Annotated in this window: 47 protein-coding genes, 5 tRNA genes and 3 pseudogenes (2 of these 55 running past the window's edge); 29 read left to right on the top strand and 26 right to left on the bottom strand. The window is 60.2% G+C overall.

The genetic code is table 11. From position 1 onward, the window contains the following. Positions 1-494 carry the 5' portion of a LysR family transcriptional regulator gene (locus MPZ60_RS09260; protein ID WP_034357023.1) on the bottom strand. 421 nt of this gene lie to the left of the window's left edge, so 494 of the gene's 915 nt are visible here — the first part of the coding sequence; it begins with the start codon at positions 492-494; the stop codon falls past the left edge of the window. Positions 495-658: 164 nt separating this feature from the next. Between MPZ60_RS09260 and MPZ60_RS09265 the strand changes: the two genes are divergently transcribed. The 8 genes from MPZ60_RS09265 (at position 659) to MPZ60_RS09300 (ending at position 9,204) form a co-directional block, all read left to right on the top strand. Continuing rightward, positions 659-1,891, top strand: a complete 1,233-nt coding sequence (locus MPZ60_RS09265; protein WP_045839639.1) for a CaiB/BaiF CoA-transferase family protein — start codon at positions 659-661, stop codon at positions 1,889-1,891. Beyond that, positions 1,888-2,880, top strand: a complete 993-nt coding sequence (locus MPZ60_RS09270) for a hydroxymethylglutaryl-CoA lyase (protein WP_122974714.1) — start codon at positions 1,888-1,890, stop codon at positions 2,878-2,880. The genes MPZ60_RS09265 and MPZ60_RS09270 overlap by 4 nt, the downstream gene beginning before the upstream one ends. A 78-nt stretch (positions 2,881-2,958) precedes the next feature. Then, positions 2,959-3,945, top strand: a complete 987-nt coding sequence (locus MPZ60_RS09275) for a tripartite tricarboxylate transporter substrate binding protein (protein WP_034357028.1) — start codon at positions 2,959-2,961, stop codon at positions 3,943-3,945. 205 nt (positions 3,946-4,150) lie between these two features. Next, positions 4,151-6,103, top strand: a complete 1,953-nt coding sequence (uvrC, locus tag MPZ60_RS09280; RefSeq protein WP_034357031.1) for an excinuclease ABC subunit UvrC — start codon at positions 4,151-4,153, stop codon at positions 6,101-6,103. 60 nt (positions 6,104-6,163) lie between these two features. After that, positions 6,164-6,727, top strand: coding sequence for a CDP-diacylglycerol--glycerol-3-phosphate 3-phosphatidyltransferase (gene pgsA, locus MPZ60_RS09285; protein WP_003066269.1), 564 nt, complete (start codon positions 6,164-6,166; stop codon positions 6,725-6,727). Between the two features lie 407 nt (positions 6,728-7,134). Continuing rightward, complete coding sequence (locus MPZ60_RS09290) at positions 7,135-7,407, top strand: HU family DNA-binding protein (protein WP_003056615.1); 273 nt, start codon at positions 7,135-7,137, stop codon at positions 7,405-7,407. Positions 7,408-7,421: 14 nt separating this feature from the next. Next, positions 7,422-7,497, top strand: a tRNA-Val gene (locus MPZ60_RS09295). Between the two features lie 1,404 nt (positions 7,498-8,901). Next, entirely contained in the window at positions 8,902-9,204 is a 303-nt protein-coding gene (locus MPZ60_RS09300) for a hypothetical protein (protein WP_034357033.1), read from the top strand. Positions 9,205-9,449: 245 nt separating this feature from the next. On the opposite strand, the gene MPZ60_RS09305 is transcribed toward MPZ60_RS09300, so the two are convergent. From MPZ60_RS09305 to MPZ60_RS09320, 4 genes and pseudogenes are all read right to left on the bottom strand, one after another. Further along, positions 9,450-10,643: a diguanylate cyclase gene (locus MPZ60_RS09305; protein WP_034357036.1), complete on the bottom strand. Its 1,194-nt coding sequence runs from the start codon at positions 10,641-10,643 to the stop codon at positions 9,450-9,452. A 584-nt stretch (positions 10,644-11,227) separates the two neighbouring features. Continuing rightward, positions 11,228-11,511, bottom strand: a pseudogene (gene rdgC / locus MPZ60_RS09310) (recombination-associated protein RdgC); the annotation flags it as partial. Between the two features lie 88 nt (positions 11,512-11,599). Next, the gene (locus tag MPZ60_RS09315; RefSeq protein ID WP_034357039.1) at positions 11,600-11,788 is read right to left on the bottom strand and encodes a hypothetical protein; all 189 of its coding nucleotides are present in this window, start codon (positions 11,786-11,788) and stop codon (positions 11,600-11,602) included. Continuing rightward, complete coding sequence (locus tag MPZ60_RS09320; RefSeq protein WP_034357042.1) at positions 11,785-11,970, bottom strand: hypothetical protein; 186 nt, start codon at positions 11,968-11,970, stop codon at positions 11,785-11,787. Before MPZ60_RS09320 ends, MPZ60_RS09315 begins: the two co-directional genes overlap by 4 nt. 325 nt (positions 11,971-12,295) lie before the next feature. Between MPZ60_RS09320 and MPZ60_RS09325 the strand changes: the two genes are divergently transcribed. The 3 genes from MPZ60_RS09325 (at position 12,296) to MPZ60_RS09335 (ending at position 14,552) form a co-directional block, all read left to right on the top strand. Continuing rightward, positions 12,296-14,194, top strand: a complete 1,899-nt coding sequence (locus tag MPZ60_RS09325) for a SurA N-terminal domain-containing protein (RefSeq protein ID WP_034357044.1) — start codon at positions 12,296-12,298, stop codon at positions 14,192-14,194. A gap of 65 nt (positions 14,195-14,259) precedes the next feature. Next, a tRNA-His gene (locus MPZ60_RS09330) sits at positions 14,260-14,335 on the top strand. A 141-nt stretch (positions 14,336-14,476) separates the two neighbouring features. Beyond that, positions 14,477-14,552: transfer RNA gene (locus tag MPZ60_RS09335), tRNA-His, on the top strand. Between the two features lie 603 nt (positions 14,553-15,155). Here MPZ60_RS09335 and MPZ60_RS09340 read toward each other — a convergent pair. The 4 genes and pseudogenes from MPZ60_RS09340 to MPZ60_RS09355 all read right to left on the bottom strand — a co-directional run bounded on the left by MPZ60_RS09340 (position 15,156) and on the right by MPZ60_RS09355 (position 18,367). Then, the gene (locus MPZ60_RS09340; protein WP_034360105.1) at positions 15,156-15,599 is read right to left on the bottom strand and encodes a DUF1641 domain-containing protein; all 444 of its coding nucleotides are present in this window, start codon (positions 15,597-15,599) and stop codon (positions 15,156-15,158) included. Positions 15,600-15,748: 149 nt separating this feature from the next. Beyond that, a protein-coding gene (locus MPZ60_RS09345; protein ID WP_122974783.1) for an IS3 family transposase occupies positions 15,749-16,836 on the bottom strand; the annotation gives its coding sequence in 2 pieces (ribosomal slippage) (positions 15,749-16,584 and positions 16,584-16,836; 1,089 coding nt in all). A 44-nt stretch (positions 16,837-16,880) separates the two neighbouring features. Beyond that, positions 16,881-17,672, bottom strand: a pseudogene (locus tag MPZ60_RS09350) (FAD/NAD(P)-binding oxidoreductase); the annotation flags it as partial. A 71-nt stretch (positions 17,673-17,743) separates the two neighbouring features. After that, positions 17,744-18,367 carry a TetR/AcrR family transcriptional regulator gene (locus tag MPZ60_RS09355; RefSeq protein WP_242607138.1) on the bottom strand — a complete coding sequence of 208 codons (624 nt, stop codon included), beginning with the start codon at positions 18,365-18,367 and terminating at the stop codon, positions 17,744-17,746. Positions 18,368-18,984: 617 nt separating this feature from the next. Here MPZ60_RS09355 and MPZ60_RS09360 point away from each other — a divergent pair. Continuing rightward, positions 18,985-19,176: a hypothetical protein gene (locus tag MPZ60_RS09360; RefSeq protein ID WP_131324615.1), complete on the top strand. Its 192-nt coding sequence runs from the start codon at positions 18,985-18,987 to the stop codon at positions 19,174-19,176. Here the strand turns inward: MPZ60_RS09360 and MPZ60_RS09365 are convergent. Beyond that, positions 19,173-19,322: a hypothetical protein gene (locus MPZ60_RS09365; RefSeq protein WP_003066434.1), complete on the bottom strand. Its 150-nt coding sequence runs from the start codon at positions 19,320-19,322 to the stop codon at positions 19,173-19,175. The genes MPZ60_RS09360 and MPZ60_RS09365 overlap by 4 nt on opposite strands. An 870-nt stretch (positions 19,323-20,192) precedes the next feature. Here MPZ60_RS09365 and MPZ60_RS09370 point away from each other — a divergent pair. The 3 genes and pseudogenes from MPZ60_RS09370 (at position 20,193) to MPZ60_RS09380 (ending at position 21,114) form a co-directional block, all read left to right on the top strand. Continuing rightward, the gene (locus MPZ60_RS09370) at positions 20,193-20,411 is read left to right on the top strand and encodes a hypothetical protein (protein ID WP_034351642.1); all 219 of its coding nucleotides are present in this window, start codon (positions 20,193-20,195) and stop codon (positions 20,409-20,411) included. Between the two features lie 260 nt (positions 20,412-20,671). Further along, positions 20,672-20,853, top strand: a pseudogene (locus MPZ60_RS09375) (CsbD family protein). A gap of 184 nt (positions 20,854-21,037) precedes the next feature. Further along, positions 21,038-21,114: transfer RNA gene (locus MPZ60_RS09380), tRNA-Met, on the top strand. Positions 21,115-21,640: 526 nt separating this feature from the next. Here MPZ60_RS09380 and MPZ60_RS09385 read toward each other — a convergent pair. Further along, positions 21,641-21,717 (bottom strand) — tRNA-Pro (locus MPZ60_RS09385). Between the two features lie 71 nt (positions 21,718-21,788). Then, positions 21,789-22,046: a translation initiation factor IF-1 gene (gene infA, locus MPZ60_RS09390; RefSeq protein WP_003056533.1), complete on the bottom strand. Its 258-nt coding sequence runs from the start codon at positions 22,044-22,046 to the stop codon at positions 21,789-21,791. A gap of 411 nt (positions 22,047-22,457) precedes the next feature. On the opposite strand from infA, the gene asd reads away from it, so the two are divergent. Continuing rightward, positions 22,458-23,321: an archaetidylserine decarboxylase gene (gene asd / locus MPZ60_RS09395; RefSeq protein WP_034351647.1), complete on the top strand. Its 864-nt coding sequence runs from the start codon at positions 22,458-22,460 to the stop codon at positions 23,319-23,321. A gap of 65 nt (positions 23,322-23,386) precedes the next feature. Here asd and MPZ60_RS09400 read toward each other — a convergent pair whose 3' ends face one another. The 3 genes from MPZ60_RS09400 to map form a co-directional block, all read right to left on the bottom strand. After that, the gene (locus MPZ60_RS09400; protein WP_003056528.1) at positions 23,387-23,647 is read right to left on the bottom strand and encodes a hypothetical protein; all 261 of its coding nucleotides are present in this window, start codon (positions 23,645-23,647) and stop codon (positions 23,387-23,389) included. 74 nt (positions 23,648-23,721) lie between these two features. Continuing rightward, positions 23,722-26,364, bottom strand: coding sequence for a [protein-PII] uridylyltransferase (locus MPZ60_RS09405; protein ID WP_052057555.1), 2,643 nt, complete (start codon positions 26,362-26,364; stop codon positions 23,722-23,724). A gap of 190 nt (positions 26,365-26,554) precedes the next feature. Continuing rightward, the gene (gene map, locus MPZ60_RS09410) at positions 26,555-27,367 is read right to left on the bottom strand and encodes a type I methionyl aminopeptidase (protein WP_034351652.1); all 813 of its coding nucleotides are present in this window, start codon (positions 27,365-27,367) and stop codon (positions 26,555-26,557) included. A 179-nt stretch (positions 27,368-27,546) separates the two neighbouring features. Here map and purL point away from each other — a divergent pair, with 179 nt between their 5' ends. Then, positions 27,547-31,557, top strand: a complete 4,011-nt coding sequence (gene purL / locus MPZ60_RS09415; protein ID WP_034351654.1) for a phosphoribosylformylglycinamidine synthase — start codon at positions 27,547-27,549, stop codon at positions 31,555-31,557. Positions 31,558-31,689: 132 nt separating this feature from the next. Here purL and MPZ60_RS09420 read toward each other — a convergent pair whose 3' ends face one another. Further along, positions 31,690-31,956, bottom strand: coding sequence for a hypothetical protein (locus MPZ60_RS09420; protein ID WP_034351656.1), 267 nt, complete (start codon positions 31,954-31,956; stop codon positions 31,690-31,692). A 502-nt stretch (positions 31,957-32,458) separates the two neighbouring features. Here MPZ60_RS09420 and MPZ60_RS09425 point away from each other — a divergent pair. From MPZ60_RS09425 to MPZ60_RS09450, 6 genes are all read left to right on the top strand, one after another. Then, a complete protein-coding gene (locus tag MPZ60_RS09425; RefSeq protein ID WP_034351660.1) occupies positions 32,459-32,833 on the top strand; it encodes a helix-turn-helix domain-containing protein in 375 nt (124 codons plus the stop codon). Positions 32,834-33,396: 563 nt separating this feature from the next. Continuing rightward, complete coding sequence (locus MPZ60_RS09430) at positions 33,397-34,776, top strand: SWIM zinc finger family protein (protein WP_080746245.1); 1,380 nt, start codon at positions 33,397-33,399, stop codon at positions 34,774-34,776. After that, entirely contained in the window at positions 34,773-36,527 is a 1,755-nt protein-coding gene (locus MPZ60_RS09435; RefSeq protein WP_034351662.1) for a DUF5691 domain-containing protein, read from the top strand. The genes MPZ60_RS09430 and MPZ60_RS09435 overlap by 4 nt, the downstream gene beginning before the upstream one ends. Before the next feature lie 37 nt (positions 36,528-36,564). Next, on the top strand, positions 36,565-37,647 hold the full coding sequence (locus tag MPZ60_RS09440) for an AAA family ATPase (protein WP_003069729.1): 1,083 nt from the start codon (positions 36,565-36,567) through the stop codon (positions 37,645-37,647). A 172-nt stretch (positions 37,648-37,819) separates the two neighbouring features. Next, positions 37,820-40,393, top strand: coding sequence for a DUF5682 family protein (locus MPZ60_RS09445; protein ID WP_034351842.1), 2,574 nt, complete (start codon positions 37,820-37,822; stop codon positions 40,391-40,393). 2 nt (positions 40,394-40,395) lie between these two features. Further along, a complete protein-coding gene (locus tag MPZ60_RS09450; RefSeq protein WP_034351664.1) occupies positions 40,396-41,601 on the top strand; it encodes a VWA domain-containing protein in 1,206 nt (401 codons plus the stop codon). Positions 41,602-41,634: 33 nt separating this feature from the next. Here MPZ60_RS09450 and MPZ60_RS09455 read toward each other — a convergent pair whose 3' ends face one another. Further along, on the bottom strand, positions 41,635-41,844 hold the full coding sequence (locus MPZ60_RS09455; RefSeq protein WP_034351667.1) for a hypothetical protein: 210 nt from the start codon (positions 41,842-41,844) through the stop codon (positions 41,635-41,637). A 143-nt stretch (positions 41,845-41,987) separates the two neighbouring features. Here MPZ60_RS09455 and MPZ60_RS09460 point away from each other — a divergent pair, with 143 nt between their 5' ends. The 4 genes from MPZ60_RS09460 to egtB all read left to right on the top strand — a co-directional run bounded on the left by MPZ60_RS09460 (position 41,988) and on the right by egtB (position 46,603). Further along, positions 41,988-43,007, top strand: coding sequence for a DUF808 domain-containing protein (locus MPZ60_RS09460; RefSeq protein WP_034351669.1), 1,020 nt, complete (start codon positions 41,988-41,990; stop codon positions 43,005-43,007). A gap of 203 nt (positions 43,008-43,210) precedes the next feature. After that, positions 43,211-43,825 carry an OmpW family protein gene (locus MPZ60_RS09465; protein WP_003080665.1) on the top strand — a complete coding sequence of 205 codons (615 nt, stop codon included), beginning with the start codon at positions 43,211-43,213 and terminating at the stop codon, positions 43,823-43,825. A 530-nt stretch (positions 43,826-44,355) separates the two neighbouring features. Beyond that, positions 44,356-45,288 (top strand): L-histidine N(alpha)-methyltransferase, encoded by a 933-nt coding sequence (gene egtD, locus MPZ60_RS09470; protein ID WP_034351672.1) that lies wholly within the window; start codon positions 44,356-44,358, stop codon positions 45,286-45,288. Beyond that, positions 45,275-46,603: an ergothioneine biosynthesis protein EgtB gene (gene egtB / locus MPZ60_RS09475; RefSeq protein ID WP_080746246.1), complete on the top strand. Its 1,329-nt coding sequence runs from the start codon at positions 45,275-45,277 to the stop codon at positions 46,601-46,603. The genes egtD and egtB overlap by 14 nt, the downstream gene beginning before the upstream one ends. A 27-nt stretch (positions 46,604-46,630) precedes the next feature. On the opposite strand, the gene MPZ60_RS09480 is transcribed toward egtB, so the two are convergent. After that, positions 46,631-47,908, bottom strand: coding sequence for an O-acetylhomoserine aminocarboxypropyltransferase/cysteine synthase family protein (locus tag MPZ60_RS09480; protein WP_034351674.1), 1,278 nt, complete (start codon positions 47,906-47,908; stop codon positions 46,631-46,633). A gap of 208 nt (positions 47,909-48,116) precedes the next feature. Between MPZ60_RS09480 and MPZ60_RS09485 the strand changes: the two genes are divergently transcribed. After that, a complete protein-coding gene (locus MPZ60_RS09485) occupies positions 48,117-49,313 on the top strand; it encodes a diguanylate cyclase (protein ID WP_034351676.1) in 1,197 nt (398 codons plus the stop codon). 72 nt (positions 49,314-49,385) lie between these two features. Here the strand turns inward: MPZ60_RS09485 and MPZ60_RS09490 are convergent, their stop codons facing one another. The 8 genes from MPZ60_RS09490 to MPZ60_RS09525 form a co-directional block, all read right to left on the bottom strand. Then, positions 49,386-50,030, bottom strand: coding sequence for a 3'-5' exonuclease (locus MPZ60_RS09490; protein WP_034351677.1), 645 nt, complete (start codon positions 50,028-50,030; stop codon positions 49,386-49,388). A gap of 134 nt (positions 50,031-50,164) precedes the next feature. Next, the gene (locus tag MPZ60_RS09495; RefSeq protein ID WP_034351679.1) at positions 50,165-50,947 is read right to left on the bottom strand and encodes an enoyl-CoA hydratase/isomerase family protein; all 783 of its coding nucleotides are present in this window, start codon (positions 50,945-50,947) and stop codon (positions 50,165-50,167) included. Further along, positions 50,947-52,503 (bottom strand): long-chain fatty acid--CoA ligase, encoded by a 1,557-nt coding sequence (locus MPZ60_RS09500; protein WP_034351681.1) that lies wholly within the window; start codon positions 52,501-52,503, stop codon positions 50,947-50,949. Before MPZ60_RS09500 ends, MPZ60_RS09495 begins: the two co-directional genes overlap by 1 nt. Positions 52,504-52,545: 42 nt before the next feature. Next, complete coding sequence (locus tag MPZ60_RS09505) at positions 52,546-53,703, bottom strand: acyl-CoA dehydrogenase family protein (RefSeq protein ID WP_080746247.1); 1,158 nt, start codon at positions 53,701-53,703, stop codon at positions 52,546-52,548. Positions 53,704-53,705: 2 nt separating this feature from the next. Continuing rightward, positions 53,706-54,536, bottom strand: a complete 831-nt coding sequence (locus MPZ60_RS09510; protein WP_034351683.1) for an SDR family NAD(P)-dependent oxidoreductase — start codon at positions 54,534-54,536, stop codon at positions 53,706-53,708. A 30-nt stretch (positions 54,537-54,566) separates the two neighbouring features. Then, positions 54,567-54,980: a MaoC family dehydratase gene (locus MPZ60_RS09515; RefSeq protein WP_034351685.1), complete on the bottom strand. Its 414-nt coding sequence runs from the start codon at positions 54,978-54,980 to the stop codon at positions 54,567-54,569. Between the two features lie 12 nt (positions 54,981-54,992). After that, positions 54,993-55,433 (bottom strand): MaoC family dehydratase N-terminal domain-containing protein, encoded by a 441-nt coding sequence (locus tag MPZ60_RS09520; protein WP_034351687.1) that lies wholly within the window; start codon positions 55,431-55,433, stop codon positions 54,993-54,995. Positions 55,434-55,444: 11 nt separating this feature from the next. After that, the gene (locus MPZ60_RS09525; protein WP_034351689.1) at positions 55,445-56,629 is read right to left on the bottom strand and encodes a lipid-transfer protein; all 1,185 of its coding nucleotides are present in this window, start codon (positions 56,627-56,629) and stop codon (positions 55,445-55,447) included. Positions 56,630-56,754: 125 nt separating this feature from the next. Here MPZ60_RS09525 and MPZ60_RS09530 point away from each other — a divergent pair, with 125 nt between their 5' ends. Further along, positions 56,755-57,206 carry the beginning of an AraC family transcriptional regulator gene (locus MPZ60_RS09530; protein ID WP_012837849.1) on the top strand. It continues 568 nt past the right edge of the window, so 452 of the gene's 1,020 nt are visible here — the first part of the coding sequence; the start codon lies at positions 56,755-56,757; its stop codon lies beyond the right edge, outside the window.

The following is a 57,206-nucleotide window of genomic DNA, read 5'->3' on the forward strand; positions in this document are numbered from 1 at the left end:
GGGCGCAGGCTGATCTTGCTGCCGTAGCTGCCGTTGTTGAGCAGGCCGATGTCGGCTTCGTTGTCTGCCACGGCGCGCGCGATATCGGTGCTCACGCGCTCCTGCAGCCGCACGTCCACCAGCGGGTGTCGGCTCAGAAAGCTTTGCAGCTGGGCCGGCAGAAACTGGGTGATGCTGGAAATATTCGCCATTACCCGCACATGGCCGCGCAGGCCTTGCTCGCCGCCCTGGGCATAGCCCTTCATCTGCGTGGCGATGCCGTCCAGCTCGTTGAGCACGCCGCGCGCCATGTTCAGCAGGGCGTAGGCGGCGGCCGTGGGCTGGCTGCCACGGTTGCTGCGTGTGAACAGCTCAAGCTGCAGCTGGCCCTCCAGCTCGGCCAGGCGGCGGCTGGCGGCCGAGGGGGCTATGTGCTCGCGTGCCGCGGCACGCGCGATGGCGTTCTCTTCCATCACGGCCACAAACAGGCGCAGGGTGATCGGGTCCAGTTTCATGAGGACTGCATTATCCCGCCTGGCTATGCCCAAATGCGATGGCAGCTTCGCATTTCAGCGTTTTGCAGGACTGATCTTCAAGGGCAAGATGATTGAAAAGCCGTTTTGCCTGGTGTTGGTCAACGCAAAGCGGCACAGCAAGACAACCATCGAGAGACAAACGGATGACGACGATGAATATCCAAGACCCTGCCACACAGACTGCCACGCCGCGCGCGCTGGAAGGGGTGAAAGTGGTGGAAATGGGCCAGCTGATTGCCGGCCCCTTCTGTGGCAAGACCCTGGGCGAGTTTGGGGCCGATGTCATCAAGATCGAAGCGCCCGGTGCTGGCGATCCTCTGCGTAACTGGCGCCTGATCAAGGAAGGCACCTCCGTCTGGTGGCAGGTGCAGTCGCGCAACAAGCGTTCGGTCGCTCTCGATCTGCGCCAGCAGGAGGCGCAGTCCGTGGCGCGCCAGCTGATTGCCGAAGCCGACGTGCTGGTCGAGAACTTCCGTCCCGGCACGCTGGAGGGCTGGGGCATGTCGCCCGAGGAGCTGCACGCCATCAACCCAGGCCTGGTGATCCTGCGCATCTCTGGCTACGGCCAGACCGGCCCCTATCGCGATCTGCCGGGCTTTGGCGTGATCGGCGAAGCCATGGGCGGGCTGCGCCATCTGACGGCCGAGCCGGGCCGGGTGCCGGTACGCGTGGGCGTGTCGATAGGCGATACGCTGGCGGCCCTGCACGGCGTGATCGGCGTGATGATGGCTCTGTATCACCGCAAGGTGAACGGCGGTCCGGGCCAGGTGATCGATGTGGCCTTGCATGAGGCAGTGTTCAACATCATGGAAAGTCTGATCCCCGAGTACAGTGCCTTTGGCGCCGTGCGCGAGGCCGCCGGCAGCGCGCTGCCGGGCATTGCACCCTCGAATGCCTACCCCTGCCAGGATGGCTGGGTGCTGGTGGCGGGCAATGGCGACTCCATCTTCAAGCGACTCATGACGGCCATCGGCCGTCAGGATCTGGCCGATGCGCCCGATCTGGCCGACAACGCGGGCCGAGTCCAGCGCGTGGCCGAGATCGATGCCGCGATTGGCGCCTGGACGCAGGCACGCAGCGTGCAGACGGTGATGGACGAGCTGGGCGCGGCACGCGTGCCGGCCGGCAAGGTCTACACGGCCAAGGATATTGCCGAGGATCCGCATTACCAGGCGCGCGAGATGATTCTGACCCAGCGCACCCGCGATGGTTTCGAGCTGCAGGTGCCCGGCGTGGTGCCCAAGCTTTCGCTGACGCCGGGCACAGTGCGCAGCAGCGCCCCCCATGTGGGCGACGACACCGATGCCGTGCTGGCCGAGATCGGCCTGAGCGCCGAGCAGATCGCGCAGCTGCGCGCCAAGGGGATTGTCCAATGATGGCCGCCGACCTGAATGCTACGGTGTGGATTGGTGCGGGTCGCCGCATCCATATGAACGAAGTCGGTACGCGCGACGGTCTGCAGATGGAGCAGGCCTTTGTGTCCACCGAGGACAAGATCGCGCTGGTCAATGCGCTGTCCGAGGCGGGCCTGTCCAAGATCGAAGTCACGGCCTTTGTCTCGCCCAAGGCCATCCCGGCCCTGCGCGACGGCGAGATCGTGATGCGCGAGATTGCGCGCCGACCGGGCACGGTCTACACGGCGCTGGTGCCCAATGTGCGTGGCGCGGAGCGCGCCATCGATGCGCAGACTGACGAGCTCAATCTGGTGATGTCGGTCAGCGAGACGCACAACCTCTGCAATCTGCGCATGCAGCGCAGCCAGTCCTTCGAGGCGCTCAGGCAGGTGATCGCCACGGCGCAGCAGGCGGCAACGCCCGTCAACGTGTCGCTTTCCTGCTGCTTTGGCTGCCCCATGGAGGGCGATGTGGCCGAGGCCGAAGTGCTGGCCTGGGTGCAGCGCTTTGCCGATCTGGGCGTGCAGGGCATCACGCTGTGCGACACCACGGGCATGGCCTATCCCAGCCAGGTGCATTCCATGGTCCAGGCTTTCAAGGCGCGCTGGCCCCAGTTGGGCCTGACCCTGCATTTCCACAATACGCGCGGCATGGCGCTGGCCAATGTGCTGGCCTCCATCGCTGCGGGTGCGGATCGCTTTGACGCCTCGATTGGCGGTCTGGGCGGCTGTCCCTATGCGCCGGGCGCCTCGGGCAATGCCTGCACCGAAGAGATCGTGCATGCGCTGCAGCTCATGGGCTACGACACCGGCACAGACCTGGCCCGAATCGTGGCGGCTGCTCGCAGCCTGCCGGCACTGATAGGGCACGAGACGCCCAGCCAGATCGTCAAGGCCGGTGCGCGCAGGGATCTGCACCAGCCGCCAGCGGATTTTGCCGAGATCAAGGAACGCGCCCAGGCCAGGGCCTGAGACGGTTTCGCCCTCACTGCATCGGCTCTTTCGGGGGAAGGGGCTGGCGCAGTTCAACATTCCAACAAGGAGACAAACATGACTGTTCAACGTCAACGCCTTTATTTCATGCTGGCTGCGGCTACCGCCGCCGCCGGTCTGGCCAGCGCCCCGGCCATGGCCCAGGGCAGCTATCCCAGCAAAACCGTGCTGATGATCGTGCCCGCAGCCGCAGGCGGCACCACAGATCTGGCCGGCCGCATGGCCGCACAGGCGCTGGCGCCGGTGATGGGGCAATCGGTGGTGGTGGACAACAAGGGCGGCGGCAACGGCGCCATTGCCGCCAATCTGGTCAAGCGTGCGGATGCCGACGGCTACACGCTGCTGATGCAGTACTCGGGCTACCACGTCATCTCGCCCCACCTGACCAAGGCCAAGAGCTGGGAGCAGGGCGACTTTGCCCCCGTGGCCAATGTGCTGTCGGCACCGCAGATCATCGTGGTGCGCTCCGAGCTGCCGGTGAAGACTCTGGCCGAACTGGTGAGCTACACCAAGGCCAATCCCGGCAAGCTCAACTATGCCTCGTCGGGCAACGGCTCGCTACAGCATGTGACGGGCGCCATGCTGGAGCAGCAGGCTGGCGTGAAGATGGTGCACGTGCCCTACAAAGGCACGGGTCCGGCGTTGCAGGACTTGCTGGGCGGCCAGGTGGACCTGACCTTCGGCACCGCGCCTCCCTTCATGCCCCATGTGCAAAGCGGCAAGCTGCGCGTGCTGGCCGTAACGGGCAAGCAGCGCCTGCCCAGTCTGCCCAATGTGCCCACCACGGCTGAAGCCGGCTATCCGGGCGTGAACGCTACCTCCTGGTTTGCCGTGTTTGCGCCCAAGGCCACGCCGCAGCCCGTGATCGACAAGCTGGCTGCCGATATCAAGAAGGTGGTGGAGGATCCTGCCTTCAGGAAAAAGGCCGAAGAGCAGGGCGCCACGGCGGACTATATGAGCCCGCAGCAACTGGCGGCCATGGTCAAGACCGAATACGGCAACTGGGCGCAGGTGGTGAAGTCGTCCAAGATCGAAGCCGAGTAAGCTGCAAGCCGCAGGGGTTTCCTTGCATCCTTGGCTCTAAAAAAAGGAGCTTCTATCGCTCGATTGATAAAGATTTCAGGTTGAAAACTATCTGAAATTCAATCTGATCAGGCGCTAGCAGCTCCTTTTATTGAGGTGCTACAGACTGCCCGGTGTTTGCACCGCTTGCTGCCGGATTCGTCCACATGCGCGGACAATAGCGCCCATGTCTTCCACGCATTCCGCCGAACTGCTGGCCCAGGTGGCCGCGCTGCCGCCATTGCCGGGCGTCTATCGCTATTTCGATGCTGCCGGTGTCCTGCTCTATGTGGGCAAGGCCATCAACCTCAAGCGCCGCGTTTCCAGCTATTTCCAGAAGGACCATGGCGGCACGCGCATAGGCCATATGGTCAGCAAGATCGCGAGGCTGGAGACCACGGTGGTGCGCTCGGAAGCCGAGGCGCTGCTGCTGGAAAACAACCTCATCAAGACGCTGTACCCCAAGTACAACATCCTGTTCAGAGACGACAAAAGCTATCCCTATCTCAAGATCACCGGTGTGGCGCATCGTGACGGCAAGGAGGGCGAACCGGCGTTTCAGGAGTTCCCGCGCATCGCCTACTACCGCGGCGCCGTGGACAAGAAGCACCGCTATTTCGGCCCCTACCCCAGTGCCTGGGCGGTCAAGGAAAGCATTCAGCTGCTGCAGAAAGTCTTTAGGCTGCGCACCTGTGAAGACACGGTGTTCGCCAACCGCAGCCGGCCCTGCCTGCTCTATCAGATCAAGCGCTGCACCGGCCCCTGCGTGGATCTGATATCGCCCGAGGCCTATGCGCTGGATGTGCGCAATGCCGAGGCCATGCTGCGCGGCGAAACCAGCGAGCTGCTGCAGCAGCTTGAAGCGCGCATGATGGCGCACTCCGACAAGCTGGAGTTCGAGCAGGCGGCCGAGGTGCGCAACCAGCTCACGGCCCTGTCGCGCGTGCTGCACCAGCAGGCGATCGAAACCACGGACGACAAGGATGTGGACATCCTGGCCGTGCGCGTGCAGGGCGGCCGCGCCTGCGTCAACCTGGCCATGGTGCGCGGCGGCCGCCACCTGGGCGATCGGCCTTACTTTCCGGTGAATCTGGGCGATGCCGCATCGGTCTACTCCAGCGAGGAGGAGGTGGACGCCGCGGCCGAGGCGCGGCCCGTGGAGGAGCTGGTGCTGGAGGCCTTCATCGCCCAGCACTATGTCGGCGTGGCCGTGCCGCCCACGCTCATCGTCAGCCATCCCGTGGAGAAGCGGCTGGTGGAACTGCTGACCGAGCAGACCGGCGTGCGCATCACCGTGGTCCAGCAGCCGCGCGAGCAGCGCCGCATCTGGCTGGAGATGGCACAGAAAAATGCCGACATCCAGCTGGCCCGTCTGCTGGCCGAGGAAGGCTCGCAACAGGCGCGCACGCGTGCCCTGGCCGAGGCGCTGGATCTGCCGGTCGAGAATCTCGACGAGCTGACCATCGAATGCTTCGATATCTCGCACACCAGCGGTGAAAGCACCAAGGCGTCCTGCGTGGTGTTCCATCACCACAAGATGCAGAGCAGCGATTACCGCCGTTTCAATATCGAAGGCATCACCGGCGGCGACGACTATGCGGCCATGCGCCAGGTGCTCACGCGCCGCTACAAGCCCGTGGCCGAGGCGCAGCGCGAGGCGGGCGGCGCCGAGCTGACCGGCAAGCAGCCGCATCTGCCGGATCTGGTGCTGGTCGACGGAGGCAAGGGCCAGGTCAGCATGGCGCGCGAGGTGTTCACGGAACTGGGCCTTGATCTGTCGCGCATCGTGGGCGTGGAAAAAGGCGAGGGCCGCAAGGTCGGCCTCGAAGAGCTGGTGTTTGCTGATGGGCGCGACAAGGTCTACCTGGGTCATGACTCGGCGGCGCTGATGCTGGTGGCGCAGATTCGCGACGAGGCGCACCGCTTCGCCATCACCGGCATGCGCGCGGCCCGCGCCAAGGTGCGCACGGGCAGCAGTAGTCTGGAAGATATTGCCGGCGTGGGGCCCAAGAAACGGGCGCGATTGCTGCAGCGTTTTGGCGGCGTGCGCGGCGTGGCCGATGCCAGCGTGGACGATCTGATGACGGTGGAGGGCATTTCCGCAACGCTGGCCGAAGAAATCTACAAGGCACTGCATTGATGCAGGCTGCGCGAGCGCGAATCCGCGCTGGCGCTGCGTGCTCGTGACACAATGACACCCATGTTCTTCACCATCCCTACTGTGCTGACCCTTACGCGGATCGTGGCGATTCCGCTCATCGTGGGGGTGTTTTACGCGCCGCTGGATCAGGCAACCCGCAATCTCATCGCCACCGTGATGTTCATCGTGTTTGCCGCCACCGACTGGTTCGATGGTTATCTTGCGCGCAAGCTCAATCAGACATCGGCATTCGGTGCTTTTCTAGATCCCGTTGCCGACAAATTTCTGGTCTGTGCATCGCTGCTGGTACTGGTTCATCTGCAACGCGCCGATGTGTTCGTGGCGCTGATCATCATCGGACGCGAGATCGCAATCTCGGCGCTGCGTGAATGGATGGCTCAGATCGGTGCCAGCAAGAGCGTGGCCGTGCACATGATCGGCAAGGCCAAGACCATGGCCCAGATGGTGGCCATTCCCTTTCTGCTCTATGACGGAGTGGCGTTCGGAGTGATCGATACCGGCGTCTGGGGGCAGTGGCTGATCTGGATTGCAGCGGTGCTGACCGTCTGGTCCATGGTCTACTACCTGCAAAAGGCATTGCCCGAAATTCGTGCCAGGCTCTGACATCCGAAGTGGAGCTCTCTGAAAGCGCTTGTTCATCAAGCGCTTTTTGCTATCTGGCGGGCTGCTTTCGGAGCAGCAAAAAGACTTTGCGGCGGCGCATCGCATGACTTGATCGGACTGCAGATTTTGTCAATTGTTGTCAATCGGTGAAGCCGACACGGAAGAAGCTTGAAAAAAGCCGCTGTGGATGGCCGAACCCGCTCAAAAACCGCATAGAATCTGGTTCTGTCGCTGGAATGCGCAGCGCGAGTTGGCGTCAAAAATGTCAGCGGCTTCAGGTAGAAATGGGCTTGCCCATACGCAGAAACTGATAGGCTGGCTTCCGTCTTTATCGCGACTGGTTTCTTGCTACGCAAGGTCTGCGTTTGCAGAGACATTCCATTCACTTATTTCTCGAGAGGCATCTTGTGAATAAAACCGAACTGATTGAGCACATCGCTAACAACGCCGATATTTCCAAGGCCGCAGCTGCGCGTGCACTGGACTCCACGATCGACGCAGTGAAGAAAACACTGAAAAAAGGTGGTACAGTATCGCTTGTTGGTTTTGGCACATTTGCTGTTGGCAAGCGTGCAGCTCGCACCGGTCGTAATCCTCGCACCGGCGATTCCATCAAGATCAAAGCGGCCAAGGTGCCTAAATTCCGTCCGGGCAAAGCATTGAAAGATGCTCTGAACTGACACCCAGTTTTAGTGGGTCCTTAGCTCAGTTGGTAGAGCGGCTCCTTTACACGGAGTAGGTCGGCGGTTCGAGACCGTCAGGACCCACCACTAAAAACTAAAGAAATCAAGGGCTTAGAGCGATCTAAGCCCTTTTTCTTTGCCCTCTCTAGCAATCCAAATAGCCGCCACAAGCCGCCTCTACCAACCGAAAATCGTTGCTTACCAAGCTGCCTGAGCCTGGCGTGGCGCCCGGCAGGAGAGCTCATGGCCGCTTGAGAAAAGCGCGCGGCGGCGGGCCGGGGTTACATCTTTTCGGGCTTCTTACGCTCTCGCTCTCATACCTGCTTTTCAAGTGTCTCCGGAGCTTTCTAGATTGGTGCCTCGCTCATCGGACAGGCATAAATAAGATGAAATCAGAGCGAATACTGATGAGTGTCTCAGGGTGTGAGTTTTGCAAAATTGGCTCCATTTCGCGTAACTGGTCGGCCTAGCATGCTCATATGTTCGATGACAGGAGGCCAATCATGAAATCTCTATCTGCTATTGCGTTGCTGGTGGCCGCTGGCGCGCTGAGCGCCTGCGATGACAAAGCACCAAAGCCTGAACTGGAAACGCGGCCGCCGGCAATGGAGGGAATACAGCGACCACAGCCAGATCCTGGAGCAGCAGTGCCGAGGCCTGAGCCATCTCCTGCGAATCCTAATCCGCGGCCTTAAAGACTGGGACTTGGATAGGACTGCTAGAAAGTCTGCTCATTTGGTTGTTTGTGCGGGCTCGCTTCGTTGTTGTTCCCGGTCACGATCAGCCAGAGGGTTGACGCTGTTGCCGACCGTTCGCTCCCGGGCCGTTTTTGCGGAAGGCTAGTCTGCAGCCTGGTGATCGATGATGTAGCTCGGCGGGAAGTCCTGGGCGCTATAGCGCTCACGCATGCATGAGCATACGCAGCATTATGTCCACGGTTACCTAGCGTTTGCCGGTGAGCCGGATACGTTCAGCAGGTCTACGGCTACCCGCCTGTAGCTTCGCGCGGCACATCTTCCGAATGTCCGCGCGATAGTGGTGAGTCTTTAGGGGCGGTGTTGGCATCGTGCGCGCCGACTGCGTCAGGTCATGGTTGATCCCCGTGTCAATGGAGCGGCCGCTGGCCTGCTCAATGCCTGTACTGGTATCACAGGCACCGGTCAACAGGTCAATTCATCAGCTTGGCAGGCAGTGCCCGCACGAATTGAGGTGTAAGCATTGGCTCCAGAAAACGAGCCTGCTTGGTGGCTGGCTGCTCAGCTTGAGAAGCTGGAGATTGCTGGTGCTGAAGATTCCAATCCAGCGGTTTTGCTCATTGGGCTCATGGTGTTGGGTAGCGCCCACTTGTTGTGGGCTGGGCAGATGCGGTACCTTATGGATTAGGGCAACAGCGAGGGAATGGCTGATTTGATGGGTGTGTTCCGAGAGGACCGGAATATCAACCAGTTTGGCAGGACTCTTCACGCGACGGTCCCTAGCTAGGAGGTCGCCATGGAAACGATCGAACAGATGGCTGAAAGACACATCCGCGAGTCTGAAGCGGACTTGGTTCATATCGATGTGTTGATGAAGCGTGCACAGAAAATGAGTGCGAACGCTGCCGATCAAGTGGAAGCGGAGAGGCTTTTGGATCAAGCCATGAGGCAGCGCGCTAAGTTAGATCTGCATCTCGCGGCCCTAAAGAGCAAGCAAGAGTCCGATTACGAGAGGCTGGCCGAGGAGGGCAAGCGCTTTAAGGAGACGCTTGAAAAAATACGGTCGAATATTGAGGTGATGCTGGCTTCCTGGCTTTGACCGCCAAGCGGTTGCGAAGATGGGCGACCTCCGAGCGCTCCTGTGTGGAGCAGCAGCAGTCGGCAAAAAAGGTCTGTTGTGGGGCACATCCTCCTGTACCTGTAGATCGCCCTGCCAGTCGATGGCTGGGCACTAAATGGTCATGTTCTTGAGCATTGCTCGAACGCCAAAAGCCCGCTCAGTGGCAGGCTGGGAAAGCTCCCGCTACAGGGTTTTCACAAAGCGCTGCGGCAGGTCTCTTGCAACTATGGGTCGAGGCTGGGATGAGTGCTCTCGAGAGAGATATCTGGATAACTCACTCCCGATACATGCACTTGATCACGTCCGGCATTTTTTGCCTGATAAAGAAGCTGATCGGCTTCTCTCAAGGCATGGTCCAGCTGGGATGGATCGGTGATCGATGAAATCCCAAAGCTCATGGTCAATTTTGTGCCGGAGAGAAGAGTGTCTCTATTCGAGCTGAGGTCTCGTCGGATGCGTTGAGCAATTTCTTCTGCATCTCGCAGTGCGATGTCGGTCAACAGAATCACAAACTCTTCGCCACCGAACCGTGCGACGAGGTCGCGCTCTCGTACATGGTTTTGCAGAGTCGTGGAGACAAGCTGCAGCACCTTATCGCCACATTCGTGGCCCCAGGTATCGTTGATTCGTTTGAAGTGGTCTATATCACAGGCCAGCACTGCCATGGGATAGAGTCTCATATCGGTTAAAAGCTTCAAGGCATATTCATGGAAGGATCTGCGATTCAATATCTGGGTCAAAGTATCAAGGTCACGTTCTTTCTGTAGTTTGCCAACAGTTTCCTTTGCGGCAATGGCGGTCATGACCACGGTAAAGAGTATCGCGAAGTTCAATATGCTCACCAGTGTCAAGAGCCAATACGGCGATCTTGGAAATGACTGCGGATCCGGGTATCCCAGCAGCGAAATAATCATGGGTCGAGTAAGGGTGTAGGCTGTGAAAATGATGCTCAGCCAGAGCAGTGACTTGTCGAGCCAGTCAAATGAGCTCTTCCTTGAATAGACCTGGAGGATAGGTAGCAGTAAAACAAGGCCTGAACCAACACTGAAGGAGTTCACTCGAGCCCAGACGTTGGGGTTGATCCGGCTAAAGTAATACAACGCAGCTAAAGTGATACTGGCAATCAGTAGCGCTACAAGTGGCTGGGCCGATACACGCCATCTCTCTGCCCAACTTTTCGCAAGGCACCAAGCGCTCAGCAGGTAGAAACTGCCAATCAGGAGTGCGAAGCGAGTGAGCTCCTCCAGGGGCATCAAGGTTTGAGCTGCAAGAGGCAGTGCAGTGAGTGAATAGGCGCAAGCTTGCCAAAGCAGAAAGCGCTGAGATCGTTGGGCGAGCCAGGCCACGACCAATATGACTGCCAGAACAAAGATCGCCAGAGGTGGCGTCAGAACCAAGAGGTCGTTATTCGCGAACATATGACCAGAGCCTCCTCGATCGAAGAGCGGTAGCGCCTGTTCCTTGAGCGAAAAGCGACAATCTACTTTCACCGTACATGTGCTTCGCTATTGGCGTCACAATTTATTACAGCGTGTGTCCTCCCTCATCTATGTCAGCCTGCTTCTTGTTTGGAGTGGTAAATCAGTCAAAAATTGTCAATGCCAAGACTTTCTGCTATGAATGAAAATCGTTCCAGGTTATTGATTCGCATTCATCGCTAGCATGTAACTTCCGTGCGATTTTTGAAGCTTATGCAGTGACCTTTTTAATCTCCTGAATCTGAATAACCAGCCTGCCTTTATGGCCAGCTTCTTGTATTGCTGGGCGGCCTTTTGAAGGGTGTACGGCTTGCTGTGCACTGCAGTGCGAAGCCATGAGGCTTCGTGAGGGCTCCGGTGGCTTGTCGTCTGCCTTCTGTGTCATCTGGCAAAGCCGTTTATGGGCTTGCCTCATCCAGCTTCTCGGGCTGGATGCCACCTGCCAGCCTTTGTGATCCGCCTTGGATGCCAGGCGACGCTGGCGCTAGAGCTCCGCTCCTTGGGCGCGCATGTCAGCCACTGGCGAAGATCATGGGCAGCAGATCCAGCTTAGGCTCATCCTTGAGATCGCGGAGCTCTTTCTTGCCAGGCTTGCGGCGGTTGGCCTTCTCGTTGACTTTGCGGTTGAGCCGCTGGCCGGCAGCACGTTGGTCTCGGTCATGAAGCGCATGGCCCATTGCTCAGCCAGCGGCGCGTTCGTGGGGCGCGCCGTACTCCTCGAACATTGTCTTTGCAGGCCATCCTCCTGCACCTGCAGATTGTTTTGCCAGCTCTTGGCAATGCGGTAAATGATCATGCTCTTGAGCACCTTGGTTCCAGAAAAGCGAAACCCGCTGAGCAGCGGGTCGTATTGTCGATGGGGTGGGGGTAGGGGAGCCGCGTGCTGTTGGAATAGATCAGCGGGCCATGGCGCGGCTTGGCAGCTCAAACACACGAAAGCGGCTAATGCCCGGTGTGCGCCGCAACTCTTTACCGTCATAGCTGTCCCAGGGCTGGATGTAGCGCTCGGCAGGCGCTCCAGATGACAGGGCTGGCCAGCCGAGCACTGTGAAATCGCGGCTTGCTTCACTGGGGATTCTGGTCATTGGTTCACTTTCAGGCATTGAACGGTCTTTTCATCCAGTCGCCCGGTGTGCATGCCGGGGCACGCGAATTCATCGCTCAGCGTCTTGATGGGGAGGGTTGGCTCATCTGCTTGTGCGGGCAAGTTGCTGATATTTTTGAAGGTATAAACCTTTGCGCAGAGTGGCTCGGCGGTTCGAGACATTCAGTACCCGCCACTAAAGCGCAAAGGAGGCTTGGAGAGCTCTAAGCCTCCCTTGCGTTTTGGCGTTTATTGCTACTGGAGGTGACGGTTGCTCGGGGTATTTCTATGCAAGATGCCCTGGCTAGACAGCGGCAATGGAAAAGCTGGCAGTTAGAATGGACAGGATTAGCCTAACCCTGTTGGTGGAGGTTGGATGGCAGTTCTGTAGAGCATCAGTGCCCTGTAGAGGCCCGGTCGGTGGCGCAGCGGGTCGCACGGCTTTCACCATTGTTAATGAGGCGAACGCAAGTTCGCCTTTATTTTTGCTGCCGCAGAAAGATTGACCATGTTCGAATCCATCCGCAAGCATTCCAAGTTCGTGATGATCTTGTTGTTCTTGCTGATCATTCCCTCTTTCATTTTTGTCGGAGTCAACCAGAACTACTTCACCGAGTCCAGCCAGACTGTGGCCCGCGTGGATGGGCATGACATCACCCAGCAGGACTGGGACAACGCTCACAGGGCTGAAAGCGACCGCCTGCGTGCGCAGAATCCGACCATGGATGCCAAGCTGCTCGACTCGCCAGAGGCGCGCTATGCCACGCTGGAGAAGCTGGTGCGTGATCGCGTGCTGGCAGCAGCTGCTGCCAAGATGCACCTGGCAACGCCCGATGCACAGTTGGTGCGTACCTTGCGTGAAATCCCCGCGATTGCGTCCTTGCAAAAGCCAGATGGCTCGCTGGATGCGGAAGCCTACAAGGCTTTGGTAGGTTCGCAGGGCATGACTCCCGAAGGGTTTGAAGCCAATCTGCGTCGTGAACTGGCACTCAATCAGGTACTGGGTTCCGTCTCTTCGACCAGCTTCACGACTGCCGCGCAGTTGCAGCAGGCCATGGACGCCCTGTATCAGCGCCGAGAAATTCAAGTTGCCCGGTTTGATGCCAGTGCCTTTCCAGGCAAGGTCCAGCCCACGGAGGCCGAGCTCAAGGCTTTCTATGAAGCACACACCAACCAGTTCAAACAGCTAGAGGCAGCAACGGTGGAGTATGTCCAATTGGACCTGGCCGCTGTACAGCAAGGCATTGTTCTGAGCGAAGACGACCTGCGCACCTATTACAAGGAAAATGCTGCCCGTCTTGCTGGTCCCGAAGAGCGTCGTGCCAGCCATATCCTGATCAATGCGGCCAAGGATCTTCCGGCTGCAGAGCGTGAAAAAGCCAAGGCCAAGGCTGAGCAATTGCTGGCCCAGGTACGCAAAGATCCCAAGAGCTTTGCCCAGGTAGCCAAGGCCAACTCGCAGGATCCCGGCTCTGCTGCCAATGGTGGTGATCTGGGTTACTTTGGCCGCGAGGCCATGGTCAAGCCATTTGAAGAAGCCGTTTTCAAGATGAAGCAGGGCGACATCAGCGATGTGGTCGAGTCTGACTTTGGCTTTCACATCATCGAGCTGACCGGCATCAAGCAGCCCAAGGTGCCCTCGTTCGAGGAAATGCGCCCCAAGCTGGAAGCAGATCTCAAGCAACAACAGGCTCAGCGCAAGTTTGCAGAGGCGGCCGAAGCCTTCTCCAACGCCGTTTACGAGCAGTCCGAAAGCCTCAAGCCTGTGGCCGAGAAGTTCAAGCTGAGCATTCACAAGGTCGAGAACGTGACGCGTGAGCCAGCCCCTGATGCGCAAGGTCCTCTGGCCAACAAGCGCTTCCTTGAGGCACTGTTCTCCGCAGACTCTCTGGAGAACAAGCGCAATACCGACGCAGTGGAGCTGGCCCCCAGCAACCTGGTGGCTGGTCGTGTGCTGAGCTATGCTCCTGCGCACACCCAGTCCATGGATGAAGTGGGGGAGAAGCTCAAGCAGCTGTATGTGGCGCACCAGTCCGCAGAGCTGGCCAAGCAGGAAGGCAAGGCCAAGATGGCCGAATGGAAGGCCAAGCCTGAAGCAGCTCAACTGCCCGTGGCTGTCGAGGTGGGTCGCGATCAAGCCAGGGATCTGCCGCGTGAAGTGCTGGATGCGGCATTGCGAGCGCCCACGAATGACCTGCCCGCGTGGGAGGGTGTCGATCTTGGCAATGCAGGTTATGCCGTGATCAAGGTCAATCGCATTGCCCAGCGTCCTGCGCAAGATGCTCAGGTGCTGGAGCAGCAAAAGGCGCAGTTCACGCAGTGGTCTTCCATGGCTGAAGTCATGGCCTACTATGAACAGTTGAAGAAGACCTTCAAGGTCCAGATCAAGGTGCCGCGTCCACAGTAAGGCATTTAAATCAGGTGTGAGTTTATTTTCGGCCTGATTTATGCATTACAATAGATGCTTCTACGGTGGCTGTAGCTCAGTTGGTAGAGTCCAGGATTGTGATTCCTGTTGTCGTGGGTTCGAGTCCCATCAGCCACCCCAGAATTTCAAAAACGCTCTGCAGCGCAGAGCGTTTTTATTTGATGAGAGGTGTTTTGCCTTGAATCGTTGCTAGTTCAGTGTTTATTGCTCTCAATTTTGATTTGAAGGCTCAAATTCTGAAGTAGAATAGAGACTTCTACGGTGGCTGTAGCTCAGTTGGTAGAGTCCAGGATTGTGATTCCTGTTGTCGTGGGTTCGAGTCCCATCAGCCACCCCAGTTTATAAAATGCCCCACAGGTTTGCTTGTGGGGCATTTTTGTTTTTGCAGCTCACTGCTATGCAGTGAGCACAGACGGTTTTGAGGCTCTACTTTCTCGCGAAACAGGCTGGCCGGTATTTGAAAGCCGACAGTGGTCGGGCTTTTGCATTGCGCTACCTGCGTGCCGTTAGCGGCGCGCACCCTCAAGTGCTGCCAGGGCAGAGCTGCGGCTGCCCCGCCAGCAGACAGTGTGCGGCATCACTACGGCAAGCGCAGCGCCGTGCCAGCCATCCTTTCCTGCGGTCCAGATGGTCGCTCGCTCGTCATCCGTTGTGGATTTGTAAATGTGTGGCAGTACCTCGGCGAATGCAATCGGTGGACATGGGGGGCTTGATTGCAAAGGCGTTTGGCTCATCTGCTTCAACGACTGCAACTGGTGGTGCAAAGTGCTCTGCCAGTGCCTTGCTGATCTGTCCGAAGGGTTCGGCGGGGTAAGGCTTGGCGTTGCGCAGGCGGCACAACTATTCAGGAGGCAAGGCCTCATAGATTGATTGCCTCTCGAGAAAAGAAAGACCGGCTGCGGCGGAGGGGGCTGGAGCCAGAACTGCCAAGGACTTGCCTTCAGTCCGCTGTGTAGTCGATAGGGTCATAGGCATGTTGCCGGCCCAATGCTCCAGCCATGGATAGCAGGAACGCCAACCCACGGCGCACATCTGGCTCACCTGCCATGCGAAGAAGGCCAATTAAAGTAGGTGTTGTCTCGAGTCGCTCCATCCGGGCTGCGGCCATACGGGCCGCGTTGCCGGCTGACCATGCTGCAGATACGCTTTCTTCGAAAGCTCTGGCCAGCTTTTCGACCATGTACGCATCGCTCATATCGACCGCATCGGCAGCCACGGAAAGCATGTCTACGACACGGTTCAGGCGGCGCCCTGCCAATAGAGGCTCGAGTTTGGCCATGAGTTCGGCCAAACCCTGAAGAGCGGCATCGTCGTTCAGCAGACCTGCACTGAGTTTCATGGCAGATTCGTGCTCGGCCATCGGAATATCGGTAGTGCTATTCATCTCGAATCTCCTTGTGTGCATCCATGAAGCTGGCTTAGACCAGAGCTCGTGCTACCGCCCAGTACAGGCCTCGATTGAAGCCCTTGCGCATCATTCCGCCGATCTTGGTGGGGTAATCCCCCCTTAAACCATTGCTCTGAGAAGTAGAGCTATGCGGCCATGGCAAGCCGCTGTTTGGGGGTGATGCCGCCCAATGCCATATTTGGGCGTTCATGGTTATACCGCCACATCCATTGCGTGGCGTAATCTCGAACTTCATCAAGATTGCGCCAATGGTACTGTGACAGCCATTCATAGCGAACCGTTCTATTGAAACGTTCGACATAGGCGTTTTGTGCAGGCTTGCCAGGCTGGATGTATTCCAATCGGATGCCTTTGGCAATCGCCCAGTTTTGCAGGACTGCGCTGATGTATTCGGGGCCGTTGTCACAGCGAATGACTTGGGGTTTGCCACGCCACTGGATGATTTGCTCCAATGCCCTAATGACACGCAGCGCAGGCAGCGAGAAGTCCACTTCAATGCCCAGCGCCTCTCGGTTGAAGTCATCAATGATGTTCAGCAGCCTGAAGCTGCGACCGTCTTCAAGCTGGTCGTGCATGAAGTCCGCAGACCAAACTGCACCAGGGCGCTCTGGTACGGCCAATGGCTGAGGTTTTGCTCGCTCCAAACGCTTTCGCGGCTTGATACGCAGATTGAGCTCCAACTCGCGGTAAATCCGGTAGACCCGTTTGTGGTTCCATTTGAAACCTCTGACGTTACGCAAATAAAGAAAGCACAGCCCAAAGCCCCAACTGCGATTGTTATCCGTCAGGCGCAGCAGCCACTGGGCAATCTCATCATTGTCTGTGTTGCGTTGCGCCTTGTAGCGGTAGCAGGCTTGGCTAATTTGAAACGCCTGACACGCTGCACGAATCGTCAGGCCCCGGTGTTGCACTGCTTGTTGAGCCATCTCGCGTCTGCGAGATGGCCTCACCACTTTTTTGCGAGCGCCTCCGAGACGACCTCCGCCTTGAGCTTTTCTTCGATGTACATCTTGCGCAGCCGGCGGTTCTCTTCTTCGAGCTCCTTCATGCGGGCCATCAAAGATGCATCCATGCCACCAAACTTGGCACGCCACTTGTAGAACGTGGCTGCGCTGATGCCCAGCTCACGGCACAGCTCGGGCACTGCCAAGCCAGCTTCTGCACGCTTGAGCGCATCGATGATTTGGCTGTCTGTAAAACGTGACTTCTTCATAGTAGAGATTCTCCTTGGGAGGTCTCTACTTCTCAAGACGTTGGTTTTACGGGGGGATTACCCATGAGAATGTCGAAGTCTTCTGACTCACCCTCTTCCGAATAGGCGATTTTTGCGTCGGGGTCCACATGCGACAACGTGAACCCGCGCTGATAACGTATACCGCGCTGCTCGAACACCGTGGGGAGGATCTCGCAGGTATCCCTCTGAAGGAACAGGCAGTTACGCAGCAATTGCGATACCGTGGGGTAGGTATATACGATCTCCACCTTGTCTCTCACTCCGCGGCGGCGCAACAGATCGTCGAGCATCAGAGTCGTCTCGATCGGTGCGATGCCGCACTGGTGGGGGACGTTCGGGGTCTTGGGGAAGGTCACGGTGATGAATATTCGACCCTTCTCGATACGAGTCAGCTTGTCGGCCAATTTGCGGGCAGGCCCATGCTGGTAGAAATGGTCGCCGCCCTCGGCCAAGCCGGCAATGCGCTCTGGAGAAGGAATGCAGCCCGTGGATATCACAAGATGGTCGTAGTGCAAGCGTTTTCCGCTTTTGCATTGGACTGATTGAGCCGGAAAATCAAAGCTCTCCACTTCCTCGACTTGAAAGTCGATTTCAGGTCTCAGCAGTCCACGTTGTTTACGTCTCAGTTCGTCCCGGAAGAATGCATTGAAAGCCACATACATAAAGGCTGGCTTGTAATAGTGCCAAGGAGAATTGGAGAGCATGGTGATGCGCACCTTGCCGCTTAGCAGTTCCGGATATAACTTGACGACCAGATGATTGGCCGTCATGGTTCCGCCAATGCCACCGCCAATGATCAATATGTGATGCGCCATCCTGCTACTCCTTTTAACATTCAGTCGGAAAATGGCCGACACCTGATAGGTGTCGGTTCGTGAAACCAAACTCAATCGGGCCGAAGTGAGCGCCATACTCCTTCCCACAAGGAGTCAAAGAGTTGTTCGAGTGGTGTGTCCACCAATCCGTCAAGGCGCAGGCAGATAATGCGGATTGCACTGCCATACATCAAACTGGCGGCAACCATGGGTTCCATTGAGCGAATCTCGCCGTCTTTCATGCCTGAGAACACAAAGCCGCGCATGCGGACAAATGCGGAAGCGGAACAGATCGCTTGCTCCTCTGGCAGGAACTCGCGGTGGCGTGCGTTGACCACAAAACCCATTGCATCAGGCTCGGCTTCAGCCAAGGCGAACAGCATGCGCAGTACGGTTTCACAGCGTTCGCGGCTGCTTGCGTGCTGCACTTCAATTACATCCAGCAGCACATTCATGCGGGAGAGCAGGTGTCGATAAAGCTCCCTGGCAATGCCTTCTTTATCAGTGAAATGGTTGTAGAAATAGCCGATAGAAACTCCGGCCTCGGTGCATAACTCTTGGATTGAAGTGTTAAAGAAGCCATTCCTTACAAAAAGCCTCAGAGCCACACTAAGCGTTTGAATATGGCGGGAGCCGGAATTTGGAAAGAATGTCCAAGGTTCTTTTTGCATTGTAAAAATAGAATGAATCTTCATTCTATTTTTCACGTAATGATGATATGGAAAACAGGGGTAAACCCTGTTTGCAGAAAATCGAAATTTCCAAATCTTTGGAGATTGCAATTTGGCTGGGCAGGTCTCTCGCCTTTTGCTTTTGCTTTTTGTGTATGGAGAGGTCGAAACTCTATGGGGCTCTCATGTCTGATGAGTTAACTTTCTTGCGTCTGGCCACCCGGCGGGTGAGTGCGTTGGCCATATCAGTTGGCTCGAGTCTTTTGAACTATCTGGCAACGCCGCTCTTGGGCATGCTTTGTGTCCTCCTGCTTCCAGGGCTTGATACTCGAGACGCGCAAGCGGCGAGGTATCGGCCCTGGTGACAAGGCACTTCTGACGCTTGAGCCTCATCCCAGGGCTCGTATCGCAGCCATCCTGGTTCTGGAAAGAGGGGCTGTTGTGGTTCACTAAATTCGGGGTCACATGAGGCTACAGAAACAACAACCAGTTCAAGGCTGGCTAGGCATGGCAGGGCTTCACTTGCTTACACATCGAATACCCGTAAGCGATTGAATAACCTAGACTTATTGCTATGAAAAAGTTACTTGGAGTCTCGGCCTTTGCGCTGTTCTTGTCTGGCTGCTATGCACATCACGGGCATGGTTATGGGCACCGTCACCATGATGGGTACTACGGGCATCCGCACGGCCACAAGCATCATGGCCATCGGTCAGGTGGTCATGGAGGTGGGCATAAGCACCACGGCGGGCGTGGGAGCGGCCGGCGCTAGACCTGAAACGCAAACAAAAAAGCCACCTTCGGGTGGCTTGGTTTATCTGGAGACCGTTTAGAAAGCGTCGGCGCTGTACTCGCCTTCGGGTGGAGTCTGGGACAGTATCCGCAGAACCTCTTCGGGAGAGTGCGGGTCAGGCATTGGCGTCATGATCTCTTGATTCGTCGCTTTGAGTTCGGGATAGGCGGCGTACAGGTAGGTCATGGCTACTCCTTGAAGGGTGGATGGAAGCTGATGAGTCCCTTTTTAATGCTTGACTGTGGCAGTTCGTTGACAGGAATGTAAGTTGTGAGGTGTGCTCGCGAATTCTCAAACAGGCACTGCACGGTCTTGTTGTCCATTCGCTAGGCTGTTTGCACGGGCAGGAAAAGGCAGTGCGTGCAGCGATTCGGATCGCACTGCCAGAGAGGAATGAAGCTGCGGAAGGGGGCATCCGCCCAAGCCGGGCCAGTGGCTCAGGGTATTGCGGCAGCGGAGGGGTGGGCAGCAAGCGCGATGGTGCCAAGTGGTTTGGCCATGGTTTTTCATCCTCTTCGGGCTCGTTGCCGCAACGCAGGGCGGCGGGTCAGTAGCGGCGATGGCCGGGTTTTGCTGGATGCTTGCCGTTAATCTGGTGCAGGACTCTGCCAGCCATATGCGGTGCGTGATGGCGTAGTCGAAAAGCTCTGACCGGTGCTCCAGACGGGAGACAGGCTTGTGATTGCGCAACGGTATTTGGCCGTGCTGCTGTGGTTGGCGACTTGATTGGCTCGATCGTGGAAAAAAGGCTTGGCTAATAGGAGAGGGCCGCTGGCTAGCTAAAACGCTGCAAGCCCCTGCTTGTCAGCGCCCCACGATGAAGAGGTGGTACAGCGACTCGCTGCACCATGGGATGAATCATAAATGCAATTGAGAATCGTTTGCAAATAACCGTTTGATTCCTAGGACTATAGAAAGACAGGATCGATGCCTAGAGGCATGAAACTGAATGGTGCCAAGAGTTGCCGGATAGATGCGGGCGCTGGGTTCAGGGCCGTTGGAAGAGGCTGCGATGTGTCAGTGCCGAGGAACGGTACCAGCCTCTGCGGCAGGAAGATGAGCATTGCCTTCTATTCTGGACTGGGTGCTGGACAGGCTCAGTTTGTACTGCAAGCCGCGTCCATGAAGCTCCATCGCGTGTTGTTTGCAGCCTATGTCCTGCAGAAGGAGCACTTGAATTCTGTGCGCTGGCGTCTGGTCAGGGCCGCCATGATGTCGAATCCACGGTCGGCGTTCCCTCTGGTCGATATTTCGGTTGCTGCTGACGTATCTTGATAAGGAATGCTCCAATAGCGGTCATTCATCGCAACACTGAGGCATATGCCCTGGTTGCCTGGCGGTAGCCAGCGGCGTGACCATAGTTCCAAGCATGATCCGCTGGCGCCTTTGTTTTGGGCTTGTCGTTGTGAACAATTGATGGCGTGCAAGGGTTTGCATCACATGGATGCCCTGGCAGGTTCCACGGCCGTAGGCCTCACTAGCGCTTAACTTTGACCCAAGCCGCATTTCGCGGCTTTGTTCATAAGGAGGGCGTCATGAATACTGATCAAGTCAAGGGCACGTTGAAGGATGTGGCAGGCAGGATTCAGGAGAGTCTTGGTCAACACATAGACAGTCCTGAGCAAGAAGCCAGGGGATCGCAACGCAGGTTGAAGGCATCGCTCAGAAGAAGATAGGTGATCTGAAAGAAGCGATTCAAGAGGCGGCCAAAAAGTAAGCTGCACGAGCTCTAACGAGCAAAGTCCGCTAGGTTGGCCAGTTGACTTTTGTGTTGCTTCCTGAGGGGATTCATTACTGAATATCTATTCATGCTGTAAATTTATACATATGTGCTACAATGCAAGCGTCGGGGAAATCATGCAGGCGCCTAGGAATGGTGGTCGGCCCCCGACGCGGAATATCGCGAGGTGGAGCAGTCTGGTAGCTCGTCGGGCTCATAACCCGAAGGTCGTTGGTTCAAATCCGGCCCTCGCAACCAATAAAGCCCTGGCCGGAAACGGTCAGGGCTTTATGCCATCTGTCTGTCATATTTAGAGAGCAAGATACGCATCGCTAGGTTCAGGTTGTAGCACTGAAAGATGGGCTTAACCCCTGGCGCCAATTCCAAAGCCCTGGCCGTAGCAGCCGGGGCTTTTTCTTTTGCCTTCTGCCCGCCGAAAGCTGGTTGCTGCGGCCCTGGCTCTGTCTTATTCCCTTGAGCCAGCCAAGGCCGCGCCCGGGTGGCATGTCGCGCGGATGATGCGGGCTGCTTCATCGCTCACGGAGAGCTCTTGCATGTGTCACTTTGGGCTGAAGGTGTGCAAGCTCGAATTAGGGGAGGGGCTGCCAGCCTTCTTGCCATGAGGGCGCAAAGCATCGATGCTTCGTGCCGGCCTCACAGGGGGTTAAGGCGGTTCTTAGTCTGCCAAGCCGCAAATAAATATGATGGCGCGTATAAGCTGGCAAGGTCGTGAAGCGTAGACAGACAAAAGGGGTTAGATCTTTCGATCTAACCCCTTGTCATTTGGTCGGAGCGGCGGGATTCGAACTCGCGACCCTCTGCTCCCAAAGCAGATGCGCTACCAGGCTGCGCTACGCTCCGAAGCCTCTATTCTAACTACAAAAAATTGCGCATCTTTTGAAAGTGGCGAATTTTTGATGATGAGGCGCTATTTATTTTGAACGAGGTGTCGTGGGGGCCGGGCCACGGTTGGCCAGGTGGCGGAAGGTAATACGGCCCTTGGTCAGATCGTAGGGCGACATTTCCAGCGACACCTTGTCGCCAGCCAGAATACGGATGTGGTGCTTGCGCATCTTGCCGCCGGTGTAGGCAATCAGTTGGTGACCGTTGTCCAGCGTGACGCGAAAACGCGAGTCAGGCAGGACTTCCGTCACGGAACCTTGCATTTCAATCAGTTCTTCCTTGGCCATTTGTTCAATCTCTCAGAAAAGGTCAGTTGCGGCGCTTGCTCGTCATCACCACGGAAAAGGCCTGAGCAGTACAACTGCTCAGGCCTCAATGTGGCAAGGGCGCTGCGCTGTTTGCGCAGACCGAACAAAAGGCCGATATCCAATCAAGCCATGCTGTGAAACAGCATTCAGCTAAACATTGGAATTGTAGCGTCTCGCCTTCGCTTATGCCCTCATAAAGGGGTAAAGCGTCGCAGCGATGAGACGGGTGCATGGGTCTTTGTCATGACGCTTGCATCATTGAGATATCGCGCTTGGGCGGTGGCCTGGATGGGGTAAAACGCCTGTAGCCTCCAAAGACAGCCGCCGCTGCCATGGTCTTGGCTAGAATCCTGTTCGACAGCTCTATAACTTTGATAGCAAAATTCCATTGTGTCTGATCGACTTGCCGTACTTTCCCAATATTTCTTGCCCAAGCAGGCGCTGACCGCGCTGATGGGAAAACTGGCGCAAGCCGAGGCCGGCGGATTGACGACGGCAGTCATTCGTCGCTTTATCCAGCGCTACCAGGTGAACATGGCCGAGGCAGCCAATCCCGACCCCGCAGCCTACAAGACCTTCAATGCCTTTTTCACGCGTGCGCTCAAGGACGGTGTTCGTCCTCTGGCGCAGGCGGACTGGATTTGCCCGGTAGATGGTGCGATCAGTCAGTTCGGCAGGATCGAAGGCGAGCAGATCTTTCAAGCCAAGGGGCATCAATACAGTGCGACTGCGCTGGTGGGAGGGGATGCGGCTCTGGCGCGTCAGTTCGATAACGGCAGCTTTGCCACGATCTATCTGAGCCCGCGCGACTATCACCGCATTCACATGCCTTGTGCCGGCAAGCTGCGCAGCATGACCTATGTGCCAGGGGATCTGTTCTCGGTGAACCCGGTAACCGCACGTGGCGTACCCGGCCTGTTTGCGCGCAACGAGCGCGTGGTCTGCGTGTTCGATACCGATCATGGGCCCTTCGTGCTGGTGCTGGTGGGCGCGACGATCGTTGGCAGCATGGCCACGGTGTGGCATGGCCTAGTCAACCCGCCGCGCCCAGGCCATATCAAGACCTGGAATTACGAAGGTGCCGAAGCGGTGATGCTGGCTAGAGGCGAGGAGATGGGCCGCTTTCAGCTCGGCTCCACGGTGGTCATGCTGTTTCCTCAGGCTGCAGGCCTGCAGTTCAATCCGCAGTGGCAGCCGGCGGCGCCGGTGCAACTGGGTCAGGTCATGGCCAACGCCCGGATCAAGCTGGGCTGATAGCCGGGTTCCATAGAAAAAGCCGCTGATGCCATGAGCGTCAGCGGCTTTCTTGTTTTGAGGGATCAAAGAAACCAGGTCAGTGGTTCAGGCCGGCGTTCGGTGGTGAACACCGTGGGGGCAAGACTCAGGCGATCGGGCTTTACCGGGTCGTCGTGACCTCGGAGGTAGACCATCAGTTCGCGTCTGCGCAAGATGACATGGCTGACGATTTCGCGTCGGCCATTCTGAGTGACCTCGGTGCCGGGGCGAAACAACGGCATATGAAACAGGCCACTGCGTGTGGTGGGCGGCGATGCCGCAACTTCATTGGAGGCGAGCTGCATGGGCTTTCCGTAGTAGTGGTGACTGCTTATCGGCAGCGAATCATCAAACTAAAGCCCGAATTGCCGGGCCTGGTTCAACCGGGCTGGGCCAGGGCCTTGAGCAACTCGGTTTCCATGCGCAACTGGCTGTTGTTGTCCTGCAGTTCAGGCCCTTCGATGAGGAAGGTGTCTTCCACGCGCTCGCCCAGGGTGCTGATCTTTGCCAAGTGCACGCTGATATGGTGCTGGGCCAGAATGCGGGCAATAATGTAGAGCAGGCCGGCGCGATCTGATGCGGAGATGGACAGCAGCCAGTGTTGGGCTTTTTCATCGGGGCGCAGGATGACGCGAGGGGCGAATGGAAAGCTTTTGACGCGGCGCGACAGCCGTCTTTGCGATGGCGTGGGCAGGGGGCCGCCTCGCAGCAGGGTCTGGGTCAGATCGCTTTCCACCATGTGCATGAGCTCGCGGTATTGCTCCTGCATGGTGGGGGCGACGACCTGGAAGGTGTCCAGTGCGTAGTCGTTGTTGGCCGTGTGCACGCGCGCATCAAGAATGGAAAATCCGGCACGGTCGAAGTAGCTGCAGATGCGGGCAAACAGATCGGGCTGGTCGGGTGCATAGACCAGAACTTGCAGGCCTTCGCCGGCCAGCGACCGCCGGGCGCGCACCACGGGCTTGCCCTGGCCCACATGGCGTGAGAGATGGCGGGTATGCCAGGCGATGTCGGCCGCTTCATGGCGCATGAAGTAGCTCACGTCCAGTGTCTCCCAGAGTTTCTTGTGGGACTCAAAGGGCTGGGCAGACAGGGCCAGTTGCACCAGCGCCTCACGCTTGCGGGCTTCGATTTCGGCGGCGGCATCCGGGGCGCGACCACCTAGCACGCGCAGGGTCAGGCGGTAGGTATCTTCCAGCAGCTTGCCTTTCCAGGCACTCCAGACCTTGGGGCTGGTGCCGCGAATGTCGGCCACCGTCAGCAGATACAAGGCAGTGAGCTTGCGCTCGTTGCCAACGCGTTCAGCAAAGGCGCGAATCACATCGGGGTCGGACAAGTCCTGCTTCTGGGCCACCTGACTCATGGTCAGGTGCTCGCGTACCAGAAATTCGACCAGCTCCGCATCGGCCTTGTCGATCTGGTGGGCGCGGCAAAAACGCTTGACTTCGACGGCGCCGATCACGGAGTGATCACCACCTCGGCCCTTGCCGATGTCGTGGAAGATGGCAGCCAGATACAGGATCCAGGGCTTGTCCCAGCCTGCGGCGAGCTGGGAGCAGAACGGATATTCATGGGCATGCTCGGCCATGAAGAAGCGCCGCACATTGCGTAGCACCATCAGGATATGCTGGTCCACGGTGTAGACGTGGAACAGATCGTGCTGCATCTGCCCCACGATGCGGCGGAAGGGCCAGAGATAGCGGCCCAGCACCGAGGTCTGATTCATCAGCCGGATGGCATGGGTGATGCCGCGCGGCTGCTGCAGGATCTTCATGAAGGTGGCGCGATTGACCGGGTCGCGACGGAAGGCACTGTCCATCACATCGCGGCTGGCATACAGCGCTCTCAGGGTTCGCGTCGACAGACCCGTCAATCCCTCATGCTGCTCATACATGAGAAAGGTTTCGAGAATGGCATGCGGATCGCGCTCGTACAGATCGTCGCTGACCACCTCGATGGTGCCGGCCTTCTCGCAAAAGCGATCATTGAGCTGAATCAGCTCGTGCGATCCGGGGTTCAGACGCTCTTCGATGCTCATGCGCACGATCTGGCACAGCTGGGTCACCGCCTTGGCGGCCCAGTAATAGTGACGCATCAGGGTCTCGCCAGCGCGCATGGCCAGCTTGCGGCCCTCCGGCGTGGTGGAGCGGTAGCCAAAGGCTTCGGCCACGGCGGTCTGCAGGTCGAAGACCAGCCGGTCCTCATGGCGGCCGGCAGCGGCATGCAGGCGTGCACGGATCAGGCTGAGCAGGGATTCGTTGGATTCGAGCTGCTGCACCTCGAAATGGGTGATCAGGTCTTGCTCGGCCAGCTCATGCCAGCTGTTGCCGAAGCCTGCGGCCTTGGCCAGCCAGAGCATGGTGTGCAGATCGCGCAGCCCGCCGGGCGATTCCTTGCAGTTGGGCTCCAGCGAATAGGGCGTGAAGTCGTATTTGGCGTGGCGCTGGCGCATTTCCAGCAGCTTGCCTTCGACAAAAGCCTTGGGATCGAGTTGCGCGCGAAACTCCTGCTCGAAGTCGGCAAACAAGGCCTTGCTGCCGGTGATTCGGCGTGACTCCAGCATGGCGGTCTGTACCGTCAGGTCCTGCGCGGCCTCCTGCAGGCATTCGGCAATGCTGCGCACGCTGGAGCCGATTTCCAGGCCTGCATCCCAGCAACTGCTGATGAACTGCTCGACGCTGGCCGCCAGTTCCGCAGCCGGCGGTGCACTGCTTTGGGGCAGCAGCACCAGCACATCGATGTCCGAGTAGGGAAAGAGCTGGGCGCGTCCATAGCCGCCGACGGCCAGCAGGGCCGCGCCTTGCGGCATCTGTGCGCGTTGCCAGAGGGTGCGCAGCAGACCGTCTGCCAGTTCACTGAAATGGTGCAGCACTCCGCGCACGCTGCGTCTGCCCAGCGTGGGGTTGCGCAGCAACTCCATCTGCCGGGCCTTGGCCTCGCGGTATTGCTCGCGCAGGCCCTGTAGCGAGGAGAGGTCGGAGACGTCGGCAGAGTTGGCGTAGGAGTGGGCAGAGGAGGTCATGCGCAGTAGAAAAAAGCGTTTCAACAGGGCAAGTGCTTGAGCGTCACCTTAACCCAACTGACTTGGGCTTGAGGCCTGTGATGGCAAAAAGATGAGCGCATGGCGCTTGCAGCACAAGGTCTACAAGCAAAAAATATGCCGCATCCAGCTTTGGCCGGATGCGGCATGCAGATCAGCGGCAGCAATGCGCTCAGGTGCGGATGGCCGTGATGAAGTCGGGCGGAGTGGGCGAGCCATCGGACCAGGTCAGCACGTCATAGCCGGTCTTGGTGACGGCCAGCATCAGCTCCCACTGGGCGGTCAGGCTGCGATCCTTGGTGACCACGGTCCAGCCGTCGGGCATGGCCTTGATGTCGCGCTTGCCCAGATTCAGCATGGGCTCGATGGTGAAGACCATGCCTTCTTCCAGCACGACACCTTCGCCGGGGCGGCCATAGTGCAGCACCTGGGGCTCGTCGTGGAACACCTTGCCGATGCCGTGGCCGCAGTATTCACGCACCACGGACAGGTTGTTGCTCTCAGCATAGGTCTGGATGGCATGGCCGATATCGCCCAGCGTAGCACCGGGCTTGACCTGGGCGATGCCCTTCCACATGGCCTCGAAGGTCAGCTTGGACAGACGCTTGGCCGCAATCGTGCCTTCGCCAATGATGAACATGCGGCTGTTGTCGCCGAACCAGCCGTCTTCGGTAATGATGGTCACGTCGACATTGACGATATCGCCCTTCTTCAAAGGCTTGTCGTTGGGGATGCCGTGGCACACCACATGGTTGACCGAGGTGCAGACATAGGCCGGGTAGGGCGTCATGCCTGGGGGCTGATAGCCCAGGCAGGCCGTCTTGGTGCCTTGCTCGGCCATGCGCTTGGCGCACAGATCGTCGATCTGCTGGGTGGTGATGCCGGGCTTGATGTGGGGGGTGATGTAGTCCAGCACATCCGAAGCAAAGCGGCCTGCAATGCGCATGCGCTCGATGTCTTCGGGGGTCTTCAGTGTGATGCTCATGGTCGCAATTATCCCATTGCGCGCTTGAACATGCAGGGCTTGTGGGTGTGAGCATTCGGACTAACCCCGAGGCACGGTAAAATCCTAGGCTCACCGAATTCAGCGCTTTGGCCCGGTCCTCTCAGGCAGGGGATTGACCAGGACGCTTTTCAACAGCCTTCACATAAACAGGCCGCCACGTGACATTGCATCTGACACAGTTTGAGGGTGGAAACGCCCTGAGCTCGTTCCGCGCCCAACAGCTTCTGACCGATCTGGTCGCCATCCACCCCAAGATCACCGGCGTATCTGCACGCTTTGTGCACCTGGTAGCCACCGAGGGCGCAGTTGCGCCCGCATTGCAAGAGCGCCTGTCGGCGCTCTTGACTTATGGTGACCCCTATACGGGCAATGCTGAAGGCCTGGCCTTCATCGTCACTCCCCGCCTGGGCACCATCTCTCCCTGGGCCTCCAAGGCGACCGATATCGCGCGCAACTGCGGCCTGAACGTGTTCCGCGTGGAGCGCATGACCGAGTATCGCGTGGACATGAAGTCCGGCCTGCTGGGTGGCAAGCCCGAGCTCTCGCCGCAGCAGACGGCACAGATTGCCGCCTTGCTGCACGATCGCATGACCGAGTCCGTGTTCGCGACACGCGCCGAGGCCGAGCAACTGTTCACCACCCTGGCCGCACAGCCCATGGAGTTTGTGGATGTGCTGGGTGGTGGCCGCGCAGCGCTGGAAACCGCGAACAAGCAATGGGGCCTGGCCCTGGCCGAAGACGAGATCGAGTATCTGGTCAATGCCTTCAACGACCTCAAGCGCAATCCCACGGATGTGGAACTGATGATGTTCGCGCAGGCCAACTCCGAGCACTGCCGCCACAAGATCTTCAACGCCAAGTTCACCATTGACGGCGTGGAGCAGGAAAAATCGCTGTTCGGCATGATCCGCAACACCGAGGCCTGCTCGCCCCAGCACACCGTGGTGGCCTATGCCGACAACGCTTCCATCATGGAAGGCCATGAGGTTGAGCGATTTGTAGCCAAGTTCGATGCGAAGGCAGACGCAGTCAGCGCTCCCAGCTATCAGAAGCAGGCGGCTACCAACCATGTGCTGATGAAGGTGGAGACACATAACCACCCCACGGCGATTTCGCCCTTCCCCGGTGCATCGACCGGCAACGGCGGCGAAATCCGTGACGAAGGCGCAACCGGCCGTGGCTCCAAGCCCAAGGCCGGCCTTACGGGCTTCACCGTTTCCAAGCTCTGGGGCAGCGAAGTAGGCAAGCCCGAACATATCGCCAGCCCGCTGCAGATCATGATCGAAGGCCCTCTGGGCGGCGCGGCGTTCAACAACGAGTTCGGCCGTCCCAATCTGACCGGCTATTTCCGCGAGTACGAGCAGCAGGTCGGCGACATCACCCGTGGCTACCACAAGCCCATCATGATCGCCGGCGGCCTGGGCGTGATCGATTCCGAACTGACCAAGAAGATCGAGTTCCCGGCGGGCACGCTGCTGATTCAGCTGGGCGGTCCCGGCATGCGCATCGGCATGGGCGGCGGTGCGGCAAGCTCCATGGCTTCGGGCACCAATGCAGCAGAACTGGACTTTGACTCGGTGCAGCGCGGCAATCCCGAGATCGAGCGCCGTGCGCAGGAAGTCATCAACCATTGCTGGCAGCAGGGCGCCGAGAACCCGATCCTGGCCATCCACGACGTGGGGGCCGGTGGCATCTCCAATGCCTTCCCCGAGCTGACCAACGATGCCGGGCGCGGTGCACGCTTTGACCTGCGTGCCGTCAAGCTCGAAGAGTCCGGCCTGTCGCCCAAGGAAATCTGGTCCAACGAATCGCAGGAGCGTTACGTGCTGGCCATCGCTCCCGAATCGCTGGAGCAGTTCACGGCCTTCTGCGAGCGCGAGCGCTGCCCGTTTGCCGTGATCGGCACGGCCACCGAAGAGCGCCAACTGGTGCTGGAGGACACGGCGGTCGAGTCCGGCGACCAGAAGTTCCCCGTGGACATGCCCATGAACGTGCTGCTGGGCAAGCCGCCCAAGGTGCACAAGGATGTGACCAGCGTGGAGCGCGAGCTGCCCGCCATGGACCTGACCGGCGTGCCGCTGGAAAAGGCCGTGATCGAAGTGCTGGCCCACCCCACGGTGGCTTCCAAGCGTTTCCTGATAACCATTGGCGACCGCGCCGTCGGCGGCCTGACCCATCGCGACCAGATGGTCGGTCCCTGGCAAGTGCCGGTGGCCGACGTGGCCGTGACCCTGGCCGACTACAAGGGCTTCAAGGGTGAAGCCATGGCCATGGGCGAGCGCACACCGCTGGCCGCCATCGACGCGCCCGCCTCGGGTCGCATGGCCGTGGCCGAAGCCATCACCAATATGCTGGCCGCGCCCATCGAGCTGTCCAAGGTGAAGATGTCGGCCAACTGGATGGCCGCCTGCGGCGAAGCCGGTGAAGACGCTGCGCTGTACGCCACCGTCAAGGCTGTGGGCATGGAGCTGTGCCCCGCGCTGAACATCTCGATTCCCGTGGGCAAGGACTCTCTGTCCATGCGCACGCAGTGGAGCGAGAACGGCCAGACCAAGAAGGTCACCTCGCCCGTGAGCCTGATCATCACCGGCTTTGCCTCCATCGACGATGTGCGCACCACGCTCACGCCCCAGCTCGACGCCGAGGTGGAAGACAGCACCCTGGTGCTGATCGACCTGGGCCGCGGCAAGATGCGCATGGGCGGCTCCATCATCGGTCAGGTGCTCAATCAGTCGGGCAACGAGGTACCGGATCTGGACGAGCCCAAGGATCTGATCGCCATGGTGGATGCAGTGAATGCGCTGCGCGCCAAGGGACTGATCCTAGCCTACCACGACAGGGGCGACGGCGGCCTGCTGGCCACGGCCGCCGAAATGGCCTTTGCCGGCCATGTGGGCGTGGCCTTGAATGTGGACATGCTGATCACCGAAGGCGACGGTATCTCCGACAGCCGCATGGACAGCGGCGAAGGCAAGAACTGGGGCAAGCAGGTCTCCGGCCGCCGCGAAGATCTGACCCTTCGCGCGCTGTTCAACGAAGAGCTGGGCGCCGTGCTCCAGATCAGGACGGAAGACCGTGCCGAAGTGCTGCAGGTGCTGCGCGAACATGGCCTGATCCAGTGCAGCCATGTCATCGGCAAGACCCGTCCCGCCTCGTCTCCTGTGGACGCAGGCAAGGGCGAGCTGCAGGTGTGGCGCGATGCGAACAAGGTGTTCGGAGCAACTCTGTCCGATCTGCACCAGGTCTGGGATGCCGTGAGCTGGAAGATCACCCAGCAACGCGACAACCCCGTCTGCGCCGACAGCGAGCATGCTGCCGCTGGCGAACCTGCCGACCCCGGCATGCATGTGCATCTGACGTTCGATCCCAAGGAGAACGTGGCAGCGCCCTTCATCAATGTGGCCTCCAAGCCTCGCGTGGCTGTGCTGCGCGAGCAGGGCGTGAACTCCCATGTGGAGATGGCCTACGCCTTCACCGAAGCCGGCTTTGATGCAGTGGACGTGCACATGAGCGACCTGCAGTCCGGCCGCGCGCAGCTCAAGGACTTCGCCGGTGTGGTGGCCTGTGGCGGCTTCAGCTACGGCGACACCCTGGGTGCGGGCATTGGCTGGGCGCGTTCCATTACCTTCAACGACCGTCTGTCCGAGCAGTTCCAGGCCTTCTTCGGTCGCAGCGACACCTTCGGTCTGGGCGTGTGCAACGGCTGCCAGATGTTTGCCGAGTTGGCCGATATCATCCCCGGTGCGCAGGACTGGCCGCGCTTCACGCAGAACCAGAGCAACCGCTTCGAAGCGCGTCTGTCCATGGTCGAAGTGCTGGAGTCGCCCAGCCTGTTCCTGCAAGGCATGGCCGGCTCCCGCCTGCCCATCGCCGTGGCACATGGCGAGGGTTATGCCAACTTCCAGTTCCGTGGCAATGCCGAGCAAGTGGTCAAGGCCATGCGTTATGTGGACAACCACGGCCAGCCTGCCGAACAGTACCCGTTCAACCCCAACGGCTCGGCCGGTGGCCTGACAGCAGTGACGACCGCCGATGGCCGTTTCACGGCGATGATGCCTCACCCCGAGCGCGTGTTTCGCAATGTGCAGATGAGCTGGACCTCGGGCGACAAGTCCGAATTCAGCCCCTGGATGCGCGTCTGGCGCAACGCCCGCAAGTGGCTGGGTTGATACCCGGGTACTGCTAGCGCAATCAAAAGGCTCTGCATTCTGCAGAGCCTTTTTTCATGGTTCATGGTCTTCCCGGAGGCCGACTTCAAGGATCGGGTGAACTGCTTTCCGCGTCCTGTCGGAAGCGTAGGCCTAGATCGTCTCCAGTTGCTGCATCAGATGCTGGCGCATCAACTCGGCCATCTGCGCGGCTGGTTTCGGATCTACATGCCAGCGGCCATAGCTGGTAAGAATATCGAAGCCTCGCCGCATGTCCGGCACATGGTGGCTCAACGCATAGCCGATCAACTGCGCTTCGTGGCAGGCAATCTGGGCTTGTGGCACGGTTGCCGGCGCCAACGAAGCTGCTGCCGCAAAAGCCTTGCCATCGGCACGCTGATCGAAAATGTCCTGGCTCATGACTCAAAACTCCAGTCGGGCCTGATCTGCAGGTCCTGGCGTTGGTGTTGAATAGCGCATGCTTTCAGCTGCGCTGATTTGCCCGCGACAGTCGTGCATGGATAGCTGATGCTTTGACAGCATCAAGTCCGTAAACGCCGGACTCAGACATAGGCTGAAATTGTCGAGCGCTACAGAACACATTCGTAGAGTGCCTGTTGTCAGAGCAGGCAAGATCCGTTGCCGACACTGCACCGGCTGTTGATCGGGAAGCGACTATCTGGACTGTTCCGTGTCCATTGGGCAACCGTAGGCCTTGGCTCTCAAGTCATGTGCGGGCCTGCGCGTGGGGATGTAGCTGCTTCATGTCAAAATCTATTGATTGATGTGAATAGGTGCAGCAGCTCTGTGCAAAGGGCTGCTGCTTTTTGCCTCTAGTGCGGTGCTGTGAAGCGGCGCTAGCTTGGCTTTGGTATGGCAATAGTACGCAAATGCGTATATTTGTCAATATTGAGTTACACATATGGGTATTGGTGCGCGTTTGCGTGAGGAACGAGAACGCCTTGGCTTAAATCAGGAAGGGTTTGGCCAACTTGGCGGTGTGCGCAAGCAGGCGCAGCTGCTCTACGAGAAAGACGAACGAAAGCCGGATAGTGATTACCTTGTTGCAGTTGCCGCAGCAGGTGTTGATGTGCTGTTTGTGCTGACCGGCCGGCGCCAGTCGGATCTTCCAGCGGGGGATGCCGGCGAACAGCTCTTGCTGGAGAACTTTCGACGCTGTTCGTTAGCTGCCAGACAGAATCTCTTGCAGTCCTCTATCTTGTTGGCAGCGGGCTTGCCAGCCGAAGCATCGTCAGTGGCTAATTCTCCGACCCAGAGCCGACTTCCAAGGCTGTGACACAGGGCGTGTATGGCGTCGAAAGTGTCCTGGTCGATTTGACCCAGAGCATTCAGACCCTTGGTAGCAATTTGACAGCCAGATAGGCAGCAAGGTGCAATTGCGGGCAGTTTGCGCGGAATGAGCACCGAAGCCGGGCTGAGCCATTGGTAAGCAAAAGTAGCAAACATGCCGTGGCTTGGCTGCTGCGGAGTCGGTACTTGCATCTGCAGCAGCGTCGGCAGGCTGAATGTTCACCGGGAACAGAGGTACCGCAGCTCGACGAGGAAGCCGGTTGATGCATGTCACCCAGCTTCTCTATGTTCTGATTTTTTGCACGTTTTCATCGGCACAGTGCCATGGCGATGATAGGCTGACGCATTGCGCGCAACAGTTTGCGCGGTCTGTCAAACCACAGTTTTTGCCGCGCTGAAAACACAGTTTCAGCAAGGTGCGGACGAGGTTTTCCGAGGGTAGTCTCGCACTCGCCCTTGGTGCGTAAGCGCCTCGAACTATCAAGATATTGCGTCGATTCGGGACGGGAGACATTGGTGTCGCGTGTATTAGCAACGGAAGCGGAAGTTTTGGCGCTGTCGGCGGATGCTGCGTCATCCAAGGCGGCCAAGGGACTGCAGTCCCTGAGCAAATGGCCGAACACAGGCAGCAATGATGCTGCGGTCTGGGGGGAATGCCAGGGCAGCGGCAGCAAGCCGTATCAGACTCAGGTCGATCTGAGCGGGCCGGCCTTCAAGTGCTCCTGCCCCAGCCGCAAGTTCCCCTGCAAGCACGGGCTGGCGCTGATGCTGCTGCGCGCAGGCGGCCAGGTGCCGGAGGGCGGCGAGCCCCCGGAATGGGTCAGCAACTGGCTGGGTGGTCGTCAGCAAAAAGCCGAGCAGAAAGAGGCCAAGGCGGCCGCCATTGCCGCTGCGCCAGTGGCGGATCAGGAGGCTCTGGCCAGACAGCAGGCCAAGCGCGAGGACAAGCGCTGGGACAAGGTTGCTGGCGGCATGCAGGAGCTGTCGCTATGGATGCAGGACATGGTGCGCACCGGCCTGGCCAATCAGGCCGGCGACAGTCAGACGCGCCAGCACTGGAACACCATGGCGGCACGCATGGTGGATGCACAGGCCACGGGCATGGCCGCGCGTATCAGGGAAGCCTGGGAGCTGGTGGACAGCCACCCGACCTGGCCGCGTGACCTGCTGGTGCAGCTTGGCCATTGGCAGCTGCTGGTGGACGCAGTGCAGCGGCGTGACTCGCTGAGCCCCGAGGTGAAGGCCGACGTCATGGCTGCCCTGGGCTGGCCCATGGACAAGGCCGAAGTACAGGCCCGTGGCGAGACCATCAGCGACGATTGGCGGGTGCTGGGCCAGCGCCTGATCGAGCGCGAGGGTCGCCTGCTGGAGCGCCGCGTCTGGTTGCAGGGCCTCAATACCGGGCGCACGGCACTGATGCTGGACTATGCCCAGGGCGGGCGAGGGTTCGAGACGGCCTGGGTGAGCGGCGGCACTTACCGCACAGCGTTGAGCTTCTACCCTGGCAGGGCGAGCCTGCGGGCGGTCGCGGTCAATGGGGTTGAAGTACTCGACAGCTGCGATGCTGCGGCCCTGACGGTCAAGGCTTTGGGCAAACCGTTGCAGCAACTGGGCGAGCGCATTGCCGCCAATGCGCTGCAGCCAGTGCAGCCGCTGTGGTGTGCGAATGCCCAGCTGCTGTATGTAGAGGGGCAATGGCTGGTGGGCTGGCCCACAGGACAGAGCCAGGCGGCGCCCGTGCCTGTGGTGATTGCCGATGACGAAGCCTGGCGGCTGCTGGCGCTGAGCGGCGGCACGCCTCTGGCCCTGTTTGGCGAGTGGGAGTGTGGACCGCAACTGGGGCGCTGGCGCTTGCTCAGTGCCTGGCAGCAGGATGCCCACAGCCAGGCCTTGTCCCCCATCTGGCAGAACCAAGGAGAGATGCGATGAGCAGCGCCAATTTGTGGGCTGCACTGCAGCAGTCAAGTCTGGTCGGCGCGGACAGGCTGGCCGTGCCTGCGGTGTTGACCGCGCAGGTCGATGCCGCAGCCAGCCCCGGTTTGCAAGCCATGCAAGCTGCCTGGCTGCAGCCGGCTGCATCAACGGCTGCACAGCTGCTCAGAGCCAGCGCCGTCGCCGCCGTCCTGGAGCGGGCGGGCTGGCAACCCGGTGCGCAGGTCAGGCTCGGTGCGCCTTTGAGCTCTCCGGCATTGCCTGCCGACGAGTCTCGCCGCGGGTCCGAGGATGAGCGCTTGCATGGCCTGATGCGTGATGTGCTGCAGCATGGGCCCGAGAACATGCTGGCTCCCATGTTCCATGCCCTCGATCAGGCTGGACAGCGCTTGCCTTATGCGCTCCTGGTTGATGCTTTGAACGAAGGCCGTCGTTCGGTGGAGCTTCGTACCTGGCTGACGCCGGTGCTGGGCGAGCGAGGTCGCTGGCTGGCCGGGCTCAACCCGCAATGGAGCTATGCCAGCGGCGTGCAGGAGACGGCCAATGCCGAGCTGATCTGGCAGGAGGGCTCCATCGAGCAGCGCGTGGCGCTGCTGCACAGCGAACGTGAGACCGGTGCCGACCAGGCGCGTGCCAGACTGGAAGCCAGCTTGAAGGAGCTCAATGCCAAGGAGCGTGCGCCCATGGTGCTGGCCCTGGGTGTGGGGCTGTCCATGGCGGACGAGGCGCTGCTGGAAAAGCTGCTGACCGATCGCAGCAAGGAGGTGCGCGAGAACGCGGCCCGCCTGCTCTCGCGTCTGCCGCAAAGCGCGCACAGCCTGCGCATCCTGGGCTGGCTGCAGTCCATGCTGAGCCGCAATGCCAAGGGCGAGTGGCAGATCGAGCCGCCCGAGGAGGGCAGCAAGGACTGGGAGCGCGACGGCATTGCGCTGCAGCCGCCGGCCTATATCAAGGGCGTGAAAGCCTGGTGGCTGCAGCAGATAGTGGAGCTTGCGCCCATCGATTTCTGGCTGCAGACCCTGGAGATGACGCCCGAGCAGCTCTGGGACTGGAGCCGCCGCAGCGACTGGAAGACCGCCCTGCGCCAGGGCTGGCTGGCGGCGCTGCGCGATCAGCCCGATGTGCGCTGGATTGCGCTGCTGCAGACCATGGAGCGCGATTCACGGGCCCAGGCGTTGCTGTCGGCCCTGCTGGACCGGCTGAGCCAGCAGGAGCGCGAGGCGCTCTGGCAGACACAGTTGCAGCAGGCCAAGGGCAGCCTGGTGGACCGCATCAACACTATCGAGAGCAGCATGCCGGTGGTTGGCGTGTTTTCTCAATCCATGTCTGAGCCCTTGATGGACGCACTGGACAAGGCGCTGGGCGGCAAGCAGGCGACAGGCAGCTGGCATAGCTGGCAGGCCGATCAGGCCGTGCTGGCCTGCGCGCGCCGCCTGCATCCGGCCGTTCTGCCGCGCTTTGTGCGGCTCTGGCGTCAGCCTCCACAGGCAGAGGAACTTCCCGTGCCGCAGCAGCCCGAGGCCGCAGCCCCGTCAGGGCTGGCCGGGCTCTGGCAAAAGTTGGTATCCAAGGTGGCCGATGCGGCCGAAGAGGCCACTACCGTTGCTGCGCAAAGCACCCTGACGCCCGAACAACAGGCGCGGCTGGAGCGCGCCCGTCTGCGCCCCTGGGATGACGAGCGCGTGCTCGAGCAACTCAACCGTATCGTCGATCTGCGCCTGGCCCTGCACGCCGCACTGGGCGCCTGAGCCTTCGAATTTTTCTGCATTCAACCCGAAAGTCATCATGAGCCAAGTACTACGTCAGCACGCCGAGGCGCAATTTGCCGAAGAACTCGATGCCCTGCAGAAGGTGGACGACCGTCCGCGCCCGCCCAACTGGAAGCTCTCGCCCTGGGCCGTGCTCCAGTATCTGATGGGTGGCAAGCTCAGCAACGGGTTTGAGCTCAGCCCCAAGTACATCGGCAATCCGCGCCTGATGGAGATTGCCGTGTCCACGCTGGCCACCGATCGTGCCTTGCTGCTGTACGGCGTGCCCGGCACGGCCAAGTCCTGGGTGTCCGAGCATCTGTCGGCGGCCGTGAGCGGCGATTCGACCATGCTGATCCAGGGCACGGCCGGCACCAGCGAGGAGCAACTGCGCTATGGCTGGAACTATGCCCAGTTGCTGGCCCACGGCCCGTCCGAGAAAGCGCTGATTCCCAGCCCGCTGGTCAATGCCATGAAGCTGGGCAAGATCGCGCGCATCGAGGAGCTCACACGTATTCCCGCCGATGTGCAGGACACGCTGATCACCGTGCTGTCCGAAAAGACGCTGCCCGTGCCGGAGTTGTCCATGGAGTTCCAGGCCGTGCAGGGCTTTTCGGTCATTGCCACGGCCAATAACCGCGACAAAGGCGTCAACGAGTTGTCGAGCGCACTGAAGCGCCGCTTCAACACCGTGGTGCTGCCTGTGCCTGCATCGCAGGACGAGGAGGTGCAGATCGTCACCAAGCGCGTGGCCGAGCAGGGGCGGGCGCTGCAGCTGCCAACCGAGCCGCCTGCGCTGCAGGAGGTGCGCCGTGTGGTGCAGATCTTCCGCGAGTTGCGCCACGGCCAGACCGAGGACGGCAAGACCGTGCGCGTGAAGTCGCCCAGCTCCACGCTGTCCACGGCGGAGGCCATCTCGGTCATCAACAGCGGCATGGCGCTGGCCGGCCATTTCGGCGATGGCGTGCTGCGCGCGGCAGATGTGGCCTCGGGCCTGCTGGGAGCGGTGATCAAGGACCCGGTGCAGGACACGGTGGTGTGGAAGGAATATCTGGAGACCGTGGTCAAGGAACGTAGCGACTGGAAGGATTTGTACCGCGCCTGCCGCGAGCAACTGTAATTCGGCGAGCGGCTGCCACAGCCCTTGATACTTCGTTGCTTTGTCTCGCCGTAGCGCTGCTACTGTCTTCGACAAAGACGCCTCGTCTCAAGCGCGAATCTTCGATTCGCTGGGCTGTGCCAACCGCATTGAAATGCAGTCGCTCCTCAAGAATTTCTGATTGACCCAGCCCATGGCCACTTCCGCTGATTCTGTTCATTTCTTTGGCATACGCCATCACGGCCCGGGCTGCGCTCGCAGTCTGCTGCAGGCGCTGCAAGCACTGCAGCCCGATTGCCTGCTGGTGGAAGGCCCGCCCGAGGGGGAGGCGCTGCTGCCCATGCTGCAAAGCGCCGAACTGCGCCCGCCCGTGGCCATGCTGGTCTATATGCAGGACGAGCCCAGCCAGGCCGCGTTCTATCCGTTTGCCGAGTTTTCACCCGAATGGCAGGCATTGCAGTGGGCCAGTTGCCAGGGTGTCGCCACGCGCTTCATCGACCTGCCCCAGACCCATGGCATGGCCATCGAGTTTGCGCGACGCGAAGCGCTGAAGAAGGCGGAACAGGAGGCAGAGGATGCTGTGCAGGCGGCGGCTGTCCCGGACTCGGAGCAGGATGCACCGGATGTCGCGGAGGCCGCGACGCTGGCCGATATGCAGGACGGTGACGAGCATGGGTTGCAGTTGGACATCCCGGCACCGGCCCCTCAACACCTGCACCGCGATCCGCTGGACTGGCTGGCCCATGCCGCAGGCTTTGACGATGGCGAGAGCTGGTGGAACCGTCTGGTCGAGGAGCGCGGCGACAGCGAAGCACTGTTTGAAAGCATTGGCGAGGTGATGACGGCAGCTCGCGAAGAACTGTCCAAGGATGGCGAACATTGGCGCGGCGAGGAATACATGAAGCGCGAAGCACTGCGCGAAGCCCATATGCGCCAGTGCATTCGCGAGGCGATCAAGGCCGGTCACCAGCGCATTGCCGTGGTCTGTGGCGCCTGGCATGTGCCGGCGCTCAAGGCCAGCGTGACGGCCAAGTCCGACAGCGCACTGCTCAAAGGCCTGCCCAAGGCCAAGGTGATGGCGACCTGGGCCCCCTGGACCTACCGCAACCTGGCCAGCAGCAGCGGCTATGGCGCGGGTGTGACTTCTCCGGGTTGGTACCAGCATCTGTGGCAGTGCTATCAGTCGTCCCCGGGGTTGGAGTCAAATCAGTCTCAAACGCTTGATGGTAAAGCGCAAGTAGCTATCAAAAACGAGGTTTCTCCAGCCACGCTGCGCACGGCGGGCTGGCTGACGCGCGTGGCCCATCTGCTGCGCGACAAGGATCTGGACTGCTCCAGCGCTCACATCATCGAGGCCACGCGTCTGGCCGAGGGCCTGGCGGCGCTGCGCGGCCAGCCCATGCCCGGCCTGGAGGAGATCAACGCGGCCATAGTCACCGTGATCTGCATGGGCGAGGACGCACCGCTCAGATTGATCGATGAGGAGCTGACCGTCGGTCATGTGCTGGGCCAGGTGCCCGCCGATGTACCCCAGGTGCCGCTGCAGCGCGATATCGAGCAGCAGCAGAAGTCGCTGCGCCTCAAGCCCGAGGCGGCAAGCAAGCTGCTGGCACTGGATTTGCGCAAGGACACGGATCTGGCACGCAGCCATTTCCTGCACCGTCTGCGCCTGCTCGGCATTGACTGGGGCGTGCGCGCCACTGATGCCCAGCGCAACCGGGGTACTTTCCGCGAAAGCTGGCAGCTGCAGTGGGAGCCCGAGCTGGCTGTGCGCATCATCGAGGCCAGCGTGCACGGCGCGACCGTGGCCCAGGCCGCCACGGCCAAGCTGCGCTCCAGCCTGACGACCGAGACCTCGCTGCCCGAAATCGCGCAGGCCATCGACGATGCGTTGCTGGCCGATTTGCCACAGCTGGTCGAAGCCCTGATCGCCACGCTGGCCCAGCGTGCAGCTACCACGGGCGATGTGGCCCAGCTGCTGCAGGCCTTGCCGCCGCTGGCCAATGTCTATCGCTATGGCAGCGTGCGCCAGACCGATACCGCCTTGCTTGCCGGCGTGATCGATTCGCTGGTGCTGCGCGCCGCCATCGGCCTGCCTGTTGCCTGCATGGCCATGGATGAGGATGCTGCGGCCGCCATGAAGACCAAGGTGCTGGCGGCGCACGAGGCACTGCGGCTGCGCACCAGCGACGGCCAGGCGCAACAGGCGGTGGATGCCTGGCGTCTGGCACTGCGCAGCCTGGCCATGGGGGATGCCGCAGCGGCGCTGCTGCGCGGCATGGCCTGTCGTTTGCTGCTGGACGAGCAGTTGCTGGAAAGCGCCGAAATCGTGCGTCAGTTCAACCGCAATCTTTCGCTGGGCGCGGCGCCCATGGATGTGGCCGCCTGGCTGGACGGTTTCCTGAACCAGCAGGCGCTGGTGTTGCTGCATGACGAGTCCATCTGGGGTGCTGTCGATGCCTGGCTCAGCGGTCTGGGCGAGGTGCAGTTTGCCCAGATTCTGCCGCTGGTGCGGCGCAGCTTCTCGACCTTCAGCAATCACGAGCGCCAAAGCCTGGGCGACAAGGTCAAGCGAACTCCTGTGGGGGGCGCTGCGGCACCTGGTCCTGCCGTGGGCGCTGCGGATGACGCCGCGCCCTGGGAAGAGTCGCGTGCCTTGCTGGCCTTGCCCGTGCTCAATGAGTTGCTGGGATTGAATCTGCCTCAGGCGCTGATGGGACAAGCCCAGGCAGCTACCGATTTTGATGCGGCTGCGGCCAAGGTGTGACGATGAATCAAACAGCAAATTTGGCGACCGAGCCGCAACAGGAGTCCGAAGAGCTGCAGCCCACCACGCGGCTGCAGCGCTGGCGCATGGTACTGGGCAGCCCCGCTGACGCCAGTTGCGGCGGTGTGACGGGCCGCTTGCAGGAGATGGACCAGGCGCTGGCCGCCTTGTATGAGGAAGACAGCAAGCTGGCATCGCGCAAGGGTGGACGCGGCAACTCCTCGCCTTCGGTTTCGCGCTGGCTGGGCGATATCCGCAAATACTTTCCGAGCCAGGTCGTGCAGGTCATGCAGCGCGATGCCATGGAGCGTCTGAATCTGCGCGAGCTGCTGCTGCAGCCCGAAATGCTGGAGAACGTGCAGCCCGATGTGCATCTGGTGGCGGACCTGATTTCGCTGGGCTCGGTGATTCCGCAGAACACCAAGGCCACGGCGCGGCTGGTGGTGCGCAAGGTGGTGGACGAGCTGATGAAAAAGCTCGAGGAGCCCATGCGCAGTGCCGTGGCCGGGGCGCTGGACCGCAGCCAGCGCAACCGACGCCCGCGCCATGCAGAAATCGACTGGAATCGCACCATACGCGCCAACCTGCGCCACTGGCAGCCCGAGTACAAGACCATTGTTCCAGAGACGCTGATCGGCTATGGACGCAAGGCGCGCCGCCCGCAGCGCGAGGTGATTCTGTGCATTGACCAGAGCGGCTCCATGGCCAACTCGGTGGTCTATTCCAGCATCTTCGGTGCGGTGATGGCCAGCCTGCCGGCCGTGGCCACCAAGCTGGTGGTGTTTGATACGGCCGTGGTTGACCTGACGGAAAAACTCGACGATCCCGTCGATGTGCTGTTTGGCGTGCAACTGGGTGGCGGCACCGATATCAACGGTGCGGTCGGCTATTGCCAGGGGCTGATCAGCGAGCCGCGCAACAGCATTCTGGTGCTGATCTCCGACCTCTACGAAGGCGGTGTGGAGTCGGGCCTGCTGCGCCGCGCCAACGAGCTGGTGGAAGCAGGTGTGCAGTTCATCACGTTGCTGGCGCTCAGCGACGAGGGTGCGCCGGCCTATGACGCGGAACTGGCTGCCAAGCTGGCGGCACTGGGCGTGCCCTCGTTTGCTTGTACCCCCGATGCCTTTCCACAGCTCATGGCAGCGGCCATCCGCCGCGACGATGTGGCCGCCTGGGCGGCGACACAGGGCTTCAAGACCAGCAAATAAGAAGACTGCCCGAAGAAGGCTGCTTGTTGAGGCTCAGCCCGGCAGATCGATACCAAGCTTGGCCAGTCTGGCGGCCATCACATCGCGGCGGCGCGCGGCCTTGGCAGCGGTTTCGCTGACCGTTGCAATGGTCTTGGGGCCTTTGCCCGCTGCGGCCTTGACCAGTTCCGCCTTCTTGGCGGCCTCTGCGGCAAGTTTGCGGTAGCTGGCAATCAGTTCGGCATGAGCGATGGCTTGAGTCACAGGGTTTCCGTTCGATGAGGGCGCTCATTGTCGCTGCAAAGCCTTGGCCGTGCTGATCGCGTAGGCGATTGGCAACTTCCTGCTGCAGTCGCTGCACGGTTTGCAGGCATGATAGTGGACATTGAAACCAACTGGGGAGTGCGATGGCAGGTGCCGGCCTTTTGATGCTGCTAGACGATATTGCAAGCATGCTCGACGATGTGGCCTTGATGACCAAGACCGCTGCGGGCAAGAGCACAGCAATCCTGGATGATGTGGCCACACAGACCAAGGTGGCGGTGCAGAAGACGGCCGGCGTGCTGGGCGATGATCTGGCTCTCAATGCCGAGCAGGTCACGGGAGTGAAGGCCAATCGGGAGTTGCCAGTGGTCTGGGCGGTGGCCAAAGGTTCGTTGATGAACAAGGCCATCCTGGTGCCCGCAGCGCTATTGATCAGCGCCTTTGTGCCCTGGTTGATCACGCCTTTGCTGATGGTGGGGGGCGCTTTTCTGTGCTTCGAAGGCGTGGAAAAGATCCTTGAGCTGTTTCACAAGCACAAAAAGCATGATGCGCATGATGCCGTGGTGGATGCCGAGGAGGCTACCCATAAAGGTGTTGCGCCTTCATCGGTGCGTGCCGCGCGTGAAAAGCAGATGGACCCGATGGAGTACGAAAAGCAGAAGGTCAAGGGGGCCGTGCGCACGGACTTTATCTTGTCGGCCGAAATCATGGCGATTGCGCTGGGTACGGTGTCCGCCAAACCCATCTGGGAGCAGGCCTCGGTGCTGATCGCAGTAGCTCTGGCCATCACCGTGTTCGTCTATGGACTGGTGGCCGGGATCGTGCGCATGGATGATGTGGGCGGCTGGCTGATGGCCAAGAGCAGCAGCGCTGCCAAGGCCATGGGCCGTGGTCTGATTGCTTTTACCCCGTGGCTGATGCGCGGGCTGTCCATCGTGGGCACGGCTGCCATGTTCATGGTGGGCGGTAGCTTGCTGGTGCACGGCATAGAGCCTGTCGAACATTGGATAGAGCAGGTGATTGTGCCCACGGGCGGTATTGTTGCAGCGCTGGGACCGGTGTTGGTACATGTGCTGGTTGGGGCCGTCATTGGCGGTGCGGTTGTGGTGTGCATGGAGTTGTGGCACAAGCTGCGACCAGCCAGGGTGGCTCATCCGAATTGACGACTACCATCACTGCTGAAGCAAATTTTTGCGCTTCATCAGTGTCCTGGGCGGACGTGGCCGATGGGCAACGTCCGCTTTTTTCTTTGCGGTGTTGGTGTGCGGGTTGACCTGGGACAAACCCGTGTGGCAGTGGCTTTGCTTCAATGGATGCCAAGGGATGCAAAGCATTGCACTCACCCAATTCTTCAAGGAAAGAACCCATGAAAAAGACTCTGATCGCGATTGCTGCTGTTGCCAGCGCCCTGACGGCCGGTACCGCTTTTGCCCAATCTTCGTTTGACGGCTCCAGCCCTTGGCAGGTTCGCGTGCGCGCTCTGCATCTGGACAGCGACAACGGTGGCGCTGCCGGAGACGCAGGCGTGAGCATCAACAACAAGTGGATGCCTGAGCTGGACGTGTCCTACTTCTTCACGCCCAACATTGCGGCAGAGCTGGTGCTGACCTATCCCCAAAAGCATGATGTGCGCCTGAATGGCGGCAAGATCGGTTCGCTCAAGCATCTGCCCCCCACCTTGCTGGCTCAGTACCACTTCACCAACTTCGGGGCCTTCAAGCCTTATGTGGGGGCAGGCGTGAACTACACACGCTTCTCGAACGTGGACATCCTGGATGGTGCCGTGACCGTGAAGAAGAACAGCTTTGGCGGCGCGCTGCAGGTCGGCTTCGACTATGCGCTGGACAAGAACTGGTCGCTGAACTTCGACATCAAGAAGGTGTATCTGGGTACCAAGGTCACAGGTGCAGGCGTGTTTGAAAACACCAAGTTCAAGGTTGACCCATGGCTGGTGGGTGTGGGCGTGGGCTATCGCTTCTGATAGCTTCACGGCAAAGAGTGTTCTTGTCTGCGGCCTTCTTCCCGCAGGCGAGGCACGCACCGCAGGCTCTGCGGTGCATCGGAGTCAGCAGGTCGGCATGGCCTGATGACTTCGGAGGCTAGGGTGTATGTTTAGATCGGTATTCCGCCAGCGCGGGGTACCGATTTTTTTTGCTGAATTCTTTGACCAGTATTGACTTTGTCAGCATTGCTGCATGCGCATGCAGTAAAAGGATCGCTGGCTTCAGTCCTACTTCTGCCGATTGCCGGCCGCGCTAGGCTGAGGGTCTAAGAACGTGTTTACGATCTCCTTGCTCTCCAACGCGGTAAGCACGTTCTAAAGCAGGCTTGGCAGTGATGGCGCGAGCAATGGCTGCATCGCGCGATCAGCTCATCAGGAGGATCAGCATGCGCGCGACACCGGACAGGCAGGCAGCATCGATAGAGTTTGCATCACGCGCAGGGCGCATTCCATTGCCTCTGGCGTCCTCGTTGAGACCTCCACCGCTTCAGGGGGAGAGTTGCAGCCTCATGGACGCGTATGCCCCCCCGACGCATCTGCGCTATGAACTGGCGCAGGGGCTGATGCAGCGGCAGGCGCAGATTTCTCCCAAGTTCCTATATGACGCGCATGGCTGCGCCCTGTTTGAGCAGATAACCGAGCTGCCCGAGTACTACCCCACAAGAACCGAGGCTGCCATCATGGCCCGCTACGACCTGGAGATCGCCCAGGCCATGGCGGGTTGCCAGGTGTTGATAGAGCTGGGAGCGGGCAATTGCGAAAAAGTGCGACGCCTGTGCCGCAGCGTGGGGCCGCAGCAGTTTCTGGGAGTGGATATTGCGGTCGAGTTTCTGCAGGCCGCTGTGGCCAGGCTGGAGCATGACTTCCCGCGACTTACGGCTCGTGCAGTTGCGGCGGATTTCACGGGGGACTGGCATTTGCCTTCAGGCGTGCCACAGACACGGCGTGAGCTGTTCTATCCTGGCTCCTCGATCGGCAACTTCGATACGCAGCAGGCTTTGCATATGCTCGGACATATGCATTCACTTCTGGGGGGCGACGGCGGGCTGCTGATTGGCATTGATCTGCCCAAGCCGGTACCGGTTCTGATAGCCGCTTACGACGATGAACAGGGCGTCACAGCCGAATTCAATCTCAATGTGCTCAATCATGTGAACCGTCTGCTGGGCAGCGATTTCAATCTTCAGGACTGGGCGCATGAGGCGCGCTTCGACAGTCGGACATCGCGGATAGAGATGCATTTGCGCGCCCGTCGCCCCGTCATGGTGTGCTGGCCTCAGGGCCTGCGCTATTTTGCTCAGGGCGAGACCATCCATACGGAGAACAGCTACAAATACCCGCTGTCCGATTTCCTCTCCATGCTGGCATGCGCGGGATTTGCCGAACCCAGGGTCTGGACCGATGAGCAGCAATGGTTTGCCGTCATTCATGCCCAAGCCTGAAACCATGGTGCGGCCATTTTTCATGGCACCTGCTGCCAGGGACTGGATAGTGCTGGCGCAGCAGTTCGAGCGGGTGAGGGCCTGCACGCAAAAGCTGGCTGCGCCCTTGTCTGCAGAAGACGCCTGCGTGCAATCCATGCCGGACGCCAGTCCTGCCAAATGGCATCTTGCCCATACCAGCTGGTTCTTCGAAACCTTTGTACTGGCCGTGCACCAGCCAGGGCATCAGGCTTTTGACGGCAGTTTTCGCATGCTGTTCAACTCCTACTACCAGCAGGTGGGTGCACGCCATCCCAGAGCCCAGCGGGGCTTGCTGACCAGACCGGCTCTGGCGCAGGTCATGGCCTATCGCGCTGTGGTGGATGAGCAGATGCTGGCACTGATGGTCGCCATGAAAGAGAAAAGTCCGACGACGCAGCAGGTCGTTGCTCAGCTCGTCGCATTGGGCTTGCAGCACGAGCAGCAGCATCAGGAGTTGATGCTCACCGATATCAAGCATTTGCTTTCTTGTCACCCGCTCTGGCCTGCTTATGCGTTAGATGGGGTGGCAGAGGAGAGTTGCGTGCAGGCCTATGCCGATCTCACATGGCTGCCACTTGAGGCGGGCATCTACAGCATAGGTCATGGCGGCGGCAGCTTTGCGTTTGACAATGAAATGCCCAGGCACAGTGTCTATGTGCAAGCTGCGCAGATTGCATCGAGGCCCGTGAGCAATGGCGAGTTTCTGCGTTTTGTGCTGGATGGCGGCTACGGTCAGCCTCAATGGTGGTTGGCCGAGGGCTGGGACTGGTGCCAGGCCCAGCAACTGAGCCACCCCTGGTACTGGAGGCAAGCTGAGGATGCTGCGGGTGATGCGGGCTGGCAGGAGTTCAGCCTGTATGGCGTGACGGCTCTGCATGCGCTGAGGCCTGTCTGCCATATCTCCTATTTCGAGGCTGATGCCTATGCGCGCTGGGCCGGTGCGCGCCTGCCGACGGAGATGGAGTGGGAGGTGGCAATGGGTGCGCATGACTGGCCTGTGTCCTCGTCAGTGGGTCATGCCAGCCTGCACCCTGAAGTCTCGGGCGCTCATCATGGGGTGGCAACTGGCCAGGTCTGGGAGTGGACGCATTCGTCCTATGCCGCCTACCCGGGCTTTCGCGTGGCCGAGGGTGCCGTGGGGGAGTACAACGGAAAATTCATGGTCAACCAGTATGTGCTGCGCGGAGGCTCCTGCCTCACGCCTGCCGGTCATGCGCGGCTGACCTATCGCAACTTCTTTCCCGCAACGGCTCGATGGCAGATGACGGGGCTGCGGCTGGCGCGCGATGCCTAAAGTCGCGCGCCGGAGTCTCAGCCCGCTTCAGACCTGTTCCAACGCCTGGTTCAGGTCGGCCAGCAGATCGTCAATATGCTCGATGCCCACGGACAGGCGCACCATGCCTTCGGTCACGCCGGCCTTGGCCAGTTCGTCCGTATCCAGCTGACGGTGCGTGGTTGAAGCAGGGTGGGTGGCCAGCGACTTGGCATCGCCGATATTGACCAGGCGCGTGAACAGCTGCAGCGCATCCAGGAAACGCGCACCGGCCGCACGGCCTTCGCTGCCCTTGAGGCTGAACGACAGAATGCCCGATGCGCGGCCGCCAGACTGTTTTTGCACGATGGCGTGGTCGGGGTGGTCTTTCAGGCCTGCATAGCGCACCCATTCCACCTTGGAGTGTTTTTGCAGCGTTTCTGCAATCTTCTGCGTGTTTTCGCAGATGCGGTCCATGCGCAGGGCCAGGGTTTCGATGCCTTGCAGAATCTGGAAGGCGTTCTGCGGCGAGATGGCGGCGCCCATGTTGCGCAGCGGCACGACGCGGGCGCGGCCTATGAATGCGGCGGGGCCAAGGGCCTCGGTATAGACAACGCCATGGTAGCTGACGTCGGGTTCGTTCAGGCGCTTGAAGCGGGCCTTGTGCTCCGCCCAGGGGAACTTGCCGCTGTCCACGATCGCCCCGCCAACGCTGGTGCCGTGGCCGCCCAGGTATTTGGTCAGCGAATGCACGACGATGTCAGCGCCATGTTCGAACGGGCGCAGCAGATAGGGAGAGGGCACGGTGTTGTCGACGATCAGCGGCACGCCGTGCCGGTGGGCCACATCGGCCAGAGCGCGGATATCGGTCACATTGCCCAGAGGGTTGCCGATGGACTCGATGAATACCGCCTTGGTCCTGGCGTCGATCAGCTTGCCGAAGCTGGCCGGGTCGCGTGGATCGGCAAAGCGCACCTCGATGCCTTGCTGCGGGAAGGTGTGGGCAAACAGGTTGTAGGTGCCGCCGTAGAGCGTGCTGGCCGACACGATGTTGTCACCCGTTTCGGCCAGGGTCTGGATGGCGGCGGTGATGGCTGCCATGCCCGATGCCACGGCCAGCGCTGCAATGCCGCCTTCGAGCGCCGCGACGCGCTTTTCCAGTACGTCGGTGGTGGGATTCATGATGCGCGTGTAGATATTGCCCGGGACCTTCAGATCAAACAGATCGGCGCCATGCTGGGCGCTGTCAAACGCGTAGGCCACCGTCTGGTAGATGGGCACGGCCACAGCCTTGGTGGTGGGGTCGGGGGAATAGCCGGCATGTACGGCGAGTGTCTCTATGCGCATGTGTGTGTCTCTTTGGCAAGTTATTCGAACGCCACAGCCAGAGCTTTGGCGTCATTGATTATGGGCAGGACGCCGACTCAGGAGAACGACCTAATGGCTATGTGCTTATGCCAGAGTGAAAGCGAGCGCTGTATTGGAATATTGGAGATACTTCTCGCCGGAGAATGGACGACGTTGAATTCACAGTTTCCTGCGCGGAGAACCTAAATTGGGCCAGCCTGCAGATTTGTACTTTGCCTTGATTGCGCCGGCTTGCGTGGTGTTGTTCGGGTTTGCCTTGTTGGCTTGCTGGTATGTGCAGCGCCGACAGCCGCGTGCGTTGTTCCTGCTCTGGCTGGTGGGCGGTTATGTGCTGCTCGCGACAGCTCTGGCTGCGCAAAGCCTGATGAGCAATGCGCAACTGAGTCATTTCGCCCTGATGACGGCATGCCTGTATTTGCTGGGAACCTGGTCGCTGGCGCAGGGCATGTCCTTGCGGCTGGGGTCGGCAGGGGCAAGCGTGGCCGGCGGCCTGTTGATCGCTGTCGTCGCCCTGTCCGTGCTGTTCTATTTTTCCCGGATCGAGAATGATTTATGGGTCCGCGTGCAGTGCCTGGCTCTGGCCATGGCCTTGCAGCTGACCCTGGCCATGCCGGCGTTTCTCAAGGCCGATTCGTCAAAGGACTGGCTGGAGCGTGGCGTGCGCTGGGCCTATGGGCTCAACGTCTGTTATGCCTTGTTCAGGCCGGCGGCCGTAAGTCTGTTGCCCGTTCACGAAGTGCAGGAGCTGACCCGATCTGGATACTGGTTGCTCACCCAGGCCATAGCGCTTCTGTTTGCGATGTGGTTTGCCGTTGGATTGCTGGCCTGCTCGGTCAGGGATGTGATGACGACATTGCGCGAAGAGCGCAACCGTGACTCTTTGACGCGCCTGCTCAATCGCCGCGCCTTCATGGAGGCCGCAGAGTCGCGCTTGGCCGATCAGCGGCTGGTGCCCTGGGCCGTGGTTGCCGTGGACATCGATCATTTCAAATACATCAACGACAACTGGGGCCATGCGGCCGGCGATCAGGTGCTACAGCAACTGGCACAGTTGCTGACTCAGCAGGTCAGAGACTGCGATCTGGTTGCCCGCTTCGGCGGAGAGGAGTTTGTCTTGCTGCTCTCGCGAGTACAGCTGTTCGAAGCGCAAGCCATTGTGGAGCGTGTGCGTGAGCGCTTGCAAAGCCAGGTGCTCGGAGGATTGGCTGCGCAACTCAAGGTAACAGCCAGTTTTGGCATTGCTGCACTCAGTTCCGCACAGGATTTCGAGCAGGCACTGGCTCGGGCCGATGCGCTGCTATACCAGGCCAAGAAGGCAGGGCGGGATTGTGTCATGAGCTCTGCGCAGGACGAGAGCGAGCTGCAATGGAGAATGATTGCCTGAATCCCGCTGTCGGGCGCAGAGCTTATGGTGCTTTGACGATTGGCTTCTTTTCGCGATCTGAGGGCTGAACGTTTACGACCTCGGACTCCTGGGGCCGCGTCGGGGAAGGACTGGTTGTGTGCTTTCCCAGGCGGGAAGGCGGGCATAGATCACGACCGGAGCATGGGCGTCATTGGCGGCATAACGTCGCTGGGCCGGGCTGAGTTCTGTGGCAGCCCAGTTGGAGGTGGTGGTGCGCTTGGACTTGCGAAAGCTTTGCTGGAGCACCAGCGCCGCGGCGGCGCGCACACCCACTGATGGGCCATAGCCGAGCCGCTTGAAGCGGCTGTCCAGATCCTGAATATTGATCAGCGGCGCCCCCAGCCTGCGGGGCAGGGAGTGTTTATCGTTATCGAGCCCGAAGCCGACCTTGCAGATATGTTCTGCAGCCAGCACCATGCGCGACACTTCCAGAGCCATGGGCCTATGCAGTTGCAGCAGCCAGACCTGACTGGCCGTGGCAAGCTGCACCAGATGAGGGCCGCTGTCTTGCTGGCCAATATTGAAGATGGGTTTGCTTTCAGTGTCAAAGCCGAGCACGGGCTCGGCATTCATGGCCTTGAAGGCGGCTTCAAATTCGGTTTCGGACTGCGGTATGTGGATTGCATGTTCGGGCAATTCCAGAAACGGAGGGAGCAGGGCACTTTCGTCCTTGCTGGGTGCAATCAATCGGGGCATGTCGGTAATTACACACCAGCTTCGTGCTTATCCCCAGAACATGTGGTCTGGCCTGTGGGTAAATATCGGAATAAATGCGCAAAGCCTTGACTGGCAAGGCTTTGCCTGTTGCGCCTAAAAAACAGGCAAACGATTCAGCGACGCTGAAACACGGGCTTGCGCTTTTGCAAAAAGGCAGTCACGCCTTCGTGGCTGTTGCCGGAGCGGGCGCAGGCCAGCATGGCTTCGCGCTCGGCACCCAGTTGCTGCTGAAGATCTTGCCGATGTGCCGAGTCACAGAGGCTTTTGATGCCCGCCAAGGAGTTGGTGGGGCCGCCGGCAAGCTCTTCGGCCAGCGCGGTTGCCGCCGCCAGCAGCTGTTCGGGCTCGTGCAGCTCGTCGACCAGGCCCATGCGCAGACAGTCCTCGGCCGCGACAGCGCGGTTGCTCATCAGAATGTATTTGGCCCTGGCAGCACCGGCACGGCGGGTGAGATAGCCCGATACACCAAGATCCGGGCTCAGGCCGATGGCGGAGTACCCTCCGCGCAAAAACATGTGACGGCTGGCCAGTACCAGGTCCGCACACAGTGCGAGCCCGATGCCGCCACCTCCGACAGGGCCTTGCACGGCACTGATGACTGGCAGCGGCAAGCTGGCCAGCTGATGCATGACAGGGTTGAGCAGATCAAGCATGGCGCCGATCAGCGGTGCCAGTCGCTCGCGATGTTCGCCAAACTCGCTGATATCGCCCCCGACGCAGAATTGCTTACCGCTTGCGGAAATGAGCAGGGCACCGATATCCGCGTTGCAGGCCCGCCCTACCACCGCCTTCAGGTTGTGAGCCATGGCCGTACTGATCACGTTGCCCCGCTCGGGCTGGTTCAGAACCATATGACCTACGCCGTTGCGAACTTCCCAGAGAACCAGATCAGACATCAGGTGGCCTTTCTTTCATGATGGGCCCAGAACGGGGCCCGCAAGCTGGTCTTGAGGATCTTGCCTGCACCGGATAGCGGCATGGCCTCGACAAAGGAAACATCACGGGGACATTTGTAGCCGGCGATGCGCTCCTTGCAGAAATGGATCAGCTCCTGGGCTTCCAGGCTCTGTCCGGGCTTAAGCACGATGAAGACATGGACCTGCTCGCCCCAATGTTCATGGGGAATGCCTATGACGGCGCACGAGGCCACGGCAGGATGGGTGGCAATAACGCTCTCCACCTCAATGCTGTAGACGTTCTCGCCACCGGTAATGATCATGTCCTTGATGCGGTCCACGACAAAGACGTAGCCTTCGTCATCCATGCGGCCGCCATCGCCCGTATGCATCCAGCCATCACGGATGGCGGCTTCGGTTTCGGCAGGCTTGTTCCAGTAGCCCAGCATCACTCCGGGGCCCCGAACCGCAATCTCACCGACCTCGCCACGCGGCACCTCTCGCCCTTCGGGATCGACGATGCGCACCTCGGTGCAGGCCGTGGCGCGTCCGGCGCTGCGGTGGCGGCCCTTGGCCCGGCCTGGTTCGCGGTGCATCTCGGGGGAAAGAATGGTGGCGATGGGGGATACCTCCGTCATGCCATAGGCCTGCACAAAATCCACGTCGGGGATGGTCCGCATGGCCCGGTCCAGCAGGCCCTCGGAGATGGGTGAGGCTCCATAAGCCATCTGACGCAGCGACTTCAGATCATATTTGTGCAGATCGGGGTGGTCCACCAGCATTTGAATCATGGTGGGCACCAGCAGCGTATCGGTCACGCCGGTGCTGGCGATGGCCTGCAGTACCGCGAGAGGATCGAAGCGCGGCACCATGACATGGCAGCCGCCTGCGGCGAACAGGGCATTCATGAACGCACCGTCAGCCAGATGGAACATGGGGGCTGCGTGCAGGCCGATGCTGCCTGCGCGCACGATCTGTGACGACACGCTCGAGATGGCATTGGTATAGAGATTGCGATGGCAGAGCATGACCCCCTTGGGGGAGCCCGTGGTGCCACCGGTATAGAAGACGCCGGCCAGATCGTCGCCGTTGCGCATGGCGTCTTCAACCGGGCTGCTGTCTGCCACCAGCGCTTCATAGGAGAGCATGTTCTGCGGAGCAGGACCATCGCCCAGGTGGATCAGCGTTTGCAGAGAGCGGGATAGCTTGAGGAGTTCCGGTGTCAAAGGCGCAAAACTGTCATCCACCAGCAGAATGTGGGTGTCGCAATCATCGAGGGAGTAGGCGATCTCGTTGGCGCTCCAGCGGATATTGATGGGATTGACGGCCACGCCTGCCCAGTAGCAGGCCATGTAGTACTCCAGATACCAGTCTGAGTTGAGGCTCAGAATCCCGACCCGGTCCCCGGCCTGGGTGCCCAGAGCTTGCAGCGCACCGGCGAAGCGGGCGACTCGCTCCCCTAGCTGCGCAAAACTGCGTTTGCGACCGTTGTAGATGCTGGCTGTGGCATGAGGCGTCTGCTGCACGGCGCGACGCAAGCTTTGCGTGAGATACATGACTGGCCTTTCTTGAAACAGAGAAAGCGATCAATGCGAGAGCTATTGGGCGAAAAGGCGTCTGGCGATCAGGTCCTTCATGATTTCGTTAGCGCCTCCGTAGATCTTCTGGATCCGGGCATCGGTGTACAGCCGCGCGATGGGATATTCCTCCATATACCCGTAGCCGCCGAACAGCTGCAGGCATTCATCCATCACCTTGCACTGCTGCTCGCTGCACCACCACTTGGCCATATAGGCGGCCTCGTTATCCAGAGTGCCGTCGAGCAGGCGCTGTATGCAGTCGTTGACAAAGCTGCGCACCACATGGGCTGTGGTGGCGCATTCGGCCAGCTTGAAGCGCGTGTTCTGGAAATCTGCAATCGTCTGGCCGAATGCCTTGCGTTGCTGGGTGTAGTCCACGGTCAGTGCAACAGCCATCTCGATGGCTGCAGCGGCGCTGACCCCCAGCAGCATGCGTTCATAGGGCAATTGGCTCATCAGCTGCTTGAAGCCTTGCCCCTCGGTGCCTCCCAGCAGGTGGCTGGCGGGTATGCGCAGGTCTTCAAAGAACAGCTCGGCGGTGTCCGAAATATGCTGGCCGATCTTGCCTAGCCTGCGACCCACGCGAAAGCCGGGCAGGTTTTCCGTCTCCAGCACCACCAGCGATACGCCGCCGCTTCCGGCATCTCCGGTGCGCACGGCCACCACCAGCAAATTGGCCGTGTAGCCATTGGTGATGAAGGTCTTGGAGCCATTGATAACGTAGTGCTCGCCGTCGCGCTGGGCCCGTGTGCGCATGGCCTTGAGGTCGGAGCCCACGCTGGGTTCGGTCATGGCAATGCCGGCCAGCAATTCGCCGCTGCAAAGCCTGGGCAACCAGCGCTGCTTTTGTTCTTCAGTTCCATAGGCCAGCAGGTAGTGCGAGGCGATGGTGTGCACGCTGGTGATAGCATGTACTTCGGCCTTGGTCAGCTCTTCCTGAACCACCAACTGGTAGGCCAGATTGCCGCCACCGCCGCCCCATTGCTCGTCCATCTCGGGCAGCAGAAAGCCATGCGCGCCAAAGCCGCGCCAGATCTCGCGCGGCACATAGCCCTGAGCGCGCCAGGCGGGTACATGGGGTGTCAGTTCGCGCACTATGTAGCGGCGCACCTGCTCTCTGAAAGCATCGATATCTGCATTCATCCAGGCATGTTGAAAGGGTTTGGGCAGCAGCATGTTCAGACCCCGGTCAGGCCGCCGGTACACATCAAGGTCTGGCCGCTGATGTAGTCCGACTCGGGTTGGCAAAAGAGGTAGACCGCACCCGCCGCTTCGTCGGGCGTGCCAGCGCGACCCAGGGGAATCGTCTGTTCCATGGCTGCCATCAGGCCGGGGTTCACGCCTACCTTGATGTCGCGGCCTTCGATGTGGGCCGTCTCGCCATTGGCGGCGGAGCTGGTCAGCCTGGTCTTGATGAGTCCGAATGCCACGCAGTTCACATTGACGTTCATGCGTCCCCACTCTTTGGCCAGAGTCATGGTCATGCCCGTGATTCCGGCCTTGGCCACGGAGTAGTTGGTCTGGCCCGCATTGCCGAACAGGCCCGCCACCGAGGAGATATTGACCACCTTGCGCATGACGCGCTGGCCAGCTTCCAGCTCGGCCTTGGACAAGGCCTTGATGACGGGCTGAGCCGCACGCAGTATGCGAAACGGGGCGGTCAAATGGCAGTCGAGAATGGCGTACCACTGCTCGTCGCTCATCTTCTGGATGACGTTGTCCCAGGTGTAGCCGGCGTTGTTGACGATGATGTCCAGTCCCAGGTATTGCTGGACGGCGGCGCCGACAAAGCGCTCGGCAAAGTCGGTGTGGGTGACATTGCCCACGCAGGCAACGGCCTCGCCGCCCATCTCGCGTATCAGGGCCAGGGTCTCATTGGCGGGTTCGGCATCGAGGTCGTTGATGACCAGGCGTGCGCCTTCGCTGGCCAGCTTGAGGGCGATGCTGCGGCCTATGCCGCGGCCCGATCCTGAAACCAGGGCTACCTTGCCGTCGAGTTTTCCTGTCATTGCTGTCTCCTTGGGCGAATCAATACGTTCTCAGGGCAGGCTGATCCAGGCATCGCCCGCGATCTTGGTCTGGCCATGCTGGTTGCTGCTTTGCACCTCGACGCGGACGCTGCGGTCCGCATCTCGTTTTTCCATAACGCGGCCCGTGCACGAGATCGCATTGGCCAGATGGGTAATGCCCTGAAAGCGCACGTCGAAACGGTGCAGCCTGGATTGCGGCGCCCAGTTGGTCAGCAGTCGCCCCAGCCAGGCCATGCCCAGCATGCCGTGGGCAAACACATCAGGCATGCCGGCCTTGCGCGCGAAGTCGGTATCGATGTGAATCGGGTTGTGGTCGCCCGAGGCTCCGGCAAACAGGGCCAGCGTGGTGCGGCTGATCGGGGGCAGGTCGAGGGTCGGCAGTGCATCTCCAACCTGGACCTTGTCGTAGCGAGGGATGTTCATTGCCGGTCCTTTCTAGTTGCGAACCACGATGACGGAGCGCATCTCGGCCACCAGCTCGTTGTTCTGATTGATGGCGCGCGATGACTTCACGACAAATTCCAGTGCGCCGTTCTTCTTGCTGTAGATGTCATCGATCCTGGACTGCACCGTGATGCGGTCTCCGGCGCAGGCGCTCCGGTGATAGCAAAAGCTCTGCTCGCCATGCAGGATCTTGGTGATCGGGATGTTCAGGGTTTGCAGGAGCAGGTCGGACGCGCCGCTGTCCATCTCCGCCGCAAACAAAAAGGTGGGGGGCACGGGCAGGTCCGGGTAGCCCGCTGCGCGGGCGGCCTCCAGGTCGGTATAGACGGCGTTGTTTTCACCGATGGCCTTGGCAAAGAAGCGCAGGCGGCTGCGGTCCAGGCTGAGCTCAGAAGAGGGCAGGTCATGCCCTATCCATTGGGTGTCAATCATTGGCCGCTCCTTCAGACGCGCTCGTAGAGGGTGACCACACAGGCGCCACCGAGGCCGAGGTTGTGCTGCAGCGCCAGGCGGGCATTGGCAACCTGGCGCTGATCGGCCCGGCCGCGCAGCTGTTGTACCAATTCTGTGCACTGGGCAAGACCGGTGGCGCCCAGCGGGTGTCCCTTGGATAGCAGACCGCCCGATGGATTGGTCACAAACTTGCCGCCGTAGGTGTTGTCGCCGTCGCAGACAAATTTTTCCGCACCGCCCACAGGGCACAGGCCCAGAGCCTCGTAGGTCAGCAATTCGTTTTGTGCAAAGCAGTCGTGCAGCTCCACTACATCAACGTCCTGGGGGCTGATGCCGGCCTGTTCATAGACCTGACTGGCAGCGTCCTGAGCCATGCCGAAGCCCACCACTTCGCGCATATCGTGGGCCTCGAAGGTCTTGGGGCTGTCCGTGGTCATGGATTGGGCGCGGATGCGCACGCTGTGGTCCAGGCCATGCTTGAGCGCATAGGCTTCGGACACCAGCAGGGCCGCCGCCGCGCCGCAGGTAGGTGGGCAGGCCATGAGCCGGGTCATGACGCCCGGCCACATCACGGGAGAGGCCATGACCTCCTCCTCTGACACCTCGGTGCGGAACAGGGCCAGGGGATTGCGCGCTGCATGGCGGCTGGCCTTGGCGCGGATCTTGGCAAAGGTGGAAAGCTGCGTGCCGTACTGGTCCATATGTGCCTTGCCTGCTCCGCCGAAGTAGCGCAGGGCCAGCGGAACGCCGTTGCCGCCGACCAGGGCATCGGTTTCCGCTTCGAATCGGTCAAAGGGGCTGGGCCGGTCGCTAAAGACCGAGCCCAGTGCGCCAGGGGTCATCTGCTCGAACCCCAGGGCCAGCACACAGTCGGCAGCGCCGCTGGCCACGGCTTGACGTGCCAGGAACAGTGCGGTGGAGCCGGTGGAGCAGTTGTTGTTGACATTGATGATGGGAATGCCGGACATGCCCACCTCATACAGCGCTCTCTGACCGGCGGTGGAGTCACCGTAGACATAGCCCACATAGGCTTGCTGCACTGCGTCATACGCGAGGCCTGCATCTGCCAGCGCCAGGGACGTGGCGCTGGAGCCCATCTGGAAGTAGGGATCACTCTTTCCGGGCTTGGCAAATGGAATCATGCCTACGCCGGCAACAAACACATTGCGACTCATGGGGGCTCCTTGGGAAAGTGGCAAACAGGTGTTGGGCAATGAGAGCCATCGTAGGAATTACCGATGCGCAAACCCATTGCCGAGCGCATCTTTCGTATGTCAAAAGACCTCAATGTGATCTGTTCATGGCTGCTGCTTCCATCATTCCTTTCACGATCTCCATGGCGCTGGTGCGGGGTATTGCTGCCGGGGTGAGAAGACGCGGCCATGACTGCGAGGAGCTGCTGCTGCGTGCCGGCATAGCCCCTTTGCTGCTGGCGCAGGACGGCGCCAGAGTCACGGCAGACCAGTATGTGGCGCTGATGTGGCGAGTGGTGGAGATGCTGGGGGATGAGGCCATGTGCCAATTCTCCAGACCGCTCAAGCGCGGCAGTCTGGAGCTGATTGCGCGTCAGGCCCTTTCAGGGCACGGGATGGAGACCGCGTTGCAGCGCATGTGCCAGGCCCATGTGCTGCTGCAGGATCAGGTGGATGTGCAACTGGTGCGTGATGGAGCGCTGGCAGGCATTGTGCTGCGCCCTGTGGGCGATGAGCCCTTGCCCAATTTCCTCTATGAGTTCTCCCTGCGCGTGCTGTG

It is taken from the genome of Comamonas sp. 7D-2 (assembly GCF_022749555.1).
Taxonomy (GTDB): Bacteria; Pseudomonadota; Gammaproteobacteria; order Burkholderiales; family Burkholderiaceae_C; genus Comamonas; species Comamonas thiooxydans.

What these genes read in the sequence shown, in the direction of transcription:
- MPZ60_RS09265 (WP_045839639.1), top strand. Translation starts at nt 659, where the DNA reads ATGACGACGATGAATATCCAAGACCCTGCCACACAGACTGCCACGCCG.
- MPZ60_RS09270 (WP_122974714.1), top strand. Translation starts at nt 1,888, where the DNA reads ATGATGGCCGCCGACCTGAATGCTACGGTGTGGATTGGTGCGGGTCGC.
- MPZ60_RS09275 (WP_034357028.1), top strand. Translation starts at nt 2,959, where the DNA reads ATGACTGTTCAACGTCAACGCCTTTATTTCATGCTGGCTGCGGCTACC.
- uvrC (WP_034357031.1), top strand. Translation starts at nt 4,151, where the DNA reads ATGTCTTCCACGCATTCCGCCGAACTGCTGGCCCAGGTGGCCGCGCTG.
- pgsA (WP_003066269.1), top strand. Translation starts at nt 6,164, where the DNA reads ATGTTCTTCACCATCCCTACTGTGCTGACCCTTACGCGGATCGTGGCG.
- MPZ60_RS09300 (WP_034357033.1), top strand. Translation starts at nt 8,902, where the DNA reads ATGGAAACGATCGAACAGATGGCTGAAAGACACATCCGCGAGTCTGAA.
- MPZ60_RS09305 (WP_034357036.1), bottom strand. Translation starts at nt 10,643, where the DNA reads ATGTTCGCGAATAACGACCTCTTGGTTCTGACGCCACCTCTGGCGATC.
- MPZ60_RS09315 (WP_034357039.1), bottom strand. Translation starts at nt 11,788, where the DNA reads ATGACCAGAATCCCCAGTGAAGCAAGCCGCGATTTCACAGTGCTCGGC.
- MPZ60_RS09320 (WP_034357042.1), bottom strand. Translation starts at nt 11,970, where the DNA reads ATGTCTCGAACCGCCGAGCCACTCTGCGCAAAGGTTTATACCTTCAAA.
- MPZ60_RS09325 (WP_034357044.1), top strand. Translation starts at nt 12,296, where the DNA reads ATGTTCGAATCCATCCGCAAGCATTCCAAGTTCGTGATGATCTTGTTG.
- MPZ60_RS09340 (WP_034360105.1), bottom strand. Translation starts at nt 15,599, where the DNA reads ATGAATAGCACTACCGATATTCCGATGGCCGAGCACGAATCTGCCATG.
- MPZ60_RS09355 (WP_242607138.1), bottom strand. Translation starts at nt 18,367, where the DNA reads ATGAAGATTCATTCTATTTTTACAATGCAAAAAGAACCTTGGACATTC.
- MPZ60_RS09360 (WP_131324615.1), top strand. Translation starts at nt 18,985, where the DNA reads ATGGTTATGGGCACCGTCACCATGATGGGTACTACGGGCATCCGCACG.
- MPZ60_RS09365 (WP_003066434.1), bottom strand. Translation starts at nt 19,322, where the DNA reads ATGACCTACCTGTACGCCGCCTATCCCGAACTCAAAGCGACGAATCAA.
- MPZ60_RS09370 (WP_034351642.1), top strand. Translation starts at nt 20,193, where the DNA reads ATGAGCATTGCCTTCTATTCTGGACTGGGTGCTGGACAGGCTCAGTTT.
- infA (WP_003056533.1), bottom strand. Translation starts at nt 22,046, where the DNA reads ATGGCCAAGGAAGAACTGATTGAAATGCAAGGTTCCGTGACGGAAGTC.
- MPZ60_RS09400 (WP_003056528.1), bottom strand. Translation starts at nt 23,647, where the DNA reads ATGCAGCTCGCCTCCAATGAAGTTGCGGCATCGCCGCCCACCACACGC.
- MPZ60_RS09405 (WP_052057555.1), bottom strand. Translation starts at nt 26,364, where the DNA reads ATGACCTCCTCTGCCCACTCCTACGCCAACTCTGCCGACGTCTCCGAC.
- map (WP_034351652.1), bottom strand. Translation starts at nt 27,367, where the DNA reads ATGAGCATCACACTGAAGACCCCCGAAGACATCGAGCGCATGCGCATT.
- MPZ60_RS09420 (WP_034351656.1), bottom strand. Translation starts at nt 31,956, where the DNA reads ATGAGCCAGGACATTTTCGATCAGCGTGCCGATGGCAAGGCTTTTGCG.
- MPZ60_RS09425 (WP_034351660.1), top strand. Translation starts at nt 32,459, where the DNA reads ATGGGTATTGGTGCGCGTTTGCGTGAGGAACGAGAACGCCTTGGCTTA.
- MPZ60_RS09435 (WP_034351662.1), top strand. Translation starts at nt 34,773, where the DNA reads ATGAGCAGCGCCAATTTGTGGGCTGCACTGCAGCAGTCAAGTCTGGTC.
- MPZ60_RS09440 (WP_003069729.1), top strand. Translation starts at nt 36,565, where the DNA reads ATGAGCCAAGTACTACGTCAGCACGCCGAGGCGCAATTTGCCGAAGAA.
- MPZ60_RS09445 (WP_034351842.1), top strand. Translation starts at nt 37,820, where the DNA reads ATGGCCACTTCCGCTGATTCTGTTCATTTCTTTGGCATACGCCATCAC.
- MPZ60_RS09450 (WP_034351664.1), top strand. Translation starts at nt 40,396, where the DNA reads ATGAATCAAACAGCAAATTTGGCGACCGAGCCGCAACAGGAGTCCGAA.
- MPZ60_RS09460 (WP_034351669.1), top strand. Translation starts at nt 41,988, where the DNA reads ATGGCAGGTGCCGGCCTTTTGATGCTGCTAGACGATATTGCAAGCATG.
- MPZ60_RS09465 (WP_003080665.1), top strand. Translation starts at nt 43,211, where the DNA reads ATGAAAAAGACTCTGATCGCGATTGCTGCTGTTGCCAGCGCCCTGACG.
- egtD (WP_034351672.1), top strand. Translation starts at nt 44,356, where the DNA reads ATGGACGCGTATGCCCCCCCGACGCATCTGCGCTATGAACTGGCGCAG.
- egtB (WP_080746246.1), top strand. Translation starts at nt 45,275, where the DNA reads ATGCCCAAGCCTGAAACCATGGTGCGGCCATTTTTCATGGCACCTGCT.
- MPZ60_RS09480 (WP_034351674.1), bottom strand. Translation starts at nt 47,908, where the DNA reads ATGCGCATAGAGACACTCGCCGTACATGCCGGCTATTCCCCCGACCCC.
- MPZ60_RS09490 (WP_034351677.1), bottom strand. Translation starts at nt 50,030, where the DNA reads ATGCCCCGATTGATTGCACCCAGCAAGGACGAAAGTGCCCTGCTCCCT.
- MPZ60_RS09495 (WP_034351679.1), bottom strand. Translation starts at nt 50,947, where the DNA reads ATGTCTGATCTGGTTCTCTGGGAAGTTCGCAACGGCGTAGGTCATATG.
- MPZ60_RS09500 (WP_034351681.1), bottom strand. Translation starts at nt 52,503, where the DNA reads ATGTATCTCACGCAAAGCTTGCGTCGCGCCGTGCAGCAGACGCCTCAT.
- MPZ60_RS09505 (WP_080746247.1), bottom strand. Translation starts at nt 53,703, where the DNA reads ATGCTGCTGCCCAAACCCTTTCAACATGCCTGGATGAATGCAGATATC.
- MPZ60_RS09510 (WP_034351683.1), bottom strand. Translation starts at nt 54,536, where the DNA reads ATGACAGGAAAACTCGACGGCAAGGTAGCCCTGGTTTCAGGATCGGGC.
- MPZ60_RS09515 (WP_034351685.1), bottom strand. Translation starts at nt 54,980, where the DNA reads ATGAACATCCCTCGCTACGACAAGGTCCAGGTTGGAGATGCACTGCCG.
- MPZ60_RS09520 (WP_034351687.1), bottom strand. Translation starts at nt 55,433, where the DNA reads ATGATTGACACCCAATGGATAGGGCATGACCTGCCCTCTTCTGAGCTC.
- MPZ60_RS09525 (WP_034351689.1), bottom strand. Translation starts at nt 56,629, where the DNA reads ATGAGTCGCAATGTGTTTGTTGCCGGCGTAGGCATGATTCCATTTGCC.